Consider the following 57,671-nt stretch of genomic DNA (forward strand, 5'->3'; position numbering starts at 1 on the left):
CAGGGAGTGAGAAGAGCATCATTCTTCGGTTTGTACTCGCTAGTCTCGTTGGGGTGTTTATGTTTTTCGTACCAGTTACGATAAATGGCGCTTCTTCCATAATGATTGATCATATCGTGTCGTGGATTAGAGCTTCGGTTCCGAGCGTCGTACCTTATTACGCACTACTCGTTATGGTAATGGGTGCAATTTATCCGTTTTATACGAAAAAATGGAATACATCTATCGTAGATATTTGCTTTTCGATTTTAAAAGTGGTTGGCGTCGTTTTCGGTGTATTATATTGTTTGAAAGTAGGGCCAGCTTGGTTCTTTGCGCCAGATGTTGGGCCGTTTTTGTATGAGAAACTAGTAATATCGGTAAGTTTACTCGTTCCGATTGGTTCGGCTTTTTTAGCATTATTAGTCGGGTATGGATTACTTGAATTTATCGGTACGTTTTGCCGTCCGATTATGAGGCCGTTATGGAAAACACCTGGACGATCAGCAATTGATGCGGTTGCGTCCTTTGTGGGAAGTTATTCACTGGCTTTATTAATTACGAATCGCGTATATAAAGAAGGAAAATATACGACAAAAGAAGCGGCCATTATCGCTACAGGATTTTCTACAGTATCCGCAACATTTATGATCATCATCGCAAAAACATTAGACATCATGCATTTATGGAATGTTTATTTTTGGACGACTCTCGTTGTAACATTCATCGTAACTGCTATCACCGTAAGAATCCCGCCACTTAGTAGAAAACCAGATACATATGTAACAGAAGAAGGATTCCCAGAGCCTGTTTATAAAGAGAAAATGCTAGAACGCGCTTGGGAAGATGCGTTAGAAGTATCAAAGTCTGCACCGGGTATTATGAAAAATATCGCGGTGAATTTAAAAGATGGATTTATTATGACAATGGGAATTTTACCATCTATTATGTCAGTAGGTTTAATTGGTATCGTCTTAGCGAAATTCACGCCAATATTTGATTGGATCAGTTATATATTCTATCCTTTTACATGGCTATTACAATTACCAGAAGCAGAACTAGCTGCTAAAGCGGCATCCGTTGGTATCGCAGAAATGTTTTTACCTTCTCTTTTAGTTGTAAGTGCACCACTTGTGACAAAGTTTGTCATTGCGATTGTTTCGGTATCATCTATATTGTTCTTCTCAGCTTCCATTCCTTGTATTTTATCTACAGATATTCCGTTAAAAGTATCGGAACTTATTATTCTCTATGTACAAAGAACGATATTAACGTTACTTATTATTACGCCGATTGCTTATTTGTTGCTTTAAAAAGGGGAAAGGTATAAAAAAGAATCCTTCTATAAAAGGAAGGATTCTTTTGTTTAGTGTTTTTATCAATTAAATACTTTAAAATGTATACTTTTTTGATGTTTTATTTGTTTTTCGAATATGACGTAATACTTCTTAAGAAAATTCCTAACCCTGCAAAAAAGAATCCTAAGCATAATAAGCTTCCTGGCGTTCCCCAAGTAATTTGATCTAGCATGTTTATATCCTCCCATTTACCCCATATGAATTAACTGTAAAATTTTCACTTTATTATTATATAGTATTTTTTGGGTTTAATCCAGAATTATCCATACTATTAAGCTGAAAAATTGATTCATAAATGAAAAAAAAGAATCTTTTTGTAGAAAGAATAGCGTTTTTGGTATGCAAATTTTTAAAGAACGTATATAGACCTTTAGAAAAAGAAAAACCTTACATGAAATGAAACCAATATAAATTCGGCTTGCTATAATGGGATGTACACGGTATTTGTTAGAGGTTTTTGTCGATTATTATGTAAGAAGGTATTAAAACTTTAATTTAAATATCCGTATAATAAAATGTATATTTCTATGATATAGTAAGAAAAAGGGGGCTTACAAATGGAAATCATTCACGAAAGAGCAAAGCTACGGTTAATGGATAGTAATGATGTCGAAACTTTGTTTTCGATTGTAGAAGGAAATCGGGAAATTTGGGCGTATTTAATCTCTAAAATGGATAGTGTGCAAGATATGCAGCAATATGTGCAAAAAGCGATACAAGGTTATGGAAAGGGTACACAAATCCCTTTCGTTGTAGTAGATCAACAGACGAATAAGATTGTAGGAAGTACACGTCTATATAATATTTCAGTAGAAGATAAAACAGTCGAGTTAGGACAAACGTGGTATCATCCAAGTGTCCAGCGTACGAGTATAAATACAGAGTGTAAGTATATGCTTCTCCAGTATGCTTTTGAAAAACTGCATATGCTCAGGGTACAAATTAAGACAGATGCAAGAAATGAAAAAGCACAACGAGCAATTGAAAGGTTAGGCGCAGTAAAAGAGGGCGTGCTTAGAAATGAAAGAAAATTACCGAATGGTTATGTGAGAGATGCAGTGGTGTACAGTATTATCTCGAGTGAATGGCCAGACGTGAAAGAACAATTGTTAGAAAAATTAGAGTTGTATAAAGAAAAGCTATAATTCGTGTTTTGAAAGGTATATTGTTTGTGATACATGAAAAATATACCTTTTTTCTTACAAAATGCTACTTTATTTTAATTCCTTTTGTTTCATCGTTCCCTTCTGAGAAAAAATTCGTTACAATGTAGTTGTATGGTAATAAACTTATGAATTTAAAACATGTAATGAAAACCGCAAATGAAAATGAATTGATAATCCTCAATTTTAAATGAAAACCCTTTTATATATAAATAACAAGTAAAGTTCCTTCTTTTAAATAAACTCAAACAAAACGATTTGATATAAATGTTTTTTTATAGAAGTATGGATGATGTACGGAGGCAATTACAAATGAAAGAAAATAAGAAGAGTAAGAAAAGACGAATCTTTCAAGTATTTTTACTAATGATTTGTTCTGCTATTTTATATGTAAGTTATGCAGCTTACGATATTTGGAGCTACCGTTTTAAAACAGACGATAGTGTGAAAACGGATGCTGGTATCGTACTAGGAGCGGCTTCTTGGAATGGGAAACCATCCCCTGTATTTAAAGAAAGAATTAATCATGCGATTTCTTTATATAAGAACGGAAACATTAAAAAGATTATTTTTACGGGTGGTACAAAGTTTGAGGCAGAGCTTGAGGAAGCGCGTACTGCAAGAGTATATGCAATGAAACAAGGTGTAAAAGAGGAAGATATTTTGATTGAAACAAAATCCCTTTTCACTGAAGAAAATTTAAAGAATGCGAAGGAAGTTGGAATAGAGAACGGAATACAGACATACACGATTGTAAGTGATCCACTTCATATGAAACGCGCAATGAGAATCGCAAAACATATTAATATTGAAGCGTATGCTTCACCAACGCCGACATCAGCATATAAAACGTTAGATACAGAAATCCCATTCTTCTTTAAAGAATTATTCTCATATATTGGATATGTAACCTCGTTGCCATTAAAGGCATTGAAGGGAGACTAATAAGGAAAGAATCTATTTTTCAATAGGAACTTTTCTTATTAGTCAAAAACATTGTATTTTTATCGGAATAGTGAAACAATAGAGAGGTAGCTTCATATAATCATAATGACAAAATGAACGGTTTAAGAATCGAGCATAAAGGAGATTATAGTATGGCACTCTCATTTGTTGAAACAGAAAAACAATCTTTCATTATTGAACAAATAAATAAATTGATTCCGAAGTTCATGGAAAGGGAGCATCAACTAAGTGAATTAGGATCATTTCCGTATGAAAATATAAATGATTTGAAAAATATCGGATATACGAAATTAACGTTACCGAAGAAATTTGGTGGTAGTGCGATTTCTTTATATGACTTCGTTCTATTTCAAGAGAAAATTGCGGAAGGCTGCGGGGCTACTGCCTTATCGATTGGCTGGCATCTTGGCATTGTGAAAGAACTAGCGGAAAATCGCTCTTGGAATGATGAGATGTTTAAATGGTTTTGCGAAGAAGTGCGAAATGGGGCGCTCTTTAATAGGGCAGCAACAGAACCGAAAACAGGGAGCCCGACGCGTGGCGGTAAACCAGAAACAATAGCGGTTCAACAAGGCGAGAATTGGGTTATAAATGGAAGGAAAACTTTTACAACGATGGCGCCAGTACTTGATTATTTTATTATTTCAGCAAGTATGGAGGGCAAAGAAGAAGTTGGTGAGTTTGTCATTCCAAGAAATACAATCGGTGTATCCATTGAAGAAACGTGGGATAGCGTTGCAATGCGAGGCACTGCTAGCCACGACCTTGTCTTACAAAATGTAGAGATAGACAACCGTTTTTTTACGGATGTAAAAGGCGGGAAAGTGAAACAAAAGGGTATTGGCTGGTTGTTACATATACCAGCATGTTATTTAGGAATTGCACAATCAGCAAGAAATTATGCAGTTCAGTTTGCGGGATCATACAAACCAAATAGTTTAAACCATTCTATTAGTTTATTACCGAATGTTAGAAGATTAGTTGGAGAATTAGAACTCGAGCTTATGCAAGCTCGCGTCTTTTTATATCAAATTGCGAAAAAGTACGATGAGGCAGAAGATAAACTGTCACTGCAAGCAGAATTAGCGGCAGTGAAATACGCCGTAACAAATGCGGCGATATCCATAGTGGATAAATCAATGCGCATCGTAGGAGCAAAAAGTTTATCAGAAAAAAATCCGCTTCACCGTTACTATTTAAACGTTAGAGCAGGACTACACAATCCGCCGATGGATGATGCAACACTATCTATGTTGGCGGATGCGGTGTTTCGGTCGTAGATTTTTTAACTTGAATTTTATTGTTTATGTACAATATAGTTGTTTTGAAAGCACGTGTTTGATTAGTAATCGAACACGTGCTTTTTATGTGCAGGAACGTACCAAGTTGAGATGTAGGTTTTTAATATAAATGGTTATTATGGTTGTTTCTTGTTGAAAAATTCTTATCGTAATGCCAATTTGGAACCTTTATAAATAATTACTAAATTTAATCCCAAATTAATGGTCTTTCCAAATCTACCATTCGTAAATATTGTAAAAATTGACCTGCATGGACCGCATCATGATAGGCAATTCGTAATAGCATATCGCCTAAATATCGTTGATAGCCAACATCGCTTCGATCAATAAGTCTTGAATCTAGCTCTGCTATGCTTATTGATTGAACATATTCTATGAAATCTGCAAAACATGATTGTGCTAATTCAATCTCTTTTTTAACACAAGTAATTGGCTCGTCATCATACGGGAAACGTATGTCGTTTATTGAGCCGTTGTTTTTTAAAATCATATGATAGTAAAAAGTTGAACTCCATACGTGACGAATCATTTCACCAAAGGACATAGCCTCATCATCAGGCTTCCAATTAAGAAAATTATCGGGAAGAGAAATCCATAATTTTTCTGAGCGCCTTCTCGTTTCTTTTAAATTTAATATACTAAGATCAATTGCATTCATAATACATTCTCCTTTACTGTTAAATTTAAAATAATTGTATCAATTTAATAGTTAGGGTATCATCGAAATATGAATGTATATCCGAATATCTCATATATTGCTAAACTAATTGCTGAACCTACAAGAGCAATCATCTTAGATTGTTTAATGAATAATCAAGCACTACCTGCTAGTGAATTGGCTTATATGGCAAGAGTGTCATATCCAACAATTAGTTCTCATCTTTCTAAATTAGTAGAGGGGAATCTACTTACAGTTGAACAACATGGTAGACATCGTTACTATCGACTTGCTAATCAAGAGGTAGCAGAAGTTCTTGAAAAATTAGGGACAATCGCCCCAACAGTCCAAGTTCGTTCTTTAAAACAATCGGGTCAACTAAAACAAGTTCGTTATGCTCGAACTTGTTATGATCATCTTGCAGGCAGACTCGGTGTAGAGATAACCGAAAAATTATTAGATAAGGAATTTATCATTTTAGAGAAAGGAGAATACATTGTAACGGAACAAGGTAAGCAATGGTTTCTGAATTTTGGAATAAATATTAATAAGGCAAATATAAATAGGAGAGTATTTGCAAAACCTTGTCTTGATTGGAGTGAAAGACGCTACCATATTTCTGGTTGGTTAGGATCTGCAATAGCAAAACTATTTTTTGAACAGGAATGGATTACAAAAACGGATAAGAATCGGGCTGTCCATCTTACAAGAAAAGGTATGAAGTTCTTGAAAGACGAATTAGGCATTGACATGGAAAATAAAGAAATGAAATAACCTGAGTCTATACAAATGTAGACTCAGGTTATTTCATTTCTTTTAAAAATCTTTAGTGATATTTGCGTATGGCAAATTAACCTCGTTTGCTTTACGGAAAGAGATTAAATGCAAAAATAGTAGTTGAGACGATTCTATTAAATTAGTAATCATATTCATTGAAAATTATGCGTAAGAATATAGTAAATGAAGGGAGATATAAAATGAATAAAGTGAAACTGAAAGTATTTAATATAAAGTATGTCATGATATGTATTTTATTCACGATTATATGTATTCTCACTTCATTCTTTATTTCTAGTAATTCAAACGTATTTAAATCTTATTATATTAATCAATTATTAGGAACGAATTCTACTAAAGGCCTTATGTATATGATAGGCAGTGAAAATCGTTATTTTGCCGAAGAATTTCATAAAGAAAAAGGACGAGCGTCTTTGGAATCTTTTTTACTTTCACTTTCTACAAATATTAATGTAAATGACCTCCGAAGCTTATTAACTCGAGAACTTCCAAATATGAATCAATTTTATTCAGAAATATTAATTGCCGGGGAAGGGACAGATTATACGAACATTCCTGAAGAATCCAGCATTCCTTTAGAGAATATTAAGAATGAAGGTACTGTTGTTAAACACCCAAAGAGTGAGAAAGAGAACAATTCAAATACACAAAATAACGGTGAAAATAAAGTTTTTATTTATCATACACATAGTTGGGAGGCGTTTATTCCTCTCATTCCAGGTGCTACTAAACCTGATGATGCCTCTAGTACAAATAATGAAGTGAACATTACGTTTGTTGGGAATTATTTAAAACAAAAGTTAGAAGAAAAAGGGATAGGCGTTTCACATGATACGACAAATATGAGGGACTTTCTGCGAAATAAAAATTTAAACTGGGCCCAATCTTACAAAGGATCTCGTCAAATATTACAAGAAAAATTAGCACAAGATAAAAATATTATGTTTCCAATGGACCTTCATAGAGATGATGCAAGAAAAAATATTACAACTAAAAATATTAACGGAAAGAATTATGCGAGGCTCTATTTTATTTTAGGACGAGAGAATCCTAGCTTTGAAAAAAATAAAAAAATAGTAACGGCAATCAATTCATATTTAGACGAGAAGTATTACGGTTTAAGCCGAGGCATTTTTATTAAAGATCGTAAAAGCGGGAATGGAGTATATAATCAAGATCTTTCTCCAAATGCATTACTTATTGAAATGGGAGGCGTAGATAATACACCAGAAGAATTATATGCTTCCGTTGACGCATTAGTAGAAGCCTTTAGCCACTATTATAATGAAGTAGTTAAGAAAAATAACTAAATATATAGGGGAAACCTAGTATTTTTATAAAATAAAAAGGAGTGACACCTAGTATGAAGTTCTAGAGGTTACTCCTTTTTCCTATTATTTAGGCTGTACCAGAAGTCTCATCCTACTTTCAGATCCATCTGCATTATAAGCGGATAAATAATACGGCCCCGGTTCTGGAGAGGAAACGAATGAGCGTAAAGTAAATGTTATCAAATGAAAAAATCTTTCTTTTCATTCTTCTTTTTATCGTTTTATAGGAGAATACTATGCTTCTTATTTCACCTACTGTATAATAAGAAAAAAGCACGAAAAGAGGTCATCTCATGCTAGAGGTTATTGCAACATGTTTAGAAGATGTGAAACGAATTGAACGAGCTGGCGGGAAGCGAATTGAATTAATTTCATCTTATACAGAAGGCGGTTTAACGCCGAGTTATGCATTTATAAAAAAAGCGGTAGAAGCAGTAAAAATACCGATTCACGTTATGATTCGTCCGCATGCGAAGTCTTTTACATATACGGAAGAAGAAATTGAAATGATGAAAGAAGATATTGTAGTTGCTCAGAAATTAGGAGTAGCTGGTGTTGTATTAGGTGTATTAAATGAAAGAAATGAAGTGGATGAAGAGAAACTAGCGGATTTATTATCTGTGGTAGATGGGATAAATGTCACATATCACCGTGCAATAGATGACATAGAAAATCCAGTAGAAGCGATGAGAACGTTAAAGAAGTTTCATAAAGTGACTCACGTCTTAACTTCAGGTGGACAAGGGAATATAGTTGATAATATTCCGGTGCTTACAGATATGCAAAAAGTAAGCGATGGTCAAATTCAGCTTGTTGTTGGAGCTGGTGTAACGAAAGAAAATATAAAGCAATTGCTAAATGAAACTGGAATTTCGCAAGCTCATGTCGGTACAGCGGTAAGAGAAGGGAAATCATGTTTTGCTGAAATTGATCCTAATTTAGTACAAGAATTAGTTCAAATCATACAATAAACAATTAAGAAAGAGGAGAAACGATGAAGGAAAATACGAAGAAAGAATTATTCTCATGGGCGAAAACGATAGGATTTACCCTTGTATTAATCGCAATTATTCGCGGTGTTTTATTTACACCGTCATTAGTACAAGGCGAATCGATGATGCCGACTTTAGAAAATAACGAACGAGTTCTCGTCAATAAGATTGGTTATAGTATAAGTGGATTAGAACGCTTTGATATTATCGTTTTCCATGGAAAAGAAGGATATGATTTAGTAAAACGAGTAATTGGTTTACCAGGTGATACAGTTGAGTATAAAAATGATGTTTTATATGTAAACGGCAAAGCGATGGAAGAACCATATTTAAAAGAGTTTAAAGAAAAAGCAGCAGGTCGTGTATTAACTCCAGACTTTACGTTAGAACAAATTACAGGAAAAACGAAAGTGCCAGAAGGCCAAGTGTTTGTATTAGGTGATAATCGTGAAGTTTCTAAAGACGGTCGTATGTTTGGATTTATTTCAGAAGATGAAATTGTCGGAAAAGGACAAGCTGTTTTCTGGCCGTTGAAACAAGTAAGAGCGCTATAAAGAAAGAAGTATGGGAGAAATATTCTTCCATACTTTTTTTATGCCTATTTATTTAAACGTTTGGTTTTGCTATAACTTGAGCTTTTGAAAGAGAGCCATCATTATTTCTAAATTTTATTTTATATTCACCTTCAGGAAGCCAATCACTCCAATTTATACTAAATTCATTGATCGCTTGCTCTCCAGGTTTTAAAGTTCCGTCAATCATCCAACAACCTTTAGCGTTATATAAAGTGTAACTAAAAGGAGAATCCCCTATATTTTTTACAAGAAGGCTTAATTCATCCCTGTGAGAATAGTTAAAGCTAGAAATACTTGATCCGAAAAAATGAATTTCTTCGTTCGCTATTTTATGATGTTGGGCAACTTTAGCAGTTGAATGAGTATCCTCATTTGTCGCAAATGTTACATTATAACCTATACAAAAAGATAACATAATAGCAGGAATCACTAGTAGCTTTTTCAAAAGAAACACTCCTTACATTTTGTTTTACATATATCATAATAATTTAAATATATTGGAAATGTAATAGTTTGATGTAAAGATTTACAAAAGTATTGGGTTATTTACGTTTTTGAAATTACTGAAAAATATATCGAGTCATACGTTTAAAAAAATATTGATAGAATTGAAAGAATATTTTATAATTTAAAATTATATGTTTGTTTCGAAAAATGGAATTTAAGTTCCGTAATTCGGAACAAGAAGGAGATAGAATGAGTATAAATAAAACGGCAGTTAAGACAATGGATATTTTAAAGTTGTTTTATGAGCATGAAGAACTTAGTTTAACAGAGATGGTTCAGCTTACAAGTATGCCGAAAACATCTGTTTATCGTTTAATTGGCTCGTTAGAAGAAATGGAGTTTTTACAAAAAAACAAAAAGGGGAAATATCATTTAGGAGTCGTTTTTTTACGGTTTGGTCAACTTGTATCACAAAGATTATCAGTAAGAAATATTGCGATTCCATATATGAAAGAGCTTAGAGGTAGTTTAGGGCAGGCAGTTAATTTAATTATTCAAGATGGTAATGACGCGATTTATGTGGAAAAGATGGAAGGCGTTCAGCCTGTACGTGTATATACAGCGGTTGGAAGAAGAGCACCACTTTATGCTGGTGCATGTCCGAGAATTTTACTATCGTATTTCTCAGAGGAAAAGAAACGGAAATACATAGAGGAAACGGATTTAAAACAGTTTGCAGATGGAACAATCGTAGATAAGGAACAATTGTTAGAAGTGTTACAAATGGCGAAAAAGGAAGGACATACGATTAGTTATTCGGAGTTAGAAAATCATACAGCAGCTATAGCAGCGCCTATTTTCGCAAGCGACGGAACGGTTGTAGCAGGCATTAGTATTTCAGGATTAGCAATTGAGTACAGCGAAAGTAACATTTCATATTTTATCGCTAAGGTGAAAGAGACAGCGAATCGCATTTCGAAAGAACTCGGCTTTTTGGCATAGAAAGAGGGAGTAGGATGAAATTTTCTGCGTTAGGGGATCAAGCAATTATTGTTACATTTGGTGAAGAAATCGGGATGGATGTATACGAAAAAGTACAACGACTATTTCAAGTGTTGCAGCAACATCCGTTTACAGGAATGATTGAATGCGTTCCGTCATTTACTTCATTGGCCGTTTACTATAATTTGTATGAAGTATGGAAGGGAAATGATAGAAAGATAAGACCGTATGATTACGTATGCCAATACATAGCTAGAATGTTAGATACGTATAAGGAAGAGCTGAAACGAGATGTGAAACATATTTCTATACCCGTTTGCTACGGGGGAGAATATGGACCTGATTTAGAAGAGGTGGCACATTATCACGGTTTACAAGTAGAAGATGTCATTCGCATACATAGTGAAACAACGTATTTTGTGTATATGTTAGGCTTTACACCAGGGTTCCCGTATTTAGGAGGACTATCAAAAGAACTAGAAACACCTAGAAAAGGAATACCGCGGTTACAAATCTCTCCTGGTTCGGTAGGGATTGGCGGAAATCAAACAGGTATTTATCCGCTTGAAACACCGGGTGGATGGAATATTATTGGCCGAACACCAATCTCCTTATTTAATCCGGAAGAAGAAACACCGACCTTTATTCAAAGCGGTATGTATTTACGATTTATCCCAATAACGAAGGAAGAGTACGTATCACTTGAGGGGGCTAAAGAATGGATGTAGAAGTTTTGCATGCAGGTATGTTTACAACAGTCCAAGATTTAGGGCGGTCTCATTACCAACAATACGGCGTACCTGTTGGCGGGGCTATGGATCAAAGTGCACTTCGGATGATCAATATGTTAGTTGGTAATGAAGAAAATGAAGCGGGACTCGAAATGACGATTATGGGACCGAAATTGTTAATAAAGAAAACGACTTTACTTGCGATTGGTGGAGCGGATATGGAACCGTTATTGAATGGGGAACGTATTCCATTGTGGCGTCCCATTTTAGCAGAAGAAGGTAGCATGCTTTGCTTTGGAAAAGTGAAAAGTGGTTGCAGAGCGTATGTAACTTTTGCAGGTGGTATCCATATTGATCGTACGATGGGAAGCAAAAGTACTTACATACGTGCTGCGATTGGAGGTATAGAAGGAAGAATGTTGAAAAAGGGTGACTACTTCCAAATTGGTGTACAACCAGAAATGGCGAATCGTTTCATTCAAGACTTACAAAAAGATGAGAGAATAAAAACGAAATGGGCAATTAGCAACAGCGTACTACCAAAGTATAAGAAACATCCTAAGCTTCGTGTCATAGCTGACTTTGAATATGATCAATTTACAGAAGAAAGTAGAAAGGCATTTTTTACGAAAGAGTATAAAGTATCTAATTATACTGACCGTATGGGCTATAGGGTTGAGGGAGAAGTATTAAATAGGATGGAAGAAAAAGAGATTTTATCGAGTCCTGTTACATTTGGAACCATTCAAGTTCCTAATGGTGGACAGCCGATTATATTAATGGCAGATAGGCAAACGACAGGTGGCTATCCGAGAATGGGAAATATCATTTCAGTAGATTTACCTCTTCTTGCTCAGTTAAAACCAGGGGACTATGTATCGTTTGAGAATATTACGCTGGAAGAAGCGGAACAATTGTACATAGAACAAGAAGTAAATATGAATCTATTAAAAAAATTCATCGCTTTACGAAGTCGAAATTAGGAGGAAAACATTGTGACTACAATTGATTTAAACTGTGATTTAGGAGAAAGTTTTGGCGCTTATAAAATGGGGAATGATGATGAAATTCTTCCGTTCATTTCCTCTATAAACGTTGCATGTGGTTTTCATGCGGGTGATCCGTCCGTTATGCGGCAAACGATTGAAAAGGCAATGCAGCATAACGTAGCGATAGGGGCACACCCAGGATTTCCTGATTTAATTGGATTTGGTAGAAGGAACATGAACGTTTCAGCAAGTGAAGTATACGATTATGTTTTATATCAAATTGGTGCATTAGACGCTTTTGTAAAAGCAGCTGGCGGGAAGATGCTTCATGTGAAACCACACGGTGCTCTTTATAATATGGCGGCAACTAATCCGGAAATTGCAGATGCAATCGCAAAGGCAATATATCATATGAATCCAAGTCTATTACTTTACGGATTAGCAAATAGCGAGGCGTTTATACAGGCTGCGGAAAAATACAATATAACTCTCGTACAAGAAGCTTTTGCAGATCGTACGTATAAGCAAGATGGCACATTAACGAGTCGTACGGAAGAAAATGCGCTTATAAAAAATGAAGATAAAGCGATAGAGCAAGTGCTTCAAATGGTGAAAGAAGGTTATGTAAATTCGGTGAATGGTGAGAAAGTAGCAGTTCAGGCGCAGACGATCTGTTTACATGGTGATGGAGAGAAAGCTGTACAATTTGCGAACAAAATATACAGAACATTCGAAAATAATGAGATTTCTATATGCGCACCGAAATAAAATAATGAGGGGAAGTGTTGGAATTGGTGAAATTAATCGGGATATTACTTGTTGCGGTGGGCTTTTTATTTAGATTGAATACACTTTTAGTCGTTATGGTTGCAGGTATTGTTACGGGGATGGTTTCGGGATTAAGCTTTTATGATGTAATCAGCATGTTCGGTAAATTTTTCATAGAAAATAGATATATGTCTATGCCTATCATATTAACTTTGCCGGTAATCGGAATTTTAGAGCGTTACGGTTTGAAAGAAAGAGCAGAAGCACTTATAACGAAATCAAAAGGTGCAACAACTGGAAGAGTATTAATGTCATATTTTACGATAAGAGAATCATCAGCAGCACTAGGTCTTAATATTGGTGGTCATGCACAAACAGTAAGACCGCTCGTTGCACCTATGGCAGAAGGGGCTGCGCAAGGTAAATACGGTAAGCTTCCTGAGAAGTTAAGAGAAAAGATTAAAGCGAATGCAGCCGCTGCGGAAAATACTGCTTGGTTTTTCGGAGAAGACATTTTTATCGCAACTGGTGCCATTTTATTAATGAAAGGATTCTTCGATTCAGTAGGTATGCATGTCGGTGTATGGGATATGGCACTTTGGGGTATTCCAACTGCAATATCGGCCCTTATCGTAAGCTGGATCAGATTTAGAAGATTTGATAAATATATAGCGAAAACGATGACAGCAAAAGAAAAAGAAGAGAAGGAGGCAATATAAGATGAATATTATTACAATGGATACAATCTATTACGTATTAGGTATAATTGTTGCCTTTATCGCTGTTCGTATCGCGTTTGATCGTGAGCATCCAAATCGATTTGGTTCTAGTCTATTTTGGGCATTGTTTGCAGTTACATTTTTATTCGGAAATGTAATTCCTTCGTTTTACGTTGGCTGTATCGTGCTCGCTATGGTCGTGTTAGCGTCAATGAATAAAGTAACAAAATCTCAGGAGAAAGAAGTACCAGTTCAAGAACGTGTGAAACATGCTGAGAAATTAAAAAATAAAATCTTTATGCCTGCACTATTAATTCCTATTTTTACAATTATCGGTACGTTAACGTTAGGGAAAATGAAATGGGGAAATGTCTCCCTTGTTGATCCAGACAAAGTAACGCTAGTAGCATTAGCCTTAGGAGCATTACTTGCATTCGTTGCGGCAATGCGTATTACAAAATCGAAAATAACAACGCCTGTACAAGAAGGAAGCAGACTATTACAAGCTGTAGGCTGGGCTGTTATTTTACCACAAATGTTAGCGGCACTTGGCGGTATTTTCGCGAAGTCTGGCGTTGGACAAGTCGTTTCTGATTTAGTCGGACAAGTGTTACCGACAGAGTATCCGTTCGTTGCTGTTATGGCGTATTGTTTAGGAATGATGCTTTTCACAGTCGTAATGGGAAATGCATTCGCAGCGTTTGCCGTTATTACTGGCGGAATTGGTTTACCTTTAATTGTACAAATGCACGGCGGAAACCCAGCAATTATGGCCGCTCTTGGTATGTTTGCTGGATATTGTGGAACATTGCTTACTCCAATGGCAGCAAACTTTAATATCGTTCCGGCAATGCTTTTAGAGCTAAAAGATAAAAATGCAGTTATTAAAGCGCAAGTACCAATTGCTCTTTCCATCTTTATTATCAATATGTTTATTATGTACGGCCTTGTATATCGTTTCTAATTAGGAGGGAAACTATGAAAACAGTATTACTAACAGGATTTGATCCATTCGGCGGAGAAAGCATCAATCCGGCTTGGGAAGTCGCAAAAAGTTTACATGAAAAAACAGTGGGAGGATACAAGATTATTAGTAAACAAGTACCAACTGTATTTCAAAAATCAATCAGCGTATTAAAAGAGTATATAGAAGAACTAAACCCTGAAATGATTATATGTATCGGACAAGCTGGGGGCAGACCAGATATTACGATAGAGCGTGTCGCAATTAACGTTGATGATGCAAGAATTGCTGACAATGAAGGGAATCAACCGGTAGATGTACCGGTTGTAGAAGAAGGACCGGCTGCCTATTGGTCTACACTTCCGATGAAAGCAATTGTAAAAAGACTTCAAGAAGAAGGCATACCAGCTTCCGTTTCACAAACAGCAGGTACATTCGTTTGTAATCATTTATTCTACGGACTCATGCATGAACTAGAGAAACAAGATAAGAAAATAAAAGGCGGATTTGTTCATATTCCGTTCTTGCCAGAACAAGCGAGTAATTATCCAGGCCAAGCAAGTATGTCACTTTCTACTATTCGTAAAGGGATAGAATTGGCAGTAGAGGTAACGGCGACAGTTGAGGTCGATATAGTGGAAATTGGGGGTGCGACGCATTAAGTAGAATGAATTGTACGACACCTCCTGTAAACAACTGGTATAATAAGTATAGCAATATACATAGAGGTGATTTTTGTGCAACAATTTGAAGAAGTACGTTTGATTTTAGAAAAAGCGAAGAAAATTACAGTATTAACAGGAGCTGGTGCAAGTACGGAAAGTGGTATTCCCGATTTCCGTTCAGCAAATGGATTGTATGCTGATGCGAATGTGGAGATGTATTTATCAAGAGGATATTATAATAGAAGTCCGAAAGAATTTTGGAAGCATTATAAAGAAATATTTCAAATCAATACGTTTCATCAATATAAGCCAAATCGTGGTCATCGTTTTTTAGCAGAGCTAGAAGAGCAAGGGAAAGATATTACGATTTTAACGCAAAATATTGACGGTTTACATCAATTAGGTGGTAGTAAACATGTTATTGATTTACATGGAACACTGCAAACTGCACATTGTCCGAAGTGTAAAACGGGGTATGATTTGCAGTATATGATAGATCATGAAGTGCCGCGCTGCGAGAAGTGTAATTTCATTTTAAATCCAGACGTTGTTTTATACGGAGATACATTGCCGCAATATCAAAATGCGATAAAACGTTTATATGAAACAGATGTGCTTATCGTTATGGGAACGTCATTAAAAGTACAACCTGTCGCTTCATTCCCACAAATCGCAAAGAGAGAAGTAGGAGCAACAACCATTTTAGTAAATGAAGAATTAACAGGACAAGAGTATAACTTTGATTTTGTTTTTCAAAATAAGATTGGTGCGTTTGTTGAAGGGGTATCTTCAATAAAATAAGTTATCGAAAAAACTGAGGTATTCACCTCAGTTTTTTATTTGGGTAATCACTGTTTAAAACATTTTAATAATGTAGCAACCACATCTCTATAACCTATAAAAAATGTTTTGGTTGGCAAAATAGCAGAATAGGAAGAAATGTTTTCTTTAACGAATACACAGTCGTCATAAAGTAAACTAATATGTAGCTGTTGTAAAGGTTCTATTTCGTTTTGCTTTAAGTATAAAACTAAATCATTATAAAGTTGCGTACTATACCCACTTACAGAACATTCTAATGAATGCTGACCTGCTATGCTAGTCCACCATACTTTAAAACTACACAGTAATTCTTTAAAGGATTCCTCATTACATAATTGAGTTTCAAAAAGCTTCTCATAGAAGATATTATTTTCCTCATAAAAAATTTGTAAATCATATCGGTCGTTAGCAATTTGTTTACGAAGTATATGCCATAATTCCTTGAAATGATCTTCAAAGTCAGTAGAGAAATTTACTTGTTTTGCTATGTAAGGAAATCTCAAATTTTCCTTTTTCTCTTTTTGGTTAAGATACATATTTTGAATGTAAATCATAAAGTTTAAACAAAATGATGTATTAGTATGTATTGTAAATGAATCTGTCATTTCATTTTCTCCTTAGTAATGTCTTTTATTGATTTATTTCTTAAGTATACAACCTTTCTTTTAGAATAACATTCATGTTATTCCTTAATAAGGGAATGGTAATAAATAGGATGTGAAATTAAAAAACTGAAAATTAAATCTTTTATTTCTTTTATAATTAATATAAAATTCTATATATATCATATAAATAAATTTGATACATAATGGTTCTACGTAGAAATGTTAATAGAATGAAGCGAGGGAGCGAAATGAGACAGAAAAAGGAGCAGAAGAAACAATCGAAAAAGAAAAAGACTCATATTCCTTTTCGGTTAAATGTACTATTTTTTATCGTCTTTCTTTTATTTTCAGCTATTATAATTCAATTAGGTAAAGTGCAAATCATTGATGGAGAAACGTATAGAAATGAAGTGAACAAAAAGGAAGACGTAACGGTAAGTACACCTGTTCCTAGAGGGAAAATGTTTGATCGACAAGGTCAGGTGATTGTAAATAACAAACCACTACGAACTGTTACATATACGAAAATGAAAGGAGTAGATTCGAAAGAAGTTTTACAAGTAGCAAGACAATTAGCACAGTTAATTGAAATGTCGCCAGAGGATATAGACAAGTTAACAGAAACAGACAAAAAGGATTTTTGGATGCAGTTAAATGAAAAGCGGGCAGCAGAAAAAGTAACGAAAGAAGATGAGAGTAAATTTAGGAAGCAGGAGATAGAAGGGAAAGAATTAGATAAAAAAGTTGAAGAGTTACGTAGGGAAAGAATTACACAAGAAGAATTAAGCGAACTTTCAAAAGAGGATTTAGAAGTATTAGCAATTAAAAGCAAAATGAATGCGGGATATAAAATGACGCCGCAAATCGTTAAAAAAGATGTAAGTCAAAATGAATATGCAGTCGTAAGTGAAAGATTGGCAAGCTTGCCTGGAGTAGATACGACAGTAGACTGGGAACGTGAATATCCAAATGATAAAATACTTCGTTCTATCCTTGGTAGCGTTTCTACTGAAAATGAAGGATTGCCAAGAGAACAATTAGATTATTACTTAGTACGTGATTATAACAGAAATGATCGTATTGGTAAGAGTTACATTGAAAAACAATATGAAGATGCACTCCATGGAACGAAAGAACAGACTAGAAGTATTACAGATAAAACAGGAAATGTGATTCGAAATGAAAAAGTAACCGAAGGAAAAAGTGGAAATAATTTAATGTTAACAGTGGATATGGAATTACAGAAAAAAGTAGAGCAAAGTCTTGAAAAGAATTTACGAGCATTTCATTCTGCAGAGCCGATGATGGATCGTGCATTCGTTGTAATGATGAACCCGAAAAACGGTCAAATTTTATCGATGGCAGGAAAGAAAATTGTAAATAAAGATGGCGGGATGCAAATAGAAGACTACGCTTTAGGAACGATGACAAGTTCTTATGAGTTAGGGTCAACTGTGAAAGGGGCTACATTATTAGCCGGTTATCAAACTGACACAATTAAGCCGTATACGCATTTCTTTGATGCACCAATGTATTTTAAAGGAAGCTCCAAGCCGAAGAAATCGTGGAAAGAATTTGGTGATATTGATGATTTAAGAGCTTTACAAGTTTCATCAAACGTTTATATGTTTAACACGGCTTTAAAAATGGCAGGTATAAATTATGTGCCAAACAATCCATTAGACATTAAACAAGAGACATTTAATAAAATGCGTTACTATTTTAGACAGTTTGGCTTAGGTGTACCGACTGGTATTGATTTGCCGAATGAATCGATTGGTCAAATGGGGAGAACAGATAACATACCTGGTTTTTTACTCGATTATGCGATTGGACAATACGATACATATACGCCGCTTCAACTTGCTCAATATATTTCAACCATTGCAAACGGTGGTTACCGAATGAAACCGCAAATTGTGCAAGAAGTGAGAGAGCAACCACATAGACCAGAGGATGTTGGAAAAGTTATTCGGTCTATTGAGCCAGTTATTTTAAATCGAGTGGATATGAACACCTCATACATTAATCATGTAAAAGAAGGATTTAGAAGAGTTTTTCAAGAGAATGATGGAACTGGTACTGCAACGTTTAAAGGATTACCATATAAACCAGCTGGAAAAACAGGAACAGCTGAAACCGTGTATGGTGGAGAAAGTGAAATTGGAAGAGATGAAAACAATAATAGAAAAAAATGTTATAATTTAACTCTTGCCGGTTATGCACCATATGATGCTGATCCAGAAGTAGCTTTTTCAGTTGTTGTACCATGGGTAAATGATGACAAATCAGGAATTAATTCCGCGATTGGTAAAGAGATTTTGGATGCGTATTTTGAATTGAAAACGAAAAGATCGGGTGGAAATCCAGTCCCAGTAGAGCAGCCGAACAAGGCCCAGTAAAAATAATATCACTGCATTGAGACATATGGTGCAGTGATATATTTTTGATTTAAAAAGCGTTTGAATAAGGTGGGAATGGATATGAAACAGGAGATTAAGAGAGGTTGGGGGAAATACATACTCTTCGTGTTTGTTTTGGTAATAGCTTATCATTCTTTTACTTTATGTAAAGTGGAAGGGAAATCGATGCAACCGACTTTATATGAAGAAGACTACGTATTTGTAAATAAAGCAGCCGTACACTTTTCCGATTTAGAGCATGGAGAAATTGTCATTATAAAGGAAGAGGATGAATCAAAATATTATGTGAAACGAGTAATAGGACTTCCTGGTGACGTAATTAACATAACGAATGGATCTGTATATGTGAATGATAAAAAACAAGAAGAACCGTATACAAATAAAGATTTGTTCAATAATACGCAAGTGTTTTATAACTTTCAAAAGACAAAAATCCCGCCAAATAAGTTATTTGTAATGGGAGATAATCGTGAACTTAGTAGAGATAGTCGAAACGGTTTAGGATATATTGAAGAAGATAATATAATAGGAAAAGTGGAATTTGTATATTATCCTTTTTCAAAAATGAAGATCATAGAATAAGTGGGGATTTACAAAACCCCACTTATTAACGTTTCACTTTACCTTCTTTAAAAAACCTTTTGGGTTAAATGATATGAAAAACTTATGCTTAGATTCATCGATTATGAAATTGTTATTTGTAGCTAAAAACTCTTCAACTGCTTCCATTGGACCAGGCCCCCAATCGGGAGAAACAGGATTTCCATTAATAGATGTATCTTCTACGATAATATAACTGCCTGTAGTAACGATAGATTTATAAAGCAACAATTCTTTTGCTACATGTTCTTTACTATGATCAGAATCTAAAATAACTAAAATTACATCATTAGGTTTGCGCATACTTAATATTGTTTGCACAGCGGTTACTGAAACAGAGGAAGCTGTTAAATACGTAATGCGATCATGGGATGGACGATTTGGTTGTGGAAATATATCGATAGTAAGAACGTGACCTTTTCCAATTAAATCTAATATAGAAGCTAAATATAGTGCACTACCACCATAACAAGTGCCACATTCAATAATTAAGTCGGGTTTTAATTCGTAAATCATTTCTTGATACAAAAATAGATCAGAAGGAAGTTTGAGAATGGGGACTCCAAGCCAATGTGTATCATATAACCAGACTCGACTATCGTAAAATTGTTTTAAAAATTCGCTGCTTATGTTATCGATTTTGAACACTCCTTTCTGAAACGAAAGTTGTACAATATATTATGTGAAATATAATTGTAAGGAGAATGTTTTTTAATAAAATTGAGCAAAATACCTCATTAAAAACCAATTGTTTGTATAATAAAAAACTTTTTGCAGGAAGTTACAGTTTAAATCTGTAAATGAAGGGAAAAGGAAAGGAGATGAACGTATGTATAAGTACACAATTTGTTTCATTAGAAAAGGAAAGAAAATACTCTTATTGAATAGAAACAAAAAGCCGAATATGGGAATGTGGAATGGTGTTGGTGGAAAAATTGAAGACAATGAAACACCATATGAAGGAATAATTAGAGAAACGCTTGAGGAAACAGGCATAGATTTTCCAAGTGTAACGTATAAAGGGAATGTAGTTTTTAAAAGTAAGGACGAGCCTCAGGGGCGTGAAGGAATGTACGTATTCCTTGCTGACCTGCCAGATGGAGTACATATGGACACACCAGTAAGTACGGCGGAAGGATTATTAGAATGGAAAGAAATTGATTGGATATTAAATAAGGATAATAGAGGTGTAGTTAGCAATTTACCAAAATACTTACCGATAGTATTAACAGAAGAAAATAAGTTAGAGCATATATTCACGTACGATAATGGGAATATTATTCATTACACAACTTCATTTTTGACAGATGATAATGCGAACAAACGATATGTAAAAAAAAATCTTTCATACTCAAGTTAATAAAATATTTCAAAGAGCAATTAGCATTTGTATGTTGATTGCTCTCATTATATATGCGAGGTGATGATATGTTTCAGAAATACAATTCATTGGCCATAATCGTTATATGTACGATGTTCCTTTTTGTAGCCTGTTCTAAAAGTGATACAGAACTTAAAGACATTCAAAAAGTAGATTACCTCGTATCCTATTCAAATGCAATGAAAGCCGGTGGTTACATATATGCATATGATAAGAAAGGAAATGAGATTAGTAAAATAGAAGTGGATGGCCAAAGTATAATGAGTAATGCAAAAGATGGGGAGGGGTACTACTTCTCATCAAATAGAAATAACAATCATTATGTAATTAATAAGATTGGTAAGGTACAAGGGATCAATATTCCTAAAGAATTACAAGATGTAAACGCAGGGGCATATTTTATACATGCAGAGCAAGGTTATAAATTTTATGATGTGAACATTGGGCTGGTAGACGAAAAGAAAGGATATACAAGTGAACTCGTATATTGGAAAGAGAATGATAAAAGGCAAGAAAGTGTAGAACTAAAGGGAACGATTCAAGGTGCGCATATTATTGAGAATCATATATACGCATTTTCACAAACGCTAGATAAAGTATATATTTCAGAAATAGATTTGGTCACAAATAAAAAAACAAACGAATTTGAAATTCCTAATGAAAATGTGTATTTTGCACCAACTCCTCAAAAAGTAATTTTTCAAAAGTATAAAGATAAACTAATACTCGCATTAAGTGATAATGTAAATCAAAAGTTGTCTTCTAAATTAATGATGATAAACCCGAAAACTAAAGTAGTGGAAAAAGAAACGGTATTAGATGACAAGCAATTCATACCTGTTTTAGTGCAGGTGTATGATAATAAGGTGTACGTTTTAAATCATGATGAAAAAATAAAAGAGTTAGATGAGAATTTGAATATCATACGTACATATTCATTACAAAGTGACAAAAATACAAAAATCGCTAGAGAGGACAAATGGATTTCGGATATACAAGTACATGGTAATAAGTTATACATCTTATACAAAGATATGAATCCAAAGAGTGAAACGAAACAATTGGTAGCTGAGATTGAAGGATATGATTTGTTAACAGGAGGAAGTATTGAAAAGACTACTTTACAATTAGAGAGGAAATGGGATGATATTACCTTTCTTGTATTAAAAGAGTAAAAAAATGATTTGAAGGGGGTAACTCAAATTATGACATTCAAAAACGAGGAAGAACTAAATAAAGCTTTCGAGGCGGCCAAAGCGAGTCTAGAAATAGAAGGCATGACTGTTACAAAGGAAATGGAAAAAATTATAAAAGAAAAGGTATCCGGAAAGATAACGCACGAGCAACTTATTACATTAGCTGATGTGATTGCAAGACGTGGACGTACTTAACAATCTAGAAACCATCACAAAATTTTTAAAAATAAACGGGGAAAAAGAGATGGTAGATCCATCTCTTTTTCATATGCTCCATGATTAACTGCGAATCGCCTTAATCAGAAAACGATGTTGCTTCACATCAAAATAACCTTTTTGTAAGATGATTTCATGTATACGATATAATTCCTCACAATACCTTTCAACAGTAAAATTAGGGATTTGCCACGGAATCGCTTTTAAATAATAGACGATAGCGCCAATGTCATAAAAGCGTTGAAAAGGGAACTCTTCTTTTTCTTCTAAAATAGTAAATCCATTTTCCTTTAACTCAATGCATGCAGCTTCGAGCGACCAACTTGCAAATTCGTTATTTAGAGGTGCGTTAAACTGCTCATTAAGTTCCGCGCAATCAAGGCCGCCAACTTGTTGTGTAAGAAATATTCCATTAGGAGCAAGGATTCTGTTTACCTCAGAGGCAGCATATGATTCATGTTGATTTATGATTAAATCAAACTGACCATCTTGAAATGGTAAAGCAGTATCATCAATTACTTCGACGACTGTAACCCCTAGAGGCTCTAACTTTTTTCGAGCAATTGGCACGTTTGGAGCGTAGCCCTCAGTAGCATAAATAGTTGACGGGAACGGTTGTAACATAGATAAAAACTCTCCGCCGCCAGTCCCCATATCGAGCATTGATTTAGCACGCTGCATAAGCTGATAAGCAGTGCTACCATACGACCATGATAAAGGCTCGCTCTTCATTCGGCCCGTTTCTGAAATGAAAGAAAAATCCCAGCCACTAAAGTTTGTATTTGTACTCTCTAATAAAGTTAAAAATAATGGATCACGTTTCATAAATTTGTCCTCCTATTTCATAAATGAATGATATGATGAGAAAGGAAAAAGGGAGGACCTCTTATGAAAGAGAAGCGGTTTTACGTTTCATGTTCGAATAGATTCATATACATTCGCTCCTTGTGAGAATGGTTATTTATATATTCGGGATAGTTGAGTGGAATTCCTTTGAAGTTATTAGGGAAGGTAGTTGCGTAATGAAAAACTGGATAGAGTTTACGGACAAAGAGGATGAACAAATTTGGGACAAGATATATAGTGAACTTAAGTTTTCACCAAGTCTTTCTATATTCCCATCATTTAAGGTGCCAAGTCCTTTTGTTACATATGATATTTCTCATTGCTTTGGAGAGTCGATAAACGATCTGGAAAGTAAAGCGTTACAAGCCTTTCAAGAAATTACAGCATCGAATGAATATATCATGGCACTGTATTGGCAACATGAGTGTTATTGGGTGAATCCACATGTAGAGTTTGAAAGAAATGAATTTGATGAGTGGATAATACCTGTATTTCCAAATGGAGATTACTATTTCTTTATTCAAAAGGACTTTAAGTGGGGCTATTTAGGTCACCCTTGGGAGAAGAGTATAACGATATTTGGAAAAGAACTTATAGAAAGCTTTGACCGAAATAAGCCGAAAATGTTTCAAAATATTTTAAGACAAGGGTAATGTTTGAAAGAGAAAACCGCTTATACTTCATTCTTGAAGCATAAGCGGTTTCGTTTAAAATACTTAAAAAGAAAAATCTTTTGGCAAATTACCATTTTTAATAACCGTTCGTAACCCATGTTTTATAATCCAAGGATTAACTGGATGCTGTTTATCACGTAATTGCTGCAACCATTGAAAAACAAGTTCTTTATCTTCTTTCGTAATATCATTAATATGATTGGCTACAGATTTTTGAACATATTTAGAAGGGTCATTCATTAATGGTTCAAGAAACTGTAAATTGTACTGAAAGTCACCTTTCAGAGCTCCTATTTTTTTAGCCCAAGGAAGTCTTGGTCTTGTACCTTCAGAAACTAATCTTCTAATGTGGCTGTTTTCATCATGAATCCACTTTTGTAATATGTTTAGTGTGTCTTCATGGTATGTTTCAAGAAAAGGACGAATGGCATATTCAGCAGTATTCCTTTTCGTTATTTCATACATGGCGTTGAAAGAGGATTCAAAATTGTTAAGCCCATATTTTTCAACGTATTTTGCGATAGGCATGTACATATATCCGTTTGTAAACGTGCCTACTTCTGTTGTATTTTCTGGGCCTAACGTTTTCAGTAATATATGTATTGCTTCATTAAAATCTTTTTGTAAAGCATTGTGTAATTCATCTGCCATTACTTCAATACGCTGCTTTAACTCTAAATTTTCAACTTTACATGTTACGGAAGACACAAAGTTTCTTTTAGAGAAAGTAGGATCGTGTTTACAAATAGAATCAGCCATTTTTTCTGCTAATTCTTCGTTAAACAAAAATTTTAGCGGAACATATTTACCCATTTTTTCACCTCAGTGGTCAGTTGAAAACAAGTTTTATTTTTTAATCGACAATCCATAAACTAAAGTCTCACTCGGAGTCGTAATACTAAAACCTGTCGTCTTATAATCAAGTTTCACTGTATCACCAGTGTAGTCTTTCGTAAATGAATCCATTTGTACGATAAAATCAGCATCTTCATATATAACGTCATCTGCATTATATGTATCCCAAATTAAATCTACATCAACGAAAATACTACAAGAGTTTGTCATTGTCCCTCTAACGCGAATGATCTTTTTGTCTTCACGTTCTAATCTATGTATAGCTGCTATTGCTTCATCAGTAATACGAATGTTCATTGTATCCCAACCTTTATTTATATTTCCTTTATTATTGCAAAAACAGGGGCAATAGGGAAGTAAAGAGGTTTGCAATAAAAAACGAGCAAACAAATTAGTTTGCTCGTTTCACTTTATCCGACTTTAATGGGCAGTAAGACCCCCACCTCAAAATGCAGCGAAAGAAAAGAAGTTAGGTGGGGGATCAACTGTCCATAAAAGTCCGATTGGTTCAACTAATAATCCGTGGGGGATGAAGAAAACCCCCACGGATTAAAGTTTCACTTTATTTTAGTTCACATTTATCAAGTGGAATCACTTTTGTTTTTTTCGTAAATTTATATCCTAACCATAGTACTAAGAAGAGTGGTAAACCGATGTAAGAAACGAGTACGCCGTTCCAGTCGATTGACTCACCCATAAATGCGCCGTAGTTTTGTCCTAAAATTACGATGATACAAAGTGTAAATGCGAAAATTGGTCCGAACGGGAACCATTTTGCTCTATAAGGTAAGTCATTTAAATCTTTTCCTTGTGCAATATATGCTTTACGGAAACGGTAATGACTAATTGCGATTCCAACCCAAGCGATAAAGCCAGACATTCCTGATGCATTTAATAACCAAATGTATACAACACCGTCACCGAATAGAGAAGCAATGAAAGCGATACTACCGACAATTGATGTTACGATTAATGCGTTAACAGGTACACCGCGGCTATCTAATTTTCCTAAGAATTTTGGTGCTTTTCCTTGGCGAGCTAAATCCCAAAGCATACGAGTTGAAGCATACATACCAGAGTTACCAGCAGACAGCACTGCCGTTAAAATAACAGCGTTCATAACAGAAGCAGCGAAGGCAACGCCCGCTTTTTCAAAAATAAGTGTAAATGGACTTACTGTTACATCACTTGCGGCAAGACTTTCGGTTGTATAAGGAATTAATAAACCGATAACGAGAATCGCAAGGATATAGAATAAAAGGATACGCCAAAAGATCGAACGAATTGCTTTCGGAATATTACGCTCTGGATCAGATGTTTCACCAGCAGCTACACCTAATAATTCAGTACCTTGGAATGAGAAACCAGCTGCCATAAATACACCGATAATTGCCATGATGCCGCCATTAAATGGTGCATCTGCAACAGTGAAGTTTTTGAAGCCAACAGTTTCGCCGCCCATAATTCCGAAAATCATCATGAAACCGACAATTAAAAAGATAATAATAGTAACTACTTTAATAAGTGCGAACCAATATTCAGATTCACCAAACCCTTTAACAGATAAGTAGTTTAAAAGGAAAATAATAGCTAAACATAATCCGCTCCAAATAAGAGAAGGGGTATCAGGAAACCAAAATTTCATAATTAATGTTACCGCCGCTAGTTCAGCAGCGATAGTAATTGCCCAGTTATACCAATAGTTCCATCCGAGTGCAAAGCCAAGTGATGGATCAACAAATTTTGTTGCGTACGTGCTAAAAGATCCAGTAACAGGCATGTAAGCTGCGAGTTCAGCTAGGCTTGTCATTAAAAAGTAAACCATAATTCCAATTGCGGCGTATGCAATTAATGCGCCACCAGGTCCAGCTGAATGGATGACACCACCGCTGGCAAGAAATAGTCCGGTACCAATTGTACCGCCGAGAGAAATCATCGTAAGGTGCCGAGATTTTAGACCGCGTCTTAATTCACCTTTTCCTTTTGTAGTTTCTGTTTTAGAGGTAGCTTGATTCGTTGCGCTATTCATGTTCAACACTCCTTTTCTTGTAAGATAGGAAGGAGCGGGGGAGAAAAATACAAAAAACCGCCAAAGGAATTTGGCGGAACGTTTCACAAATAACCACCCCATCATACCCTTCCGTTAAGATAGCACCCCACGTTTACACGGTAATTTTGTAAACGTGACAGTTCTGTTCCTTTCGGAGACAGCCCCAGCTCATATTTCCAGAGAAGAAATATAAACTTCGGCAACTTTTCCTTTCAAACGGAGTCTTAGACATTCTCTGTATCTCGTCCGTTTTACTCTTAAAAGTCGCAACCTCTACCTCATCGGATTGATGAGGATTTATATATTGCTAAGATTTTTAATATATGGCAATTGTAATGAGTTTCTGAATATATTGCAAGATATTTTGTAGGAAAAAATCAAAAAATATCGGTTATTGTATAGGAAACGCTTGCAAAACTCCACCCGAACCTACTATTATGTAACAATAAGCAAAGAAAAAATTGTTATACAAATGTTTCGCAAAAAATATTGAAAAACCCTTCAAAAATTAAAAGAAAATTCAGAAAATATAATTCGACATTCATAATCAGGTCATATTTTTTGATATAATTAGAGTAACGTGTAAGTAAAAAAGGGGAAATCAAAATGAAATTAGAAACAGAAAGGCTCTATATAGTGCTTTGTACAGAAGAGAGTATACACGTTGCTAACGAGCAAGGATATAATAGTGGTCCGCATATTGTAGGGCATGTAGAAAATGTAAAACAGGATAAGGATTTATTACCTTGGGGCGCCTGGTATGTCATTCGAAAAGAAGATGACATCGTTCTAGGCGATATAGGGTTTAAAGGGAAACCAAATGAGGAACATACAGTAGAAGTTGGTTACGGTTTTATTGAGAAATATTGGAATAAAGGGTATGCGACAGAAGCTGTAAGAGAACTAATAAATTGGGCTTTTCAAACTGGAGAGGTAGAAATGATTATTGCGGAGACACTTCTTGAAAATCAAAGCTCCATTCGGGTATTAGAGAAATTACATATGAAGAGAATGGGTACTACAGAAACAATGATTAATTGGAAATTAGAAAAATAAAAAATACCGCTCGAAGTGTATCGGGCGGTATTTTTATTGTTATGGAAGCATTTGTTTTTGTTCATTCGGATATCCAGTTGTCGGTGTGTTAGAACGATTGGAATGATTGCGAACAGCAATGAAAATAGAAATAATAACGACAAGACCAATTGCCACGTAAGAAAGTGAAATAATAGTTGGATCCACTTTAAATGTAGTAAGTAGTGTACGAATGTTTGTAAAGATTATAAGGCCACCAACTAATACGCCAAGTAAATGAGAAGGAACGATGCGTACTAACCATGCAGCGATTGGTGCCGCAACGATACCACCGAGCATGAGAGAAAATACCCAAACCCAACTTACTTGTTCCCAACCGAGTGAGATGAAGAAACCAATTGTTGCGGCAAGTGAAACAGGAAACTCGCTCGTATCTACAGATCCGATAACTTTTCTAGCTTCATTTCCTCTTGCCAAAAGTACAGGTGTCGTAATCGGACCCCAGCCACCACCACCAGTTGAATCAACGAATCCAGCGAATAAGCCAAGCGGAACAAGCTGTTTAGCAGACATACGTTTATTTGAAGTAACAATCTGTTTTTGAATGATGAATCGTAATAAAATATAAACCCCTAAAGTAAATAAAAATACGGAAATGTACGGTTTAATGACATCGCCAGGTAAATTACTTAAAAAACATGCCCCAACAAATGCACCAATTGCTCCTGGTAATGTAAGCCTGGAAACGGTGTATTTATCAACGTTCCCAAATTTGAGGTGAGATGCACCAGAAGCGGCGGTTGTAACAACTTCAGCTAAATGAACAGATGCGGAAGCTACAGCCGGTGCGATACCAAACATTAGTAAAAGTGAGGTAGACGTTACCCCGTACGCCATTCCAAGCGCTCCATCGATTAATTGAGCGAAAAATCCAATAATAGCAAAGACAATTAATTTCTGCATAAAAAATCCCCCTGTAATAGTAAATGAAAAAGGCACTTTTCCCGTGTGAGAAAAGTGCCTTTGGTTTTTCCAATCAGCAATATTGAAATTTGTTTCATTATAATACACATTAATCGTATAAATCAACTAGGTTTTAAAGTTTTTTGAATTGAATGAAAGAAAAATAAAATATACAATAAAAGGATGGAGAGAAAGGGGAGAAAGACATGTTACGATTTGATCATCTCGTTCACGCAGTTCATGGCACACCGGAAGAAGCGGCAAAACAAATGCAGGAGCGTGGATTTCATACTGTACTAGGCGGAGAGCATGCTACTTGGGGTACTTGGAATAGTTTATGTTATTTTGATTTATCTTATATAGAATTTTTAGCAGTTCAACATGAAGAAAAAGCGAAGAAAGCAGACAATCCATTAGTACAAGAAACAGTAGTGAAATTACAAGATGGAGAAGGAATGCTACAAATCGCAATTCGAACAGATGCCATTGAAGAACTAGCAGTTAAATTTAGTAAGCACGGTATACATACGATAGGACCATTTGAAGGGAAACGCATGAGAAAAGATGGCCGCCTTTTAGAGTGGAAAATGTTATTTATAAAGCAAGAAGAGAACGGACCGAAATTACCTTTCTTTATACAATGGAATGAAACGGACGAAGAAAGAAGAAACGATTTACGTAACATAGGAACGATTACTGAACATAAAAACAACGTACAACAAATTGAAACGATTCATTACGCAGTGAAAAATGTTCGAGAAACAGTACAGAAATGGAAAGAAGTAATGGAGCTATATGCAAGTCCGGTCGTGAAAAATGAAGAATGGAATGTGGAGTGTCAAAGTGTATCGTTTGGTGACATTCAAGTACAGTTTTGTGAACCAATCGGAGAAGGGCTAGTACTACAATATTTGAAGAATCATGGCGAATATCCATTTGCAGTAGAATTTAAAGGGGAAAATAAACGGGAGTATGAAGTGTTAGGTAGTTTGTACATATATTGATAGAGGTGAACGCTTTGGAAGAAATGTATAGAGAGATAGAGAGAAGACTGGAATGGCCTCTTATTTTGAAAGCGACTGTTATTTCAAAAGGATTTTCATTCGATGAAAAATATAAAATTGAATTAGAAAGTGGAGAAATATATTTTATAAAAGTATGTGACTCTTCGTATTATGAACGGAAGCAGAAAGAATATGAATATATGCAGCGGCTAGAGCTATTGCATATTCCCATGCCAAAATTACTTCATTTCATTAGTCTGACTGAATTAAATAAATGTGTACAAGTTTTTGAGTGGATTGATGGATTAGATGGTGAAGAAATATTAATGACTTTGTCTAGTGAAGAGCAGTATAGGGCTGGAAAAAAGGCTGGAGAAGTGCTAAAAAAGGTTCACTTAGTTGAAAAACAAGATAAAAGTAATTCATGGGAAACGTCTATATGGAGTAAATATGAGAGATACTTAGAAGCGTTGAAAGAATATGAAGTAGACTTTCTAAATTTAAATACAGTGCTAGATTTTGTAGAAAATCATAAAGATTTATTAAAAAATCGTCCCGTCGTATTTTTGCATGACGATTTTCATCCGTCTAATATAATGATTGACCGAAATGATTTTCGGGCTGTCATTGATTTTGCTAGATTCGATTTTGGCGATCCGATTCATGATTTTCATAAAGTAGCACTATTTACAACGAATATAAGCAAACCATTTGCGGTTGGACAAGTTCACGGTTATTGCGGAGGCGAACCTGATCTACATTTTTGGAAACTGTATTCATTATACGCAGCAATGACATTCCCAGCGGATATCGTTTGGACTAACCGAAGCACACCCCATTTAGTAAATGATATGAAGGAAAGATTAAACGGAATTTTAGAAGATCATAATCAATTTTCATCCTATATTCCAAAATGGTACCAATTAAGTGAATTTAATAAATAAAGGAGGAATACATATGGACAAAATTGCGGTAATTTCAGATATACATGGTAATATTCCAGCTTTAGAATCTGTACTGCAAGATATTAAATTGAGAGGAATCAAACGCATAATTTGCCTTGGAGATTTAGTCGGAAAAGGTCCTCATTCTAGCGAAGTAATTGAAATCATTCGTAAAGAATGTGAAGTAGTTGTAATGGGGAACTGGGATGATTTCATCACAAAACCGACGGAATTTGAAGCGTTAAAATGGCATCAAAAACAACTATCGGAAGAACAAAATGACTATTTAAGAAGGTTACCATTTTCAATCGAGTTTTATATGAGTGGAAAACTCATTCGAATGTTTCACGCTTCACCGAGAAGTTTATATGAAAGAATACAACCACACGCTTCAAGAGAAGAGCGTATTAGTATGTTCGAAAACAGTGAGTTCACGGAGAATATAGAAGGAGAAAGAAAACCAGATGTCGTTTGCTACGGTGACGTTCACCAAGCATTCGTTCAAAATTTCAGAGGGAAAACGTTATGTAATGCTGGTAGTGTAGGAAATCCGCTTGAAATTACACAAGCTTCTTATTTAATATTCGAAGGGATTTACAATGAAAAAGAAGCAGCGAGCTTTTCCATACAACTCGTACGTGTACCGTATGATATTGAATTAGCTATCAGACTAGCAAAAGAACTCGATATGCCAGAAATTGAAGAATACAAACAAGAATTACGAACTGCATTGTATCGAGGTTTTAAGGGAAAGTAAGCCAATCATAATATATCAACGATTTTTCAAATATATCTATCATAACTTAAAATATATCAACGATTTTTTCAATATATCAACGATTCGACAAAGGATATCGACTTACCGACAAATAGTGACATAAAAAGTTAATTATAATTTTGTTATGTAAACTAAATGAAGGGAGAAATATCATGAACCGAAAACAATGTATAAAAGAAATTGCTAATCATATTTTAATGTTAAATGTAACGCATCCAACAAGAGTTGGAGTAGGCGGTATTACAGCATCAGGAAAAACAACATTTGCAAACGAAGTAGCGGAAGAAATAAAAAAACGAGGGTTACCAGTAACGCGCGCTAGCATTGACGATTTTCATAACCCAAAAGTGATTCGTTATACACAAGGTAAAGAATCTGCAAGAGGGTATTATGAAGATGCACACGATTATACAGCTTTTAAAGAAAGACTATTAAAACCTTTAGGACCTAATGGGAATTTACAGTATGAAACGATTTCTCATAATTTAAAAACGGATATTCCTGTACATAATGAGCCGTTAATGGCTCAACCCAATATGGTACTCATAGTAGATGGAACATTTCTATTAAAAAAAGACGTTGAGCATTTATTTGATTACAAAATCTTTGTAGATACAGATTTTGAGATTGCGAGAAAACGTGGTGCAAAGCGCGAGACTGAGGCTTTTGGAAGTTATGAAGAAGCTGAAAAAATGTTTTTAAACAGGTATCATGCGGCTTGTAAGATGTATATAGATGAGCATAATCCGAAAGAGTGTGCGGATGTTGTATTTCAGAATACTGATTTAGCAAATCCAGAACTTATATTTCAAGAGCGAATGTAATACACAATCAAAAGTATATGTATAGCCTTTTATTAATAGTTATAATTCTCGTATAATTATATTAGCTTTAGAAAGTGAAAAACGGGGGATAAGGCAATAAGAAACGCAAAAAGGGGAGAAAAAATATAATGAATGAAGTACTAGAATTAAAAGAAGAACTGCTACAAATTAAAAATAACAATTATGCTGTACCAAAAGACGTAGATGCATATCCATATGCGCAGTGGATGCTAGATTATATCGGATCACCTGATGCTGAATTACGTGATGATTTAATTTATAGTACGCTTCACACATGGATTACAAATGATGTATTTAGACAAAAAGAGCTACGAGGGTTAATGTTACAAGCAATTAGTCCTGATTATTTATTTTATAAAATTGGTGAAAAGGGAACAGACTCTGTTTTTAAACGTGCGTTTTCTGTTTTAATTCCACCACTTATTTTATCTGTTCATGAAAGAGAACCGTTGCTATCTGAAGAACAACTATACAGCGTAGCAGAACAAGTGCTGGAATATGTATATTTAGAAGAAGATGTAAGAGGTTATGTAGAAGGAAAAGGATGGGCACACTCTACTGCACATGCAGCGGATGCGCTCGATGCATTAGCACGTACAATACAAAATCGTGAGTTTTCATATGCGATTCTTGCAGCTGTTCGTCAGAAAGTTCGCCTAAATGACTATGTTTACATACACTTTGAGGATGAGAGATTAGTAACGCCAATTATGTCGTTACGTAATCAAAATCTTTTAACAGAAGAAGAGTGGAGCAACTGGTTACATAGTATAGCAATTGTTGAAGACATCCCGCATCCTCAGTATGATATTTTAGTACAAAATATTAGAAATTTCTTAAGAAGTTTTTATTTCAGAGTTTTAGAGACAGAAGGTAGTACAGCCTTTACAGATGATATATTGGAAACTTTGAAGGGGTTGCGTAGGTATTAAAAATACATTTTTCTAAAAGGAAATTACATAAAACCAACACCTCCCAACCATACTAAAAAAAGTGTTGGAGGTGAAGGTTATGGACAATAAAGACTTTGAAAAAGTGTATAATGAATACTTACATCATGGAGAAGAGCAAGCTCAATTTGAAGTAGACCATGAAGTCAATTCAGGAGCAGAACAAATTGTTGCTGTTCGTAAAAATGATGATGGCGATTTAATAGCTTTTAAAACAAGTAGCGGGAGAGAGTTAGATTATATGACTGCTCTTAGTGAAGCGAAATCAGGGAAGTTAGCTCATGTGGACGTATTTCATAAGTATGGTAGAGATATTATACGAAGTGAACCGGATGGAATAAAAGAAAATAACTTAGATAATTTACCTTCATTTTAAACGGGTAAACCTCAAGAAGAGAATGTTCATTTGGATATTCTCTTCTTTGTGTTGCGAAGTTTTCCTAGCAAATAGACAATTCATTTTTAAAGTGCGATCATACTTTTAAAGAGCACTCTAAATTTCTCTTTATCTTCTGCTGTAAATGGTTTCGGTCCTTTTGTACGCTTACCACTTTTTCGAACCATTGCACTTAAATATCGTGTTTGTAACAATTGTTCAATGTTATCATTCGTATACTTATAGCCTTTATGATGTAGAACGATACAGCCTTTTGCTAATGCAAGCGAAGCAAGACCGTAATCTTGTGTTACGATTAAATCTTCTTTTTTTGCTAACTGCATAATGCGGTAATCTGCAGCATCTGCTCCGGAATCAACATAAATTGTTTCCACACCTTTAGGCTGCTGAGCATTAGAATAATGAGAAAAGCTAGTAACGAGGGTTACAGGGATTTCTGCATTCGTAGCCTCTAAAATAATTACATCTTTTACAGGACAAGCATCTGCATCAACGTAAATTTTCATCTTTATCACTCCTATAACTAGGTTCGTGTTGATAATAATGGTAGATTTAGGTTTTGTCAAACGAGGATTTCGCATGTTAACTTACAAAAATTGTATATATTTAAAAATATATGCTAATATATAATTGGTGTAATAATAATAATTTTCAGAAAGAAGGAATCGAATGATTTATAAAGCAGATAACAATGTAAGGAAAAAGTTAGTTGAGATGTTTGGGAATTTCGATAGTACTATTGTACTTTCCTATCTCCAAGGGCATATGGGAAGTGCGTGGGTAGACAATCCTGAAAATCCAACTGTTGCTCAAATAACTGTAGGGATTTTTGTGTTTTATGCCGGGAATCCAAACGCAAAAGAGGCGGAAGAGTTACTATATAATCTACCTGATTTTACTCTTGCCATTGTTGATTCGGAAGAATGGAAAAAACGTATAGAGACTGTTCACAAAGGATCAATTGAGAAGTTTCAAAGGTTTAGGTTTAATAAGAACCCCGGCGATTTAGATAAAGAATACATACAGGATATTTTGTCTACATTACCTCAAGATTATGAAATGAAAAAAATCGATAAAGATATAGCAAAGTCTTCTTCATTTCATGCACTATCAGAAGATTTTACTAGTCAGTTTGATTCAATTGATGATTTTATTGATAGGGGCGTAGGGTACGCCATTTTAAATGAAGGACAAGTTGTTTCTGCTGCAACATCATTTAGTATATTTGATGATGGGATCGAGATTGAAATTGCGAGTCATCCTGAACATAGAAGAAAAGGTTTAGCTAAGATTGTAGCATCTGCACTTATATTAGATTGTTTAGATAGAGGAAAATACCCTAGTTGGGATGGAGCAAATTCTGAATCTGTTGAACTAGCAAAAAAGCTAGGCTACACTTTTAAAGAGTCTTATGATACGTATTTTATTGAAATGCAAAAATGAATTAATACAAGTACATAAACTAAAATGGTTTTTAGTTTATGTACTTAGTTAAACATTAATTAAATTCTATTGACGATATGTAAGGATGCTACTTATTTTCCACAAATTAAAATAGCTTCTCGCAAACGAGAAATACCTTCCTCAATTTGATCAATATCCACTTTTCCATAAGATAAACGAATATAACCATCTTTCGCGCCGAAAATACTACCAGGCATAAATGCAATTTCTTGTTTTAAACTTTGCATAATAAGTTGTTTTTCGTTTATCGGTTCTTTTAATTTTCCCCATATGTATATACCGCCGGTCGGGTTTGAAAAAGAGATTTTATCGTTAAGTTGCTCATTTAAGGCGCGAACGATAACGTCTCTTTTTTCTGCTAATTGTTTTCGTAACGGTACGATATGAGATTGAAATGGTACTGTTTCGAAAAATTGTTGCATAAGCCACTGTGGGAAAATACTCATACCTAATTCCATTTGGTGTCTTGCGTCGGATAACCTTTCTACTACAGACTGCGGGGCGACAAGCCAGCCGACTCGTAAACCTGGTACAATCATTTTAGATAAGGAATGTACATAAATGACAGTTCCGTTTTCATCAATAGATTTCAAAGTAGGGCAAGGTTGTTTTTTTTCTAGCGCAAGTAAACTGGACGGATCATCTTCAACAATTGCAATTCGTAAGTCTGCGCAAAGTGATAACAGTTTTTTTCTACGGTTTGGATGAAGCATTGTTCCTGTAGGATTTTGGAAATTTGGATTTAAAAAGATCATTTTAATACGGTGTTTTCTATATAACTCTTGCACATCATCTGGATTAATACCGTGTTCATCGACAGGTAACGGGAAAATACGAATACCTGCTGATTGGAATAACGGTAAGGAATAACAGTGTGATGGACTTTCGAAAGCAACTGCATCACCGGGATTTAATAAACATTGAACGATAAGGTGAAGTGCTTGCTGTGCGCCAGATGTAATCATTATGGATTGCTCAGTCGCTTCAACTTTTAAATATTCTTTCATATATTTTACGACCGCTTGTCTTAGCGGGAGGTACCCTTGCGGATGATCATAACTTAATGAATGCGTTAACGGTTGTTCTCGTAAAATCGTTTGTAGTTGATCGTGAGGATAGAGGTTACAACCGAGCTCTCCATTTGCAAAATCTATAATGTTTTCATTTTGTTGTACTTCCGCCCGAATATGGCGAAGTAACGGCAAGTTTGGTAAAAAAGTGCCACCTTCTACGAAATTTCTCCAGTTCGGCGTTAATGTTGGAGAAACACCCCACATATGTGTACTCACGCGTGTTCCTTTACCAGTCGTACTTTCTACAATTCCCATAGCACGAAGTTCATTATAAGCAGTCGTTACTGTACTACGGTTTACATTTAACTGTGTAGCTAATTTCCGTTCGGAAGGGAGGAAGCTACCTGGAGGAAGTTCTCCATATGTAATACGTTTTTCAATAAAGTCAACAACTTGCTGATAAATAGGGATTTTACTGTCATTATCTAGCTTCCATTCCATAAAAACGCCTCCGTAACTCTTATATACATTCAGTATAACAAATTGGCTGGGTAAAAAAACAGCCAATTGGACGGTGTTATATCCAGCCAATTTTACTATGCTAAATATGGAAGGGGAGATTCGGATGAAACGATGGCAAATGGAATGGCTCCTAGTATCAGTAGCATTAGTTTGGGGAGCAAATTATACAATTGGAAAGTATGGCGTGGCATTTATGTCATCCATTCAATTTAATAGTTTACGCTTTTTAGTAGCATCACCGGTATTATTACTTATTACTTTTATGATGGAACGCTCATTACGTATTGAAAGAAAAGATTGGTTACGATTAGTAGCAGTCGGCATCGTTGGAACGACAATGTATCAAACGATGTTTATGCTATCTGTGAAATATACTTCAGCAACGAACGCTTCATTATTAATTGCGATGTCACCTATATTTACAGGGATATTAGCAGTATTGCACAAACAAGAACGCTTTTCGATGAAAGTACAAATAGGTTCAATAGTAGCCTTTATTGGTGCCGCATTCGTTTTATTAACAGGTCATACAGGAGGAGCTACTTACGAGTATGCATGGCTCGGAAATATAATTGGATTAGTCGCAGCAATTGCGTGGGGATGGTATCCAATATTAGCACAACCTCTTATTACAAAATACTCCGCAATGAGAGTTACATCATGGTCTACTTTAATTGGAATTGTACCGCTAGTGATATACTGTCTATTCAACGTAAATTCTTTAACGTGGCCAGTAGATACGCTAAGCTGGGGGTCTCTAGCATATTCTATCATCTTTGCGACTATCTTCGGACTTGCAATGTGGTATGTCGGTATTAGTCAAATAGGCTCAACGAAAGTAATGGTTTATATGTATCTCGTACCATTATTCGCAGTTATCTTTGCGGCAGTAACAATTGGAGAGCAAATGAATATGATGCAACTCGTTGGTGGGCTTATAATCTTTATCGGTTTATTTGTTGTAAAAAAAGGCGGAATGAAAAAGCCAGCTCTCAATTTAAAAAAAGTAAGTTAACAGTAAAAAGGATCTCTTTCATATAGAAGGAGATCCTTTTTCATTTCGTAATAAAAGCGCTTGTTCAATTGCCCATTTTTGATGATCATGAAGTAGAAGTTCCACAGCATGTAAAGGAGACATCCATCTTAGGACGTGATCCTTCTCACAGTTTTCAGTTTGTTTCTGCACCATGTTCGCAATGTAAAAGAACCCATCGTTCAAATAATATGTATCTTCTTTTTCAGCATAAAAATACCGCATTGCATTACCGATATACCGATCAATTTCAATGGACCATCCTAATTCCTCTAGTAGTTCACGATGTAAGCATTCATCTTTTGTTTCAGTACCTTCCATACCACCGCCGGGTAAAAAGTAGCTTTCTCCTTTTTGGATAATAGCAATCTTTGAAGAAGTTGAGTTGAAAATAATTGCATAACAACTAGGTCGTAATACATATTGCTTAGTAGGCTTTTTATAGCCAAAAATAAGTTTAGATATCATAAAACACGTCACCTTTCTATAAAATACATAAAAGGGATAATAAGGTAAAAATAGAATTGTATAAGTATAATCTTACGAGATTGGAGTGGTAACAACATGATAAATCGAAAATGTGAAAGATGTAAAGAAATAACAGGTACATTGCATGGTGGTAAAAAAATTAAGGAAGAATTTTTATGTGAGGACTGTTTGCAAAAAGGAATTGCAAGCGGGGAAATCGAATTATCACAAGTGGAGCAAGAACAAACTTCGTATCTTTCTATAAAAATATTAAAAATAATGAGTGTGATTTATTTAATAGCATCTATTTTTATGGCTTTTTCAACCGGTCCATTTATACATAATATAGGATTTGATGAAATGTCCATTTCAGGCCCAGAATTAGGTTTAATAAGTATTGTTATGCTAGGTTCTTTATTCCAGTCTGTTCTTGTATTTTGCGGAATATGGGTATTCATCCTATTAGTAGAAACAGTCATTAAAATTTATGAAAAAATGAAGTGAGTGAGAGGGAGAAACATATGCGAGTAAGAAACATCCAAGGGGAAGATTATGTAAAGATTCATTCTGTTTTAAATGATTGGTGGGGCGGGAGAGACATGGCTGCCATGTTGCCAAAATTGTTTTTCGTTCACTTTCAAGAAACGAGTTTTATCATTGAAGAAGATGGCGAAACGTTAGGTTTCTTATGCGGGTTCTTTTCGCAAACGCATAAAGAGGAAGCGTACGTTCATTTTATCGGGGTAAATCCGAAGTATAGAAGAAGAGGAATCGCATCGACATTGTATTCTTATTTCTTTGATGTCGCTCGTGCAAATAACCGTAAAGTTGTGAAAGCAATCACATCACCAGTTAATAAAAAATCGATACAGTTTCATAAGGAGATTGGCTTTCAAATTGAGGCTGGGGATGATGAGATGGAGGGTGTATCGGTACATACAAATTATGACGGGAATGGCGGTAGTAGAGTTTTATTTTTGAAAAATGTGTAAAAGTAGGCTAGCACAAAGTTAGCCTTTTTGTTGTGAGGAGCTAGAAGTATGGAGAGTAAACAAAATAGAAATGAGTATTTACAGCGCATATACAAAGTACAAAATTATATAGAATCACACATAAATGATTCACTTTCAATTGAAGAGCTAGCCGATGTAGCAGGATTTTCAAAGTTTCATTTTCATCGGATTTTTAAAGGAACAGTAGACGAGCCGTTATCTCGGTATGTGAATCGCTTGAAGTTAGAAAGGGCAACAAATCTACTTACATATCGCCCGGATATGACGATTACGGATATCGCTTACCATTTTGGTTTCACAGATTCAGCAGTTTTCTCCCGTACATTTAAAAATTATTATGGAGTAAGTCCGTCTCAATATCGAAACGACAATAGCAAGAATTGCAAAGACGTAAGAAGAACTTCTCAATACAATGAATGTAAGAAGGTTCGAGGGAATGTTGAAATTGTAACAGCGGATAATATAAACGTCGCATACATAAGACATATCGGTACATATGAAGAGTTAACTATAGTTTTTCCGGAAATGATAGAGAAATTATTTCATTACGCAACTAAGCAAAACTATCATGTATTTGAGGATACGAAAGTATTAGCCATTTACCACGATCATCATGAATTTACAGAGGACTATCATTTAAGAACAAGTTTATGTATAACAATTCCAAATGAGTCCGCAGTAGAAACAAGCGACATAGGAATAATGGTAATATCTTCTGGAAAGTATGCGGTAGGTCATTTTGAAATATTCCAAGATGAATATAAAGGAGCATGGGATTTTTTATACGGTGAGTGGCTTCCAAATAGCGGATATAAACCGAGAGACTCATATCCTTTTGAAGTATATAGAAATGATCCAAAGCAGCATCCAAAGCATAAACATATAGTTGATATATATGTACCTATCGAACCTTTTTAATTATAGGTTAAAGGGGAAGGAATAATGAAAACTGCTGAAAAGTTAGATCAGATTATAAAAGAAGAATATGAAAATATGAATGGTATGTTAGTAGTGCAGAAAGGTAATATTATTTTTGAAAAATATTATAACGATTACGGACCAAATGATACATTTCATGTAGCGTCAGTTACAAAAACGATAATCTCTGCGCTAATTGGGATATGTATAGATAAAGGTTATATAAAAAGCGTTGATCAAAGAGTAATAGAATTTTTTCCGGAATATAACGTTCATTCATCTGAAATAACAGTAGGGCATCTTCTTACGATGACAGCTCCACATCCTTTCGTAGACTGGCAGGAATCGCTAGAAGAATTATGTACACAAAAGGATTGGATAGAATATACGTTAAATAGAATTGGACAAGGCGGAGAGATTGGATCTTTTAAATATTCATCTGCAGGAGCTCATTTACTATCAGCAATCATAATGAGCGTAACAGGAAAAAATACACGTGAATTTGCGAATGAATACTTATTCCAGCCACTCGGTATGAGAGAAATTCCAAACTACAATATGAAAGCGTTTGGATTTGATGACTTATTCGGAAAAGATGTAAAAGGATGGGTTCATGATCCAAATGGTATTTCGACAGGCGGCTGGGGACTAACGTTAACAGTTAAAGATATGGCTAAGTTTGGACAGATGTATTTGAATGAAGGTATTCATAATGGAAAACAAATTCTATCAAAATCATGGATAAAAGAATCGACAACAATGAACCAAAATCAATATGGTTACTTATGGTGGTTACGAGAAGAAGATGAAATCTTTTCATACTGTGCTATGGGTGACGGTGGGAATGTGATTTGTTGTATTCCAGAGAAGGAATTGGTAGTGGTGATTGCGTCTGAAATTATACCGAATGCAGGGGATAGATGGGAATTGATTAAAGAGTGCATATTTCCTCATTTAAAAGATTAATATAAGTGTTGTAAGAACAAAATTGTTCAACTAAGATTATAAAACTTCAACACCTATACGAATATTGAATAATTGCAAGGTGTTGAAGTACTTTATAATCTATTAAAGCTGCTTTCAACTAAAAGAAGAAACATCTTTTTTCTTAGCTGTTTAACTATTTTTTAACCTTGTGAAGTATAAGATACATCGTGCCCAGCACAATTGCTAGTAAGGTAAATTTAATTAATTCTATTAGGCTGGCATCCCACTTGTTTTGTACGACATCTGTTAAATAAAATACATTAAACATACCATGTAAAATTGCGGGTGATATTACAGAACCGCCATATTCTCTCGTGTACGTTAAAATTATAGATAATATAAATAATAAAGAGAGATAACTTAATATTCCTAGAAGCTGAAACTCATAATTTTTATAAAAGATTGCTATTGGTAAATGCCATGAAGACCAAAGTAAAGCTATAATAATAGCTGTTTGCATGAATGAATATTTTTTTCGTAAATAGTAATGAAAATACCCTCGCCATATAATCTCTTCTAATAATGCAGATAAAGATCCAATTGTAAGACCAACGAGCAAGAGAAATCCTAATTCATTCCAATGATGATATAAGAACTTTATATCATAATTATAAAAATAGAAATGGAGACATAGTCCTAGAAGTAGTGGCAATAATATAGAGAAAATTAGTGTTTTTATTTTTGGACGTGAAATTCCAAGTGTATGAACTATTTTTTGTTTCTTATATAAAGTTTGATATGAAATAACTGCTAAAAGTGGAATAACCATTGTAAACCCCAAATAATTACGACCATTTTCTATGTTCAGCAAGATGATATATACAAGTGATGTGAGAAAATAAATACATAATGTTGAATGATAAACTATGTGCTTATTCATATTTTTCACCTGCCTAAGTATGTAAAAGTGGTTAAACGAATATCCGATATTTTAATTATATATGAGATGGAAATCGACAGAATGAATATTTCCATATTATTGTTTTTAACATAGAAAAAGCGTCGGAATTACATATATTGAACTTGTAGAAAAAATTAAATTATCCCCCGTAACTTTTCATAACAAAAAATCGTTAAACAAAAGAATAGATTTTTTATCACGAATGGGGGAGAACCATGAAAATTCTAATACTAGGTGGTACACGTTTTTTGGGAAGAGCTGTTGTAGAAAAGGCTTTGAACAGAGGGTATGAAGTTACATTATTTAACCGCGGAACAAACAAAGAAATTTTTCCTGAAGTGGAGCAGCTTATCGGTGACAGAAATGGTGATGTATCAAGTTTAGAAAATCGAAAATGGGATGTTGTCGTAGATACATGTGGGTTTTCTCCACATCACATTAGAAATGTTGGAGAAGTGCTTAAAGATAATATTGAACACTATATATTCATCTCAAGCCTTTCCGTATATAAAGATTGGATTCCGCATCATATAAAAGAAGACTATATATTACAACCTGAACCGACGGCTGAGCAAATAAAGGCTGTAGAAAATGGTGAAGTATCTCCTTATGAGTATTACGGTGCGCTGAAAGTATTATGTGAAAAAGAAGCAGAGAAGTATTGGCCGGGGCGTGTTTTACACGTAAGAGCAGGACTTCTTTCAGGGATGTTTGATTATACAGATCGGCTTCCATACTGGATTGGTCGTGTAGCAAAGGGAGGAGAAGTGTTAGTTCCAGGAAGAAAAGACCGTCCAGTGCAGATAGTTGATATAAAAGACGTCGCAAATTGGGGACTAAATATGGCAGAAAACAATAAAGCAGGTATATTCAATGTTACAGGTCCAAATTATGATTTGACGATGGAAGAGCTATTAAATACGTGTAAAAAGGTTACGAATAGTGATGCTGAATTCGTTTGGATAGAGGAATCGTTCATGAATGAACATAAAGTGCAGCCTTGGACAGAAATGCCTTTATGGATTCCAGAAACTTTTTCATTAGAAGGGGAAACGAAGCCGTGGAAAGGTGGATTTTCTATTAGTATCAATAGTGCTATTAAAGAAGGACTTACTTTTAGAAGGTTAGAACATACAGTTACAGATGCGTATGAGTGGATGAAGAGTGTGGATGAATGGGAATTAAAAGCAGGTATTTCAATGGAAAGAGAAAAAGAGCTGCTAGATAAGTGGAATGAAATAAAGAGAGTGTAAATAAGGATTCTATAAAAACAGGACTCTGTCTATTGGTTAAACAGAGTCCTAATATTAGTCTACCACTCAATCGGTTCTTCCCCGTACATGTCCCATAACTTAGGAAACATCTTTTTTAATCCTTCTTCGTCATCTTCATTCCAGTCAAACTCAATATCTATATCGTCGAATATTTCATTAGATAAGACATGATAAAGTGTAAAGTAAGTATCATTTTCATCTCCAGTTTTTTCTGCATATACAGTGTATCCAAAGTATAAAGAAAGTTCTTCAATATTTGGTACTTCATATTCACTTAAATTTTCTAATACAGAAATTAATCGTTCTGGATCTTCAATACATGCTTCGTACGTTTTTTTTCCTTGATATAGTAACCAACCACGGAAGTAATCAAAACAATCATCCGAACAGCCGCCCATAATAATATATGCTGCTGCCCATAAACGAGACGTATAAGAATCTTTTAATATGCGGTGCATATGCGTATCAAAAGCTACAATTTCATGTACTGTACGTTTAGCAAGGTGAGAAGTAAGCCATTCTATTTGTTCTTCTTGGTCTTCACCTTTCGTTTTTGCACGATTCAGTAGTTCCCCAAATTCTTCTTCTGTTATCGTTTTTTCTTTTATGTAATTTTCCCCAGGGCACGGGTCTGTATATCCCTTTTTACGTTTGGAAGCAATTAGTTTGTTAGCTTCTTTCATACATTCTTCTTCTGTTTCAAACTCTTTCGCTTTCACACTGCCAGCTGTGCCGATTTTTCCGTAAAACACAACATAGTCTTTTTCTTTCACAACGATTTTCCAAAACTTATTTGACTTCTCAGTTTGCTGGATTAATAACGTTTCCATTCGTACCCCCATAATGTTTTTCTAGTGTGCCCTGTGATTGTATCATATGTATATGCTTGTAATGATAAAGGATAAGTCTAATTATCGGAAAGTTCAAAACTTATTGAATGGAATAGAAAAATTTAGTAATCTTATTTGTACAGCACATACATAATAGTTTTATAGCGATTTTTGAATAAAGTATAGGGGGCAATCGGCATGGATCTAACATTTAAAGTTGAAGAAACATGTTTTAACTACCGAGTCGGAGCAATTTGTAAACAGGATAATAAAATACTCATTCTGCAAGGTGACGGTGAAGATTTTTGGTACGTACCAGGCGGAAGAGTGAAAATGCTAGAGAATAGTGAAGAAGCGTTAAAACGAGAACTTGCTGAAGAGTTAGCCGTTCCTATTGAGGTGAAGAGATTAATATGGTCGGTAGAAAATTTCTTTACACTTTCTGAACGAAAGTTTCATGAAATTAGTTTTTACTATGAAGTAGAGCTGAAACAATTACCTGCAAATGGGGCAGACCAGTATATTCTTGAAGAAGAAGGTAGAACATATTTCTTTAAGTGGGTGCCGGTAGAAGAGCTAAATGCATATAACTTACAGCCAGTGTTTATAAAAGATAAAGTAAAGGATGTATCAGTTCATACAGAACATATCGTTTTACAAAAGTAAATGCATGCGGAGGAGAAAAAGGTGAAGGGGATTAAAAAAGAGATTCATGTAGACAGCAAAGTAATTCCATATACACATATCGAAAAAGGTTCTAATAGGATATGCTTTATGTTTTCAGGTTCAGGATACAATTACGATAAACCATTATTTTATTACGCGACGATGCTTATGCTCGAAAATAAAATAGATGTAGTACATATTCATTATTCTTATAACGATCAAGTAATGAATAAACCAATGGAAGAAATAACGAAAGTAATGATGGATGAAATTAATCCTATAATGAAGGAAGTATTAAAAGATAAGCAATATAATGATACGATGTTTTTAGGGAAATCACCTGGAACAATTCCGATTGCAAATGATTTAATGAAGAGAGAAGAATTTGCAAAGTCAAAGATGATATTACTTACACCTTTACTAACGTTTGATTCCATTTTTGATTCTATCCTACATAGTCATCATGAAGGGCTATTAGTAATTGGAGATAAAGATCACCAATATAATGCAGATCAAATTGATCAGTTACATAAAACGAATTTACAGATCGAAGTTGTCAAAAACGCTAACCATTCTGTAAACGTTGGCGAATTTGAAACAGAGAATTCAATTGAAGCGATAGCGAAAATAATAGAAAAGCTTAAAGAAGTTATTAGGACAAACTAACCTATCAATACATGCAAAAGAGGTGCAATTTGCACCTCTTTTACTTTAATAAGCCTTAAGCACATGAAGTAAATAATCCTTACGATTCAGCGGATTATAATCAACACGTTTTCGAGTAGGGAAGGGGGCCTTCAGTTCTGTGTAACCAGATGGCTTCGTTGTAAAAATGCCTTCTCCTTCAGTGAATGCATGAAGCATTCGCTTAAAGTTCTCCGTTTTCGCAACAGGTAATGAGCCTGTTAACTGGTAGGAATCATTATTGAATATAGGTTCTGCAAAAGTCGCTGGAATAGCAGCGAGCTTATACATTGCGGTACTAATTGCATGCTCTGGTACAGTTAATTCAAACTCATTTACTGGTTCATATACACATGTTTCAGCCTGCTTTAAAGCATTCATTAAAACGAGTGGTGTTAAGTTTCTAAAGTCACTTGCTGTTGTAACAGGACTAGCATAACCTGTATGTGTTAACGTGACGATAATGTCCGTAACTTCCCATCCATATAATCCTTGTTTTAACGTTTGAAATACTGTATCTTCAATCGCTTTATGAAATGCTAAAGGTAGTGAGCCAAGTTCAACGCCTAATGTATATGTTATTCCAGAATTAAGTTCACCACGTTCAACTTTGAATCCGACTGTTGCGTAAAATGGATTCGCTTTTTCACCCATTACTTCAACGCTATTCCCTATGCCAATGGGTTTCTCAATACATACGACACGCGTATTTGAAAAAGTAACCTGTAAATTATATTTTTCATAAAGTGTTGTTTCGATAACCTCTTTTTGTACTTCACCGAAAAGGCGAATGTATAGTTCGTTATGAACATCGTCTTTCCACACTTTAATGAGTGGATCTTCTTCACATAGTTCCATAAGTGCAGCGTATAAATCATGAATTCGTTCTTTTGGTAATGCTTCAATAGCTGCTTCCATTTGTGGTTCGGCAAAGTGAATATCTTTTATATAATCGGTCCGTTTACCGATAATATCACCAATTTTTATATCGCTTAGTCCCCACACTTTGCAAAATTCTCCGCTAGGAACGATAGAAGATTGAACAACATCTCCGTTATCAAATAGGCATATTTTCTTAATCTTTTCTTTATGTGCTAGAGCTTCCCCGCGCTGTATATCAACATATTTTCTAACGTGTAAACAGCCAGAAAAAACTCTTACATATGCAATCTTTTCCCCAGAAGGTTCACGTTCAATTTTAAAAACAATACCGGACAATTCTTCATCTTGAGACGGATTATTAGCTGGAAGTAAGGATGGAATATTTTCAAGTAGTTCAGTTACTCCTATACCCGTCAGTGCTGAACCGAAGAAGATCGGATACAGATTTGCTTGTTGTATTTGTTTTTCAAGTTCTTCTCTTAATAGTGTGTCCGTTACGATTTCGTTATTTACAAATGACTCAAGTAATGATTCATTAAATGGTGCTAATCGTTCTATACAATCGTCATATGATTTATATTCAATAATACGAGCTTCCTTTGTTCCTTCATTTTGGACAGAATAGAAGGGGAACGTTTCATTTGAAAGAATCGTTTTTATTTGCTTTACAACTTTTTCAGTATTTGCGCCACTACGATCAATTTTATTAACGAATAAAATAGTCGGGATGTTTAGTTTCCGCAATGTTCGCATTAAAATTTTTGTTTGTGCTTGCACACCTCGAGCGGCAGAAATAACTAAAATTGCACCGTCTAAAACGCGGAATGATCGCTCCACTTCAGCTATAAAATCAGCGTGTCCAGGTGTATCAATGACATTTACTTTTACATCATCAATAAAGAAAGAAACGACAGATGCTTTAATCGTAATGCCGCGTTGTCTTTCTAATTCCATTGAGTCAGTTTGCGTACTTCCGCTATCAACTCGGCCAATTTCTTGAATCACATTCGTTTCATAAAGAATACGCTCAGTCAAACTCGTCTTGCCAGCGTCTACATGCGCGACAATCCCTATATTTATTGTTGTCATATATCAATATCCTCATTTCATTTTCCATTTTCATTTCCTCATTTCTATTTGTGTATTGCCGCATTACAATCACTCTCCAGTCATTTAAATTATTACTATTATAATGTAATTTACATTTTTTGTAACGCTACAAAGGGCCTTAATTTGGAAAAAATAAAATGAAAACAAAATGCTTGCATTCTAAATCGATATAGATTATATTAATTGACATATCAACTATTGATACATCAAATGTTTTTATTTTGATTGTAAAGGAGGGTTAATTTGACAAGTTCATGCTCAAAAGAAGCGATTATTTTATATAAATTACACTTTCTAAATAAAGAAGTAAGTTCGAAATTTGAAGGGTGTACGGGTATGAGCCAGTCTCGATTAGAGCTTATACTTCAATTATTTGAAGTAGGTGAAATTAGTCAAAAAGCACTTCAGCAAGAAGTGAATATTGATAATGCTGCGATAACGAGGCATTTAAAACAGCTAGAAGCAAACGGAATGATTGTAAGACGTAAAAATCCAGACGATAACAGAATTACGTTAGTTTCTCTTACTGAAGAGGGACGAAATAAAATTCAGGCGTTTCAAGAGGAAAAAGAACGTTTTGCAGCATCTGCATTTAAAGGATTAAGTGAGGAAGAACGCGATAATCTTTTAAATATGTTAAATCACATTCAAGAAAATATAAAAGAATTATAAAAAAGGGAGAATACAACTATGACTAACTCAGTAAAAACAAATAATTTTAACGAAATTTTAACAGGACGTCGTTCAATTCGTAAGTACGACACATCAGTGAAAATTAGCAAAGAAGAAATGACAGAAATTCTTACAGAAGCAACACTTGCACCATCTTCAGTAAACATGCAACCATGGAGATTTTTAGTAATTGAAAGTGACGAAGCGAAAGCAACACTTGCGCCACTTGCGAAATTCAATCAATCTCAAGTAGAAACATCTTCAGCGATGATCGCTTTATTTGGTGATTTAAACAACTTTGATAACGCAGAAGAAATTTACGGAACAGCAGTAGAGCGCGGTTTCATGCCGGCAGAAGTAAAAGAAGACCAAATGAAAAAACTTTCAGCTTACTTCTCAATGGTTACACCAGAAGTAATGAAAGACACTGTACTTATTGACGGTGGTCTTGTAGCAATGCAATTTATGCTAGCAGCTCGTGCTCACGGTTACGATACTTGTCCAATTGGTGGATTTGAAAAAGACCAAATCGCAGAAGCATTTGGACTAGATAAAGAACGTTACGTACCAGTTATGTTAATTTCAATCGGAAAAGCTGCTGACAGTGGTTACCAATCAGTACGTCTTCCAGTTGAAAAAGTTGCTGAGTGGAAGTAATTTTAAATAAATAAGTGGAATATGAGAGGGGAAACACCATGATTATTATTCACGCAATATTTCAAGTAGATCCAGCGAAACAACAAGCATTTTTAGAAGAAATTAATCCGCTCATTCATAGTTCAAGAGAAGAAAGTGGAAATGTATCTTATGACCTTTATAAAGATACAGAAAAAGAAAATGTATATACGATGGTAGAAGTATGGAAAGATGCAGAGGCAGTTGCGAGTCATAATACGAGTGAACACTTCACATCTTTCGTTAGTAAAGCAAAACAATTTTTAACTGCTCCTTTAGATATAAAGGCTTATAATGGAGAGTTAGTAAAATAATATGGTGAAAAAGATGACTTTAGCGTGTTGCTGGAGTCATCTTTTTTATTTTCATAAGAATATATTTACTTCTATCACGATGTGTTATAATTTGGAAATAAATTATTCTTAATTTTCAGAATTAATAATAGTAGGAGGCAAATATATGAGTACATTAAAGAAAATCATGAACAATATTTCGAAGGTTATTATAGGAAAAGATGAAGCGATTGAACTTGCAGCTATAGCTCTCATAGCAAAAGGACATATTTTATTAGAAGATGTACCGGGGACAGGAAAAACAACACTAGCGAAAAGTTTGGCTAAAAGCGTGGACGCAAAATTTCAAAGAATACAATTTACAGCGGATACTTTGCCCGGAGATGTTATTGGTCTTGAATATTTTGATGTGAAGGAATCGGAATTTAAAACGAGGTTAGGTCCTATTTTTGCCAGTATAGTAGTAGTGGATGAAATTAATCGTGCTGTACCGAGAACACAATCTTCGTTACTCGAAGTTATGGAAGAACGTACGGTTACGATTGCGAAACAGACACATTTATTACCAGAACCTTTTTTAGTAATTGCAACACAAAATCCACTCGAATCCGCGGGCACATTTCCGTTACCAGATGCTCAATTAGACCGGTTTTTACTTACGATTCGACAAGGTTATCCGACGAGAGAAGCTGAAAAGGAAATGATGAATCGGTTTCAAATGAATGATCCGTTAGAAAAGTTACACTCTATTATTTCAAGTGAAGAAATTATTATGATGCAAAAACGTGCAAGAGAAGTATTAGTAGGAAATGATGTGCAAGATTATCTTCTTGAAATTATTGAGGCAACTCGTAAACATGAGTTAATTGAAATTGGTGTAAGCCCGCGGGGGACGTTGGCATTTATGAGAGCGATTCAAGCACGGGCTATATTATATGAAAGAGATTACTGTACACCAGATGATATAAAGATACTTGCTGCATCTATTTGCGCTCATCGTTTAACGTTAACGATTGAGGGGGAGATGAAAACAACGAAAGAACAAATCATGAAAGAAATTCTTCATACGATTAGTGTGCCAGTGGAGAATGTATGATGAATCAACAGCTTGTGTATACACCTTTAGCGGAGCCATTCGTAATGGGAGTTATGTCAGTTATAGCCGTTATTTTATGTGTATTTTCAAGTAATCTACTGTTTTTATCTCTCGTATTTTTGTATGTAATTTTAGTAGGTGCGATGCATGTGTACATACGTAAAGTATCTCGTATTGAATGGGAATATAGCCAAGGAAATTCAAACATTTTTATAGGTGAAGCGAATGTGTGCAAAATGAAAATTTCAAACAAGTCGTTATTCCCTATTTTCAATATCGTATTTCGATTTAAATGTGAAAATAAGCTAACTTGGAGTCATGATGAAATAAACAAAAATACGAATACAGGTTCAAATTATTATATGAATTTACATTTAAAAGGAAGGGAGTCAGTTTCATTTGATTTGCAAGCAGTAGCTGTAAAAAGAGGAATTGCGAAATGGGGAGAAGTGGAAATTGTCATTACGGATCTCTTTGGATTCATAACGAACCATATAACATATAAACAGGTTGAAACGCCGTCTTATTTAGTTTTACCTGCTGTTCCGAAAATACAAGTTCCTGAATTACAAGAATGGTCACGAGGATTTCGAAAAGCGATGTCTTCACCCTTATATGACGAAACGAAAGTAATGGGGGTAAAGTCTTATGAAAATGAAGATTTTCGTTCCATCCACTGGAGTGCAACAGCGAAAACAGGGACGATAACCGCGAAAAAGTACGAGCGAACGCAATCAGATAAATACGCGATTTACCTCAACTTGCAAAATAAAAGTGGTATTTCTTTGCGAAATGATACAGAGGAACTAATTGAATTAACAGCAGGCATATGTAAACAATTGCTCATACAAAACTGTTCATTTGAAGTATGGATTAATAGCGTAAAAGACAATGGATTATTGCATATTAAGAACGGTCATAACCGGAAACATTTGCAAAATGTATTAAAAGTACTTGCCTCAATATCGGATCAAGATACCCCTGTATCTTCTACTTATTTTTACACAGCAGGCTTTCGTCGAAAAGAATTGGATGCAGTTCCTTTAATTCTTGGTACTTCCCCAAGAAAATATAGCAGAACGAATAAATGGGTTGTAATAAAAGAATAAGAAGGGGTTTATGTCATGGCTAATAAAGGGCGACATGTGAAAGTGAAGATTTGGAGTGTTAGAGTTTTCATCATACTTTTATTCACGGTTAGTGCGATAACGTTATCACAAGGTGTTGTGCATGTGCAAGACATAGTAAAAGAGCGTTTTTTTACTGAAAAGAAATCTGAAAAAGTTTATGAGGAAACTATAAATTACGGTGATACTGAAGATTATGGAACACCTATAGAAAAGAAAAAAGTAGGAGATAATGGTGAGAGAACGACAACGGGTAAAAAATTTAAAGGTTTCGAAAAGAAAAGTTCATGGGGAGACATATTCTCTGTTCTTTCAAATGCATGGATTAGTGTCGTTTTTTATGTAATTATTGCAGTAGTTATTCTATATGCTTTTTATAAATTAACGAGGAAAAAGGCAAAGAAATCAGAAATAGAACAGGATAAACAATCGATAACAAAAGAAAATACGGATAGAACCGAAAAGAACAAGAAAGTGAAGCAGCAGTTTGAACAACCGTTACCTAAAGATACGATAAGAAAAACGTTAGTGGAATGGGAAAGAACATTACCATTTCATGAACAGAGAAGATCCTATGAAACGATGCAACAGTGGTTAAAAAGAATTAGTAGAACGAGAAATATTACTTCGTTATATGAGTCTGTTCGTTATGGTGAAAAGGCGTATACGGAGTTAGATGTGGAAAAAATAATGAAGTGGGTAGAGGGAGATGGGAAGGTGGATATGTAAATATCCACCTTTACTTTTTTGTAGAGAAATTTGATTATCATGAATCATTTTCATATATAAAACTGCCTTCAAATAAGAAAATAAAGTTAACTGTAAATTAACTTTATTTACTTATACTTCATTACATGTTAACCTATACTTAATTTTTATAAATTATAATTAATTTTTAAGTTTTTTAAGGGTGTGAAAATGTAATGAAATCGGTATTAAAAAGCATACTTATTTCCTTTGTTTTTTCTGCAGTAAGTATGTGTTGGTTGCTGTTCTTATTATTCAAAGGGGACGGAGACTGGTTATTGTCTTGGGTAGGCGTATTCATGGCATATTTATCTTTATATACTTTAATAGATTTATATTGTAAACATACATACGATAAAAAAATAAGTAAATGGCTTATAAAAACAGCGGTGACTAGCTTTAGTTTTGCGGTATTAGGAATCTCATTTTGCATCATACACGAGTTATTAACACCATGGAGTCTCAGTTTAATGGTGTGGTATTGGTTGGTAATGTTAGTGTTATTTTTAACGACCATAATCTCATTAGTCAGTCTCGTATTTGTGAATCGTAAAAATCATAATTTCACCGGTGGATATAGAATACTTATACTTCTAAATGTACTGCTTACGTTAGGGCCAGTATTATGGCCACTATTACTTTCTATTATTGGAAATGGAATGAATGCTAGTGCAGGCTGGTAAAAATGAATTTAGATTAGTTGTGTAAAGAATAGGATGAAAAGTTGATATAGAATTTTAAATGTTTATGAGAACATGTTTACATAAAAAATGAAAACATGTTCTCTTTTTATTTGCATGCATAACTTTTCACCAGTTTACTTTATTTAAATTTAAACGTAAGTATTTCGTAAGGAATGGATAAGAAAAAAGACAGTTTTATCATATAGGATGAAAGTATAGCTTGAATCAATACGATATGAATAGGGGAGAGAAATCCTTATGAAAAAACGTAATTCAATGAAGTTAGCAAGTTTGACAGTTTTATTAGCGGGTACTACTCTATTTACACCTGGTTTCACTGTGAAAGCAGAGTCTACTCAAAGTATTTCGAATTCGTCAAAAGTACATGATCAAAAGAATCGGAATGGATGGAAACAAGTAATGCAGGAAACAATACAAATTGGGGCGCCGGGGGTATTAGCTAAGACATCTAATAAAGGAAAAATTAGTAGTTATACTGCTGGCGTAGCAGATTTAAGTACTAAGAAACCGGTGAAATCGGATTATCGCTTTCGGATTGGTAGTGTGACGAAAACTTTTACCGCCACGACTGTTCTTCAATTAGTAGGAGAAAATCGCGTACAACTGGACGATTCAATTGAAAAGTGGCTACCGGGTCTCATTCAAGGAAATGGGTATGATGGTAATCAAATTACGATACGTCAACTTTTGAATCATACAAGTGGTATCGCTGAATACTTAAAGTCAAAAGATGCTGACATAATGAATTCGAAAAAAACGTATACAGCAGAAGAAATAGTGAAAATAGGACTTGCGCTGCCTTCGGATTTTTCGCCAGGTAAAGGCTGGTCGTATTCAAACACAGGATACGTAATACTAGGAATGCTTATTGAAAAAATAACTGGTAATAGTTATGCGGAAGAAATCGAAAAGCGAATTATTGAACCTTTGGACTTGCCAAATACGTTTTTACCAGGTAATTCACCTGTCATCCCAGGAAAGAATCATGCTCGTGGATATGTGAAAATGGAAGAAACAGGCGAGTTGAAAGACATTACGTATTATAATCCGAGTTTAGCTAATGCAGCTGGAGATATGATTTCTAATGCGGATGATTTAAACAAGTTCTTTTCATCTTTACTCGGTGGTAAGTTACTGAAGGAACGCGAGCTAAAAGAAATGCTTACTACAGTTCCTATAGAAGGAAAAGGGATTGGTGATGGATATGGTCTTGGAATCTATGAGACTAAACTTCCAAATGGTGTCTCAGTATGGGGGCACGGAGGATCAATTCCTGGGTTTATGACTTTTGCTGGTGGAGTAATTGGAGGCAAGCATACATTTGCTGTCAATGTTAACTCTTTAGGTCCAGTTGATATTCTTACACAGTTTGATAAAATGATGCAAGTTGAATTTAATAAATAGATGAAGAGAAAGCGAATGGGGTTCTGCAATAGTTGTAAATAAAAGAGATGCTTTTTAAATTTCACAAATAAGGACAGTATTAACATTCATGATATGGTATTAAGTATATGTAGAACATAAATATGATACAAGTGTATTTCAAAGTGCAATTCAATCTTATAGTTTAGTATAAAAAGGATGTCAGTTGCATGACATCCTTTTTGTTGAGGGACAAAGAGTTGTTGTTTGTTTTGAAAATTGTTATTTTTTGGAGTATTCCATATAATGAGAGGTATAGGGCTATACAGGGGAGTTATGAATGGATAATACTTTAGTTTGTTAATTATTTTATTTTTAAAAAAAAGTAAATTGATTTGGAGTGAAATACATTGGGACAAAATCAGTTCAGATGGAGTAACGAGCAATTACGAAAACATGTTGAAGTAATAGACGGCACGAGAAGTCCACACATTGTATTAAGGAATGCAACATATTTAAATTCCTACATGCGTGAATGGGTGAAAGCGAATATTTGGATTTATGGTGACAGAATTGTATATGTAGGAGAAAAACTACCAGAGCAATTACATGAATGTGAAGTCATTGATTGTGATGGAAAGTATGTCGTTCCTAGTTACATAGAGCCACATGCACATCCGTATCAATTATATAATCCAGAGACATTAGCGAATCATGCGATGCAATTTGGGACAACAACTTTTATTAATGATAATTTGACTTTATTGTTCACATTAAAGCGTGAAGAATCATTTTATTTATTAGATGAATTTACAAAGATTCCAGCTAGTATGTATTGGTGGTGTCGTTTTGATGGACAAACTGAATTGCAAAACGGGGAATCTTTATTTAATAGTGAAGAAATAATAAAGTGGCTACAGCATGAAGCAGTTCTGCAAGGCGGCGAGTTAACAGCATGGCCAAAATTATTACATGGCGATAATGAAATGTTACATTGGGTACAGGAAACGAAACGATTACATAAAAAAGTGGAAGGGCATTTTCCAGGAGCATCTGAAACGACTTTAGCAAAGTTAAAGCTTTTAGGTACAGATTGTGATCATGAAGCGATGACAGGGCAGGAAGCTTTTGCCCGTCTTATGCAAGGTTATACAGTTTCTCTTAGGAATTCTTCAATCCGTCCAGATTTAGAAGTGTTACTGAAAGAATTGTTGGAACTAGGAGTAAAGCAGTTTGATAGATTCATTTTTACAACAGACGGTTCACATCCGTCCTTTTATGAAAATGGAATGACGAATAGGTTGATAGAAATAGCGATTGAGCAAGGTATTCCATTAATTGATGCGTATCAAATGGCAAGTTATAATATTGCTCGTTATTATAATATGGAGCATATACATGGTTCGATTGCGACAGGTAGAATTGCTAATATCAATATTTTAGAAAGTAAAGAAAACCCAGTGCCAACGAGCGTAATTGCAAAGGGACAATGGGTGAAGCGTGACTGTGTAAATACACACGAAGCATTACATATAGACTGGAGTAAATGTAAAGTAACTCCATTATCATTAGATCGGTCCATAGAAAAAGAGGATATGATTTTCTCTAATAAAACGGGTATACACTTATTAAATAACGTTATAACAAAGCTATATACTAGTGAAATTGACATAGACTGTGATGAATTGTCCACAGATCATGAAGAATGTTTTCTTATGATGATTGCTCGTGATGGCAGTTGGCAAGTGAATACAGTTGTGAAAGGTTTTGCGAAAGAACTAGGTGGGCTTGCTAGCTCTTATTCTGGTACGGGTGACATCATTCTTGTCGGAAAGAGTAAAGGAGATATGCTTACAGCTTTTCACAGGATAAAAGAACTTGGCGGGGGAATGGTTATAGCTGAAAAGAATGAAGTATTACACGAAATAGCATTACCATTGCTTGGGATTATGTCTGAATTAAAAATGAGCGAGTTAATACAGAAAGAGAAAAAGATGGTGAATTTACTGCAAGAGCGAGGTTACGCATATAACGATCCAGCATTTACAATTTTATTCTTTTCGGCGACGCATTTGCCATTTATACGGGTAACACCTATAGGGCTATATGACGTGAAAAGTGAAAGGGTAGTTGCTTCGCCGGTGAATTTGATAAAGCAATATTAGAAAGAACTCCTCCGCTACAGTAGTTATGTAAAGTGGGGGAGTTTTATATTTTAGATGTATTGTTATAAATGGGGTTACATATAAATAATCTCAAAAATAACCTTAAACGAGAGCAAATAGATAAATTAGGAAAATATATATTTAAAACATACTTGACACATAGGAATTGATGGATTAATATGTGGATATTACTTATTTTACCACTCATTATTTTAATGCTAAAACAATTTGAATAGCTGATTGGATAACCAAAGGCGCGTATACATTTCATAATTTTGAAATGTGTTCGTGCCTTTTTGTATTATTCATAGAGCAAGGAGCGGAGGAGATATGAATAAAACTATGCCAACATTAATCGAAGAAACAGATTGGTTGTTTCGTAAAATGGTCCGTAAGTTTGTAAAGGAACGTGACAAAATTAAGATTGAAGGTATTATGTTGCCGGGCATCTTAATATTAAACAAAATTATTCGAGATGGTGAGCAGCGTCTAACTGATTTAGCAGAAGAACTTGATTTTACATCAGGAGCGATTACGGCATTATGCGATAAGTTAGAAGAAAGAGGCCTGGCTATTCGGAAACGTCATCAGGAAGATAGACGAATCACTTTACTTGATATTACTGAAGATGGCCTGAAATTTATAAAACGAAATAATAATATAAGAACAAGTTTTATGTCTGTTTTATTCGATGGATTTTCAACAGAAGAATTACAAGTGCAGGCCGAAGTTTTTAAACGCTTAGCCCATAATTTAGAACAACTTTCTCATACGATTATGAAACTAAGTAATGAGAATAGGGAGGAGTAACGAAGAATACAATTAGTCTAGTTATTTAGGACTGAAAATTCAAAAAATATAATATGAATAGGAGTGGAAAGAATGGGACATCCAACAATTTATCCAACAGGAGCAACAGTATATAATCCCGGGAAAGCTTGGAGTGGTTATACAATATATCAAGCTGCAGATCATGGTGCGTTATTAATTGATATGAATGGAAAGGAAGTACACTTATGGAAAGGACTGCGCGGGTTTCCAAATAAGTTATTACCAGGCGGATATGTTTTTGGTC

General features: G+C 34.8%; 64 protein-coding genes and 1 riboswitch (2 of these 65 cut by a window edge). Of the genes, 49 read left to right on the forward strand and 15 right to left on the reverse strand.

Annotation, left to right across the window (positions count from 1 at the left end; translation table 11 throughout):
• The 4 genes from MR070_RS11525 to MR070_RS11540 all read left to right on the forward strand — a co-directional run.
• On the forward strand, window positions 1-1,292 hold the 3' portion of the coding sequence (locus MR070_RS11525; RefSeq protein WP_242261309.1) for a YjiH family protein. It extends 37 nt beyond the left edge of the window; the window shows 1,292 of its 1,329 coding nt (coding positions 38-1,329); the start codon falls outside the window, past its left edge; it ends in the stop codon at window positions 1,290-1,292.
• A gap of 602 nt (window positions 1,293-1,894) precedes the next feature.
• Window positions 1,895-2,482: a GNAT family N-acetyltransferase gene (locus MR070_RS11530; RefSeq protein ID WP_000402598.1), complete on the forward strand. Its 588-nt coding sequence runs from the start codon at window positions 1,895-1,897 to the stop codon at window positions 2,480-2,482.
• A gap of 330 nt (window positions 2,483-2,812) precedes the next feature.
• Entirely contained in the window at window positions 2,813-3,445 is a 633-nt protein-coding gene (locus MR070_RS11535) for a YdcF family protein (RefSeq protein WP_000662222.1), read from the forward strand.
• 152 nt (window positions 3,446-3,597) lie between these two features.
• Window positions 3,598-4,746 carry an acyl-CoA dehydrogenase family protein gene (locus MR070_RS11540; protein ID WP_242261310.1) on the forward strand — a complete coding sequence of 383 codons (1,149 nt, stop codon included), beginning with the start codon at window positions 3,598-3,600 and terminating at the stop codon, window positions 4,744-4,746.
• Between the two features lie 208 nt (window positions 4,747-4,954).
• On the opposite strand, the gene MR070_RS11545 is transcribed toward MR070_RS11540, so the two are convergent.
• A complete protein-coding gene (locus MR070_RS11545; protein ID WP_000991260.1) occupies window positions 4,955-5,425 on the reverse strand; it encodes a DinB family protein in 471 nt (156 codons plus the stop codon).
• A 69-nt stretch (window positions 5,426-5,494) separates the two neighbouring features.
• On the opposite strand from MR070_RS11545, the gene MR070_RS11550 reads away from it, so the two are divergent.
• The 4 genes from MR070_RS11550 to lepB (MR070_RS11565) all read left to right on the forward strand — a co-directional run bounded on the left by MR070_RS11550 (window position 5,495) and on the right by lepB (MR070_RS11565) (window position 9,100).
• Window positions 5,495-6,199 (forward strand): ArsR/SmtB family transcription factor, encoded by a 705-nt coding sequence (locus MR070_RS11550; RefSeq protein WP_242261311.1) that lies wholly within the window; start codon window positions 5,495-5,497, stop codon window positions 6,197-6,199.
• Between the two features lie 203 nt (window positions 6,200-6,402).
• Window positions 6,403-7,533 carry a stage II sporulation protein P gene (gene spoIIP / locus MR070_RS11555; RefSeq protein ID WP_242261313.1) on the forward strand — a complete coding sequence of 377 codons (1,131 nt, stop codon included), beginning with the start codon at window positions 6,403-6,405 and terminating at the stop codon, window positions 7,531-7,533.
• A gap of 314 nt (window positions 7,534-7,847) precedes the next feature.
• Complete coding sequence (locus tag MR070_RS11560; RefSeq protein WP_242261314.1) at window positions 7,848-8,525, forward strand: copper homeostasis protein CutC; 678 nt, start codon at window positions 7,848-7,850, stop codon at window positions 8,523-8,525.
• Between the two features lie 23 nt (window positions 8,526-8,548).
• Complete coding sequence (lepB, locus tag MR070_RS11565; RefSeq protein WP_000662493.1) at window positions 8,549-9,100, forward strand: signal peptidase I; 552 nt, start codon at window positions 8,549-8,551, stop codon at window positions 9,098-9,100.
• A gap of 52 nt (window positions 9,101-9,152) precedes the next feature.
• On the opposite strand, the gene MR070_RS11570 is transcribed toward lepB (MR070_RS11565), so the two are convergent.
• Complete coding sequence (locus MR070_RS11570; protein WP_000735606.1) at window positions 9,153-9,566, reverse strand: hypothetical protein; 414 nt, start codon at window positions 9,564-9,566, stop codon at window positions 9,153-9,155.
• Between the two features lie 251 nt (window positions 9,567-9,817).
• On the opposite strand from MR070_RS11570, the gene MR070_RS11575 reads away from it, so the two are divergent.
• The 8 genes from MR070_RS11575 (at window position 9,818) to MR070_RS11610 (ending at window position 16,207) form a co-directional block, all read left to right on the forward strand.
• Window positions 9,818-10,570 (forward strand): IclR family transcriptional regulator, encoded by a 753-nt coding sequence (locus MR070_RS11575; RefSeq protein ID WP_242261315.1) that lies wholly within the window; start codon window positions 9,818-9,820, stop codon window positions 10,568-10,570.
• 14 nt (window positions 10,571-10,584) lie between these two features.
• Window positions 10,585-11,298 (forward strand): 5-oxoprolinase subunit PxpB, encoded by a 714-nt coding sequence (pxpB, locus tag MR070_RS11580; RefSeq protein ID WP_000672258.1) that lies wholly within the window; start codon window positions 10,585-10,587, stop codon window positions 11,296-11,298.
• Complete coding sequence (locus tag MR070_RS11585; protein WP_242261316.1) at window positions 11,289-12,284, forward strand: 5-oxoprolinase subunit C family protein; 996 nt, start codon at window positions 11,289-11,291, stop codon at window positions 12,282-12,284. The genes pxpB and MR070_RS11585 overlap by 10 nt, the downstream gene beginning before the upstream one ends.
• Window positions 12,285-12,296: 12 nt before the next feature.
• The gene (pxpA, locus tag MR070_RS11590) at window positions 12,297-13,058 is read left to right on the forward strand and encodes a 5-oxoprolinase subunit PxpA (protein ID WP_242261317.1); all 762 of its coding nucleotides are present in this window, start codon (window positions 12,297-12,299) and stop codon (window positions 13,056-13,058) included.
• A gap of 23 nt (window positions 13,059-13,081) precedes the next feature.
• Window positions 13,082-13,777: a DUF969 domain-containing protein gene (locus MR070_RS11595; RefSeq protein WP_000239802.1), complete on the forward strand. Its 696-nt coding sequence runs from the start codon at window positions 13,082-13,084 to the stop codon at window positions 13,775-13,777.
• Window position 13,778: 1 nt separating this feature from the next.
• Window positions 13,779-14,741, forward strand: a complete 963-nt coding sequence (locus MR070_RS11600) for a DUF979 domain-containing protein (RefSeq protein WP_242261318.1) — start codon at window positions 13,779-13,781, stop codon at window positions 14,739-14,741.
• Window positions 14,742-14,755: 14 nt separating this feature from the next.
• The gene (pcp, locus tag MR070_RS11605; RefSeq protein ID WP_242261319.1) at window positions 14,756-15,403 is read left to right on the forward strand and encodes a pyroglutamyl-peptidase I; all 648 of its coding nucleotides are present in this window, start codon (window positions 14,756-14,758) and stop codon (window positions 15,401-15,403) included.
• Window positions 15,404-15,478: 75 nt separating this feature from the next.
• Window positions 15,479-16,207: an NAD-dependent protein deacylase gene (locus MR070_RS11610; RefSeq protein ID WP_001183780.1), complete on the forward strand. Its 729-nt coding sequence runs from the start codon at window positions 15,479-15,481 to the stop codon at window positions 16,205-16,207.
• Window positions 16,208-16,254: 47 nt separating this feature from the next.
• Here the strand turns inward: MR070_RS11610 and MR070_RS11615 are convergent, their stop codons facing one another.
• Window positions 16,255-16,833 (reverse strand): hypothetical protein, encoded by a 579-nt coding sequence (locus MR070_RS11615; RefSeq protein ID WP_000132287.1) that lies wholly within the window; start codon window positions 16,831-16,833, stop codon window positions 16,255-16,257.
• Between the two features lie 248 nt (window positions 16,834-17,081).
• Between MR070_RS11615 and MR070_RS11620 the strand changes: the two genes are divergently transcribed.
• On the forward strand, window positions 17,082-19,235 hold the full coding sequence (locus MR070_RS11620) for a peptidoglycan D,D-transpeptidase FtsI family protein (protein WP_001249214.1): 2,154 nt from the start codon (window positions 17,082-17,084) through the stop codon (window positions 19,233-19,235).
• 81 nt (window positions 19,236-19,316) lie between these two features.
• Complete coding sequence (lepB, locus tag MR070_RS11625) at window positions 19,317-19,838, forward strand: signal peptidase I (protein ID WP_000806877.1); 522 nt, start codon at window positions 19,317-19,319, stop codon at window positions 19,836-19,838.
• Window positions 19,839-19,871: 33 nt separating this feature from the next.
• On the opposite strand, the gene MR070_RS11630 is transcribed toward lepB (MR070_RS11625), so the two are convergent.
• Window positions 19,872-20,504, reverse strand: a complete 633-nt coding sequence (locus tag MR070_RS11630) for a CmcI family methyltransferase (RefSeq protein WP_014481705.1) — start codon at window positions 20,502-20,504, stop codon at window positions 19,872-19,874.
• 181 nt (window positions 20,505-20,685) lie between these two features.
• Between MR070_RS11630 and MR070_RS11635 the strand changes: the two genes are divergently transcribed.
• The 3 genes from MR070_RS11635 (at window position 20,686) to MR070_RS11645 (ending at window position 22,628) form a co-directional block, all read left to right on the forward strand.
• The gene (locus tag MR070_RS11635; protein ID WP_000280172.1) at window positions 20,686-21,216 is read left to right on the forward strand and encodes an NUDIX hydrolase; all 531 of its coding nucleotides are present in this window, start codon (window positions 20,686-20,688) and stop codon (window positions 21,214-21,216) included.
• A gap of 68 nt (window positions 21,217-21,284) precedes the next feature.
• A complete protein-coding gene (locus MR070_RS11640) occupies window positions 21,285-22,412 on the forward strand; it encodes a hypothetical protein (protein ID WP_242261320.1) in 1,128 nt (375 codons plus the stop codon).
• Between the two features lie 30 nt (window positions 22,413-22,442).
• Entirely contained in the window at window positions 22,443-22,628 is a 186-nt protein-coding gene (locus tag MR070_RS11645; RefSeq protein ID WP_000143190.1) for an antitoxin VbhA family protein, read from the forward strand.
• An 84-nt stretch (window positions 22,629-22,712) separates the two neighbouring features.
• On the opposite strand, the gene MR070_RS11650 is transcribed toward MR070_RS11645, so the two are convergent.
• Window positions 22,713-23,474 carry a class I SAM-dependent methyltransferase gene (locus MR070_RS11650; RefSeq protein WP_000817607.1) on the reverse strand — a complete coding sequence of 254 codons (762 nt, stop codon included), beginning with the start codon at window positions 23,472-23,474 and terminating at the stop codon, window positions 22,713-22,715.
• 197 nt (window positions 23,475-23,671) lie between these two features.
• Between MR070_RS11650 and MR070_RS11655 the strand changes: the two genes are divergently transcribed.
• Window positions 23,672-24,148 (forward strand): DUF2716 domain-containing protein, encoded by a 477-nt coding sequence (locus tag MR070_RS11655; RefSeq protein WP_242261321.1) that lies wholly within the window; start codon window positions 23,672-23,674, stop codon window positions 24,146-24,148.
• Between the two features lie 63 nt (window positions 24,149-24,211).
• Here MR070_RS11655 and MR070_RS11660 read toward each other — a convergent pair whose 3' ends face one another.
• The 3 genes from MR070_RS11660 to MR070_RS11670 form a co-directional block, all read right to left on the reverse strand.
• Window positions 24,212-24,982, reverse strand: a complete 771-nt coding sequence (locus MR070_RS11660; protein WP_242261322.1) for a DNA alkylation repair protein — start codon at window positions 24,980-24,982, stop codon at window positions 24,212-24,214.
• A gap of 33 nt (window positions 24,983-25,015) precedes the next feature.
• On the reverse strand, window positions 25,016-25,321 hold the full coding sequence (locus MR070_RS11665; protein ID WP_044792978.1) for an iron-sulfur cluster biosynthesis family protein: 306 nt from the start codon (window positions 25,319-25,321) through the stop codon (window positions 25,016-25,018).
• 265 nt (window positions 25,322-25,586) lie between these two features.
• Window positions 25,587-27,053 carry an amino acid permease gene (locus MR070_RS11670; RefSeq protein WP_139865997.1) on the reverse strand — a complete coding sequence of 489 codons (1,467 nt, stop codon included), beginning with the start codon at window positions 27,051-27,053 and terminating at the stop codon, window positions 25,587-25,589.
• 112 nt (window positions 27,054-27,165) lie between these two features.
• Window positions 27,166-27,358: riboswitch (Lysine riboswitch) on the reverse strand.
• A gap of 322 nt (window positions 27,359-27,680) precedes the next feature.
• On the opposite strand from MR070_RS11670, the gene MR070_RS11675 reads away from it, so the two are divergent.
• Window positions 27,681-28,130 carry a GNAT family N-acetyltransferase gene (locus MR070_RS11675; RefSeq protein WP_242261323.1) on the forward strand — a complete coding sequence of 150 codons (450 nt, stop codon included), beginning with the start codon at window positions 27,681-27,683 and terminating at the stop codon, window positions 28,128-28,130.
• A gap of 39 nt (window positions 28,131-28,169) precedes the next feature.
• Here MR070_RS11675 and MR070_RS11680 read toward each other — a convergent pair whose 3' ends face one another.
• On the reverse strand, window positions 28,170-29,072 hold the full coding sequence (locus MR070_RS11680) for a sulfite exporter TauE/SafE family protein (RefSeq protein WP_139895255.1): 903 nt from the start codon (window positions 29,070-29,072) through the stop codon (window positions 28,170-28,172).
• A 206-nt stretch (window positions 29,073-29,278) separates the two neighbouring features.
• Between MR070_RS11680 and MR070_RS11685 the strand changes: the two genes are divergently transcribed.
• The 6 genes from MR070_RS11685 to MR070_RS11710 all read left to right on the forward strand — a co-directional run bounded on the left by MR070_RS11685 (window position 29,279) and on the right by MR070_RS11710 (window position 33,969).
• Entirely contained in the window at window positions 29,279-30,076 is a 798-nt protein-coding gene (locus MR070_RS11685) for a VOC family protein (protein ID WP_242261325.1), read from the forward strand.
• 14 nt (window positions 30,077-30,090) lie between these two features.
• Window positions 30,091-31,020, forward strand: a complete 930-nt coding sequence (locus MR070_RS11690) for an aminoglycoside phosphotransferase family protein (protein WP_242261326.1) — start codon at window positions 30,091-30,093, stop codon at window positions 31,018-31,020.
• A 13-nt stretch (window positions 31,021-31,033) separates the two neighbouring features.
• Window positions 31,034-31,777, forward strand: a complete 744-nt coding sequence (locus MR070_RS11695; RefSeq protein ID WP_139895257.1) for a metallophosphoesterase family protein — start codon at window positions 31,034-31,036, stop codon at window positions 31,775-31,777.
• A gap of 173 nt (window positions 31,778-31,950) precedes the next feature.
• Window positions 31,951-32,622, forward strand: coding sequence for a nucleoside/nucleotide kinase family protein (locus tag MR070_RS11700; protein WP_242261327.1), 672 nt, complete (start codon window positions 31,951-31,953; stop codon window positions 32,620-32,622).
• A gap of 128 nt (window positions 32,623-32,750) precedes the next feature.
• A complete protein-coding gene (locus MR070_RS11705; protein WP_138321748.1) occupies window positions 32,751-33,575 on the forward strand; it encodes a DUF2785 domain-containing protein in 825 nt (274 codons plus the stop codon).
• 79 nt (window positions 33,576-33,654) lie between these two features.
• Window positions 33,655-33,969, forward strand: coding sequence for a DUF3892 domain-containing protein (locus MR070_RS11710; protein WP_138321750.1), 315 nt, complete (start codon window positions 33,655-33,657; stop codon window positions 33,967-33,969).
• Window positions 33,970-34,055: 86 nt separating this feature from the next.
• Here MR070_RS11710 and MR070_RS11715 read toward each other — a convergent pair whose 3' ends face one another.
• Window positions 34,056-34,496 carry a YaiI/YqxD family protein gene (locus MR070_RS11715; protein WP_138321752.1) on the reverse strand — a complete coding sequence of 147 codons (441 nt, stop codon included), beginning with the start codon at window positions 34,494-34,496 and terminating at the stop codon, window positions 34,056-34,058.
• 163 nt (window positions 34,497-34,659) lie between these two features.
• Between MR070_RS11715 and MR070_RS11720 the strand changes: the two genes are divergently transcribed.
• Window positions 34,660-35,433 (forward strand): GNAT family N-acetyltransferase, encoded by a 774-nt coding sequence (locus MR070_RS11720; RefSeq protein ID WP_138321754.1) that lies wholly within the window; start codon window positions 34,660-34,662, stop codon window positions 35,431-35,433.
• A gap of 92 nt (window positions 35,434-35,525) precedes the next feature.
• Here MR070_RS11720 and pdxR read toward each other — a convergent pair whose 3' ends face one another.
• A complete protein-coding gene (pdxR, locus tag MR070_RS11725; RefSeq protein ID WP_242261328.1) occupies window positions 35,526-36,968 on the reverse strand; it encodes a MocR-like pyridoxine biosynthesis transcription factor PdxR in 1,443 nt (480 codons plus the stop codon).
• A gap of 124 nt (window positions 36,969-37,092) precedes the next feature.
• Here pdxR and MR070_RS11730 point away from each other — a divergent pair, with 124 nt between their 5' ends.
• The gene (locus MR070_RS11730) at window positions 37,093-38,004 is read left to right on the forward strand and encodes a DMT family transporter (protein ID WP_242261330.1); all 912 of its coding nucleotides are present in this window, start codon (window positions 37,093-37,095) and stop codon (window positions 38,002-38,004) included.
• An 18-nt stretch (window positions 38,005-38,022) separates the two neighbouring features.
• Here MR070_RS11730 and MR070_RS11735 read toward each other — a convergent pair whose 3' ends face one another.
• Window positions 38,023-38,490, reverse strand: coding sequence for an NUDIX hydrolase (locus MR070_RS11735; protein WP_242261331.1), 468 nt, complete (start codon window positions 38,488-38,490; stop codon window positions 38,023-38,025).
• Between the two features lie 96 nt (window positions 38,491-38,586).
• Between MR070_RS11735 and MR070_RS11740 the strand changes: the two genes are divergently transcribed.
• Genes MR070_RS11740 through MR070_RS11755 form a run of 4 tightly spaced genes read left to right on the forward strand, consistent with a single transcriptional unit; the run spans window position 38,587 to window position 41,387 of the window.
• On the forward strand, window positions 38,587-38,994 hold the full coding sequence (locus MR070_RS11740; RefSeq protein WP_242261332.1) for a DUF3980 domain-containing protein: 408 nt from the start codon (window positions 38,587-38,589) through the stop codon (window positions 38,992-38,994).
• Window positions 38,995-39,011: 17 nt separating this feature from the next.
• Complete coding sequence (locus tag MR070_RS11745) at window positions 39,012-39,482, forward strand: GNAT family N-acetyltransferase (protein WP_242261334.1); 471 nt, start codon at window positions 39,012-39,014, stop codon at window positions 39,480-39,482.
• A gap of 48 nt (window positions 39,483-39,530) precedes the next feature.
• Window positions 39,531-40,421, forward strand: a complete 891-nt coding sequence (locus MR070_RS11750; protein ID WP_242261335.1) for an AraC family transcriptional regulator — start codon at window positions 39,531-39,533, stop codon at window positions 40,419-40,421.
• 24 nt (window positions 40,422-40,445) lie between these two features.
• Window positions 40,446-41,387 (forward strand): serine hydrolase domain-containing protein, encoded by a 942-nt coding sequence (locus MR070_RS11755; RefSeq protein ID WP_242261336.1) that lies wholly within the window; start codon window positions 40,446-40,448, stop codon window positions 41,385-41,387.
• Window positions 41,388-41,541: 154 nt separating this feature from the next.
• Here the strand turns inward: MR070_RS11755 and MR070_RS11760 are convergent, their stop codons facing one another.
• Window positions 41,542-42,297, reverse strand: coding sequence for a CPBP family intramembrane glutamic endopeptidase (locus MR070_RS11760; RefSeq protein ID WP_242261337.1), 756 nt, complete (start codon window positions 42,295-42,297; stop codon window positions 41,542-41,544).
• A 227-nt stretch (window positions 42,298-42,524) separates the two neighbouring features.
• Here MR070_RS11760 and MR070_RS11765 point away from each other — a divergent pair, with 227 nt between their 5' ends.
• The gene (locus tag MR070_RS11765; protein ID WP_242261338.1) at window positions 42,525-43,562 is read left to right on the forward strand and encodes an SDR family oxidoreductase; all 1,038 of its coding nucleotides are present in this window, start codon (window positions 42,525-42,527) and stop codon (window positions 43,560-43,562) included.
• A 59-nt stretch (window positions 43,563-43,621) separates the two neighbouring features.
• Here MR070_RS11765 and MR070_RS11770 read toward each other — a convergent pair whose 3' ends face one another.
• On the reverse strand, window positions 43,622-44,413 hold the full coding sequence (locus MR070_RS11770; RefSeq protein WP_242261340.1) for a DUF4240 domain-containing protein: 792 nt from the start codon (window positions 44,411-44,413) through the stop codon (window positions 43,622-43,624).
• A 198-nt stretch (window positions 44,414-44,611) separates the two neighbouring features.
• On the opposite strand from MR070_RS11770, the gene MR070_RS11775 reads away from it, so the two are divergent.
• A complete protein-coding gene (locus tag MR070_RS11775) occupies window positions 44,612-45,079 on the forward strand; it encodes an NUDIX hydrolase (RefSeq protein ID WP_242261341.1) in 468 nt (155 codons plus the stop codon).
• Window positions 45,080-45,100: 21 nt separating this feature from the next.
• Window positions 45,101-45,745: an alpha/beta hydrolase gene (locus MR070_RS11780; protein ID WP_242261343.1), complete on the forward strand. Its 645-nt coding sequence runs from the start codon at window positions 45,101-45,103 to the stop codon at window positions 45,743-45,745.
• Between the two features lie 45 nt (window positions 45,746-45,790).
• Here MR070_RS11780 and MR070_RS11785 read toward each other — a convergent pair whose 3' ends face one another.
• The gene (locus MR070_RS11785; RefSeq protein ID WP_242261345.1) at window positions 45,791-47,734 is read right to left on the reverse strand and encodes an elongation factor G; all 1,944 of its coding nucleotides are present in this window, start codon (window positions 47,732-47,734) and stop codon (window positions 45,791-45,793) included.
• A 264-nt stretch (window positions 47,735-47,998) separates the two neighbouring features.
• On the opposite strand from MR070_RS11785, the gene MR070_RS11790 reads away from it, so the two are divergent.
• The 11 genes from MR070_RS11790 to MR070_RS11840 form a co-directional block, all read left to right on the forward strand.
• Window positions 47,999-48,427 carry a MarR family winged helix-turn-helix transcriptional regulator gene (locus MR070_RS11790; RefSeq protein WP_000204166.1) on the forward strand — a complete coding sequence of 143 codons (429 nt, stop codon included), beginning with the start codon at window positions 47,999-48,001 and terminating at the stop codon, window positions 48,425-48,427.
• Between the two features lie 18 nt (window positions 48,428-48,445).
• Window positions 48,446-49,084 (forward strand): nitroreductase family protein, encoded by a 639-nt coding sequence (locus MR070_RS11795; protein WP_242261347.1) that lies wholly within the window; start codon window positions 48,446-48,448, stop codon window positions 49,082-49,084.
• Window positions 49,085-49,122: 38 nt separating this feature from the next.
• The gene (locus tag MR070_RS11800) at window positions 49,123-49,416 is read left to right on the forward strand and encodes a putative quinol monooxygenase (RefSeq protein ID WP_242261348.1); all 294 of its coding nucleotides are present in this window, start codon (window positions 49,123-49,125) and stop codon (window positions 49,414-49,416) included.
• A 145-nt stretch (window positions 49,417-49,561) separates the two neighbouring features.
• Window positions 49,562-50,491 (forward strand): AAA family ATPase, encoded by a 930-nt coding sequence (locus MR070_RS11805; protein ID WP_242261351.1) that lies wholly within the window; start codon window positions 49,562-49,564, stop codon window positions 50,489-50,491.
• Complete coding sequence (locus MR070_RS11810) at window positions 50,491-51,600, forward strand: DUF58 domain-containing protein (protein WP_242261353.1); 1,110 nt, start codon at window positions 50,491-50,493, stop codon at window positions 51,598-51,600. The genes MR070_RS11805 and MR070_RS11810 overlap by 1 nt, the downstream gene beginning before the upstream one ends.
• Window positions 51,601-51,615: 15 nt before the next feature.
• Window positions 51,616-52,347, forward strand: a complete 732-nt coding sequence (locus MR070_RS11815; protein ID WP_242261355.1) for a signal peptidase II — start codon at window positions 51,616-51,618, stop codon at window positions 52,345-52,347.
• A gap of 194 nt (window positions 52,348-52,541) precedes the next feature.
• On the forward strand, window positions 52,542-53,048 hold the full coding sequence (locus MR070_RS11820) for a DUF3902 family protein (RefSeq protein WP_000843847.1): 507 nt from the start codon (window positions 52,542-52,544) through the stop codon (window positions 53,046-53,048).
• A 258-nt stretch (window positions 53,049-53,306) separates the two neighbouring features.
• Window positions 53,307-54,473: a serine hydrolase domain-containing protein gene (locus tag MR070_RS11825; RefSeq protein WP_242261356.1), complete on the forward strand. Its 1,167-nt coding sequence runs from the start codon at window positions 53,307-53,309 to the stop codon at window positions 54,471-54,473.
• 368 nt (window positions 54,474-54,841) lie between these two features.
• Window positions 54,842-56,596, forward strand: a complete 1,755-nt coding sequence (locus tag MR070_RS11830) for an adenine deaminase C-terminal domain-containing protein (protein WP_242261357.1) — start codon at window positions 54,842-54,844, stop codon at window positions 56,594-56,596.
• Between the two features lie 330 nt (window positions 56,597-56,926).
• On the forward strand, window positions 56,927-57,406 hold the full coding sequence (locus MR070_RS11835; RefSeq protein WP_313933809.1) for a MarR family winged helix-turn-helix transcriptional regulator: 480 nt from the start codon (window positions 56,927-56,929) through the stop codon (window positions 57,404-57,406).
• A gap of 72 nt (window positions 57,407-57,478) precedes the next feature.
• A protein-coding gene (locus MR070_RS11840; RefSeq protein ID WP_242261359.1) for an aryl-sulfate sulfotransferase crosses the window boundary here: on the forward strand, window positions 57,479-57,671 show its beginning. It continues 1,253 nt past the right edge of the window; only the first 193 of its 1,446 coding nucleotides appear in the window; it begins with the start codon at window positions 57,479-57,481; its stop codon lies beyond the right edge, outside the window.

It is taken from the genome of Bacillus cereus group sp. BfR-BA-01453, assembly GCF_022662915.1.
GTDB lineage: Bacteria > Bacillota > Bacilli > Bacillales > Bacillaceae_G > Bacillus_A > Bacillus_A paranthracis.

Coding starts and splice junctions, on each gene's coding strand:
- MR070_RS11635 (WP_000280172.1), top strand. CDS start 20,686: ATGTATAAGTACACAATTTGTTTCATTAGAAAAGGAAAGAAAATACTC.
- MR070_RS11685 (WP_242261325.1), top strand. CDS start 29,279: ATGTTACGATTTGATCATCTCGTTCACGCAGTTCATGGCACACCGGAA.
- MR070_RS11585 (WP_242261316.1), top strand. CDS start 11,289: ATGGATGTAGAAGTTTTGCATGCAGGTATGTTTACAACAGTCCAAGAT.
- MR070_RS11620 (WP_001249214.1), top strand. CDS start 17,082: ATGAGACAGAAAAAGGAGCAGAAGAAACAATCGAAAAAGAAAAAGACT.
- MR070_RS11770 (WP_242261340.1), bottom strand. CDS start 44,413: ATGGAAACGTTATTAATCCAGCAAACTGAGAAGTCAAATAAGTTTTGG.
- MR070_RS11710 (WP_138321750.1), top strand. CDS start 33,655: ATGGACAATAAAGACTTTGAAAAAGTGTATAATGAATACTTACATCAT.
- MR070_RS11805 (WP_242261351.1), top strand. CDS start 49,562: ATGAGTACATTAAAGAAAATCATGAACAATATTTCGAAGGTTATTATA.
- MR070_RS11655 (WP_242261321.1), top strand. CDS start 23,672: ATGAAAAACTGGATAGAGTTTACGGACAAAGAGGATGAACAAATTTGG.
- MR070_RS11735 (WP_242261331.1), bottom strand. CDS start 38,490: ATGATATCTAAACTTATTTTTGGCTATAAAAAGCCTACTAAGCAATAT.
- MR070_RS11695 (WP_139895257.1), top strand. CDS start 31,034: ATGGACAAAATTGCGGTAATTTCAGATATACATGGTAATATTCCAGCT.
- pxpB (WP_000672258.1), top strand. CDS start 10,585: ATGAAATTTTCTGCGTTAGGGGATCAAGCAATTATTGTTACATTTGGT.
- MR070_RS11785 (WP_242261345.1), bottom strand. CDS start 47,734: ATGACAACAATAAATATAGGGATTGTCGCGCATGTAGACGCTGGCAAG.
- MR070_RS11545 (WP_000991260.1), bottom strand. CDS start 5,425: ATGAATGCAATTGATCTTAGTATATTAAATTTAAAAGAAACGAGAAGG.
- MR070_RS11755 (WP_242261336.1), top strand. CDS start 40,446: ATGAAAACTGCTGAAAAGTTAGATCAGATTATAAAAGAAGAATATGAA.
- MR070_RS11650 (WP_000817607.1), bottom strand. CDS start 23,474: ATGAAACGTGATCCATTATTTTTAACTTTATTAGAGAGTACAAATACA.
- pcp (WP_242261319.1), top strand. CDS start 14,756: ATGAAAACAGTATTACTAACAGGATTTGATCCATTCGGCGGAGAAAGC.
- MR070_RS11535 (WP_000662222.1), top strand. CDS start 2,813: ATGAAAGAAAATAAGAAGAGTAAGAAAAGACGAATCTTTCAAGTATTT.
- MR070_RS11660 (WP_242261322.1), bottom strand. CDS start 24,982: ATGGGTAAATATGTTCCGCTAAAATTTTTGTTTAACGAAGAATTAGCA.
- MR070_RS11715 (WP_138321752.1), bottom strand. CDS start 34,496: ATGAAAATTTACGTTGATGCAGATGCTTGTCCTGTAAAAGATGTAATT.
- MR070_RS11615 (WP_000132287.1), bottom strand. CDS start 16,833: ATGACAGATTCATTTACAATACATACTAATACATCATTTTGTTTAAAC.
- MR070_RS11550 (WP_242261311.1), top strand. CDS start 5,495: ATGAATGTATATCCGAATATCTCATATATTGCTAAACTAATTGCTGAA.
- MR070_RS11645 (WP_000143190.1), top strand. CDS start 22,443: ATGACATTCAAAAACGAGGAAGAACTAAATAAAGCTTTCGAGGCGGCC.
- MR070_RS11575 (WP_242261315.1), top strand. CDS start 9,818: ATGAGTATAAATAAAACGGCAGTTAAGACAATGGATATTTTAAAGTTG.
- MR070_RS11835 (WP_313933809.1), top strand. CDS start 56,927: ATGAATAAAACTATGCCAACATTAATCGAAGAAACAGATTGGTTGTTT.
- MR070_RS11720 (WP_138321754.1), top strand. CDS start 34,660: ATGATTTATAAAGCAGATAACAATGTAAGGAAAAAGTTAGTTGAGATG.
- MR070_RS11600 (WP_242261318.1), top strand. CDS start 13,779: ATGAATATTATTACAATGGATACAATCTATTACGTATTAGGTATAATT.
- MR070_RS11730 (WP_242261330.1), top strand. CDS start 37,093: ATGAAACGATGGCAAATGGAATGGCTCCTAGTATCAGTAGCATTAGTT.
- MR070_RS11775 (WP_242261341.1), top strand. CDS start 44,612: ATGGATCTAACATTTAAAGTTGAAGAAACATGTTTTAACTACCGAGTC.
- MR070_RS11640 (WP_242261320.1), top strand. CDS start 21,285: ATGTTTCAGAAATACAATTCATTGGCCATAATCGTTATATGTACGATG.
- MR070_RS11705 (WP_138321748.1), top strand. CDS start 32,751: ATGAATGAAGTACTAGAATTAAAAGAAGAACTGCTACAAATTAAAAAT.
- MR070_RS11765 (WP_242261338.1), top strand. CDS start 42,525: ATGAAAATTCTAATACTAGGTGGTACACGTTTTTTGGGAAGAGCTGTT.
- MR070_RS11665 (WP_044792978.1), bottom strand. CDS start 25,321: ATGAACATTCGTATTACTGATGAAGCAATAGCAGCTATACATAGATTA.
- MR070_RS11740 (WP_242261332.1), top strand. CDS start 38,587: ATGATAAATCGAAAATGTGAAAGATGTAAAGAAATAACAGGTACATTG.
- MR070_RS11750 (WP_242261335.1), top strand. CDS start 39,531: ATGGAGAGTAAACAAAATAGAAATGAGTATTTACAGCGCATATACAAA.
- MR070_RS11800 (WP_242261348.1), top strand. CDS start 49,123: ATGATTATTATTCACGCAATATTTCAAGTAGATCCAGCGAAACAACAA.
- MR070_RS11815 (WP_242261355.1), top strand. CDS start 51,616: ATGGCTAATAAAGGGCGACATGTGAAAGTGAAGATTTGGAGTGTTAGA.
- MR070_RS11540 (WP_242261310.1), top strand. CDS start 3,598: ATGGCACTCTCATTTGTTGAAACAGAAAAACAATCTTTCATTATTGAA.
- MR070_RS11675 (WP_242261323.1), top strand. CDS start 27,681: ATGAAATTAGAAACAGAAAGGCTCTATATAGTGCTTTGTACAGAAGAG.
- spoIIP (WP_242261313.1), top strand. CDS start 6,403: ATGAATAAAGTGAAACTGAAAGTATTTAATATAAAGTATGTCATGATA.
- MR070_RS11680 (WP_139895255.1), bottom strand. CDS start 29,072: ATGCAGAAATTAATTGTCTTTGCTATTATTGGATTTTTCGCTCAATTA.
- MR070_RS11795 (WP_242261347.1), top strand. CDS start 48,446: ATGACTAACTCAGTAAAAACAAATAATTTTAACGAAATTTTAACAGGA.
- MR070_RS11700 (WP_242261327.1), top strand. CDS start 31,951: ATGAACCGAAAACAATGTATAAAAGAAATTGCTAATCATATTTTAATG.
- MR070_RS11810 (WP_242261353.1), top strand. CDS start 50,491: ATGAATCAACAGCTTGTGTATACACCTTTAGCGGAGCCATTCGTAATG.
- lepB (WP_000806877.1), top strand. CDS start 19,317: ATGAAACAGGAGATTAAGAGAGGTTGGGGGAAATACATACTCTTCGTG.
- MR070_RS11530 (WP_000402598.1), top strand. CDS start 1,895: ATGGAAATCATTCACGAAAGAGCAAAGCTACGGTTAATGGATAGTAAT.
- lepB (WP_000662493.1), top strand. CDS start 8,549: ATGAAGGAAAATACGAAGAAAGAATTATTCTCATGGGCGAAAACGATA.
- MR070_RS11745 (WP_242261334.1), top strand. CDS start 39,012: ATGCGAGTAAGAAACATCCAAGGGGAAGATTATGTAAAGATTCATTCT.
- MR070_RS11820 (WP_000843847.1), top strand. CDS start 52,542: ATGAAATCGGTATTAAAAAGCATACTTATTTCCTTTGTTTTTTCTGCA.
- pdxR (WP_242261328.1), bottom strand. CDS start 36,968: ATGGAATGGAAGCTAGATAATGACAGTAAAATCCCTATTTATCAGCAA.
- MR070_RS11825 (WP_242261356.1), top strand. CDS start 53,307: ATGAAAAAACGTAATTCAATGAAGTTAGCAAGTTTGACAGTTTTATTA.
- MR070_RS11560 (WP_242261314.1), top strand. CDS start 7,848: ATGCTAGAGGTTATTGCAACATGTTTAGAAGATGTGAAACGAATTGAA.
- MR070_RS11670 (WP_139865997.1), bottom strand. CDS start 27,053: ATGAATAGCGCAACGAATCAAGCTACCTCTAAAACAGAAACTACAAAA.